Below are 57,671 nucleotides of genomic sequence, written 5' to 3'. Positions count from 1 at the left end.
CCACGCCACATAGCGCCAACGATGTCGGGTGCTTTTCATCAGGATCAGCAATAGAAAGCTCGCCAGGCTATAGGCTAGCAACGGATAACCAAACGGCATCAGCAAGCTGCTGGTACCCAGTACCAGCCAAAGAGCCAGCGAGGTAAACGGGTGCATTAACGCACGGCAGCCATTGCGGGGAAATTACGCAAGGTGCGCTGCGACATATTACGTACCAATAGCCAGACGATGATGGCAACCAGCACTTTATCTATCAGGTTGATCCCCAGAACGGTCATTGCGACGGATTCGATCAGATTGCTACCCATTGAGTGCACATAGGCGACAAAGAAGTCTGCGCCACTGCCAGTGACCCCGGCGAACAGATAGGTACGGATCGGTACGGCAACAATCGTCACAGCCAAGGTGATCACCACACCGCTTAAGATCACTTTTGGTAACGTCCGGAACCAACCGATGCTCGCCAATAAGCCAGCCACCAAACCAATCACCATTGCCACCGGTGCAAACGCCGCCGCAATCGGGCCGGTGAGCAGGCCCCAGATCAGGTTGGTCAATAAACCGGTCAACATGCCGATGATCGGCCCGGCGAGAATTGCACTCAGCAAGGTACCGATAGAATCGAGGAAAATAGGCAGCTTCAGCATCGATACCAACTGCCCGCCAATCATGTTGATAGCAATTGAAATCACCATCAACACCAACGTCTGACTCGATAACCCATTACGTGCCATAACAACCTCACTCAAAAAGTAGGAAAATTAGCGTTGCTCGACGTTTAATTCGTCATAGCCTGAAAGCGCGCAAGGTTGTCGGTTAAATACGACATCGTTCAATTCCCCAATCACCAATTCGAGCGTGGTGCGCACTGTGCAGCCTGCCATCACATGGCCGCCGGTCATATAACCATGCTCATCGGCCACGGCCAGATGCAGATGTTCGCCTCCGGCCTCCAACGTGCCAATCAGTGAGACCACTTCAAATTTTCCGCTCAACAACGTGGTGCCTTCGCAACCGGCAAAACGCAACGCCACGTCGCTCAAGCTGCCGACGCAACCGCTGATCCAGGCGGCACGCAAACCCTGCTGCCGGATAAAATCACGAAGTGCAGCCAGCAGGTCTTGTTGCGGTAACAGACGCAAGGCATAAAACCGTGCCGTAGACGGCGTTGATGTCTCCACGATAAGATCCTTTACCCCAGTGGGTTGGGTGATACGGAAAAGAGGGAAATGGCGTCGGGAAGGTAGGATGCTGCATGAGGGATGTGACTCCAAATAACTCCGAACCTCGGACGTTATGCAGCATGATAGAGATTGATGCGGCCTATGTATGTGACATAGGTCAGTAAAAGCGGCGGTGCTGGTATGCTGGCCAAAAGCGAAATTGGAATGGGTCTGAAAGAACACTGATGCCAAAAATAAAAAGCCAAGAAACTCTGGTACGCGAGCGTAAGCGCTGGGTAGCGCTAGCGATCCTGGTGGCGGCCATTGTTGGCAGCTTCCTGTGGTGGAAACAAGGGACACTGCGATACGAAGAGTGGAGCCCCAACCAGCAGTATGTGGTGCGCAATTATAAAACCTTCGAGTTTATTCCGCGTTTCACCATGCCTGGCGATGGCGGGCATTACTCCGGCTACATGCGGGTTTATGACCGCAACGGCAAGCTGCTCTACGAAGAGTATTCCGACCTGCTCGACTTTGTCGAAGGCCCATTCTGGGCAAAAGAAGGCGTTTATTGGATGGGGAACGACAATCAGGACATCGTTCGCCTACCCACCTCGCCTGTGGATTGAAGCTTGCTGACAAGTGGCCTCCTGAAGGGAGGCTTAACCCGATCAGTTATAAGCGGCGGCCTGCTCTTCGGTGATCAGCTCCATTTTTTCAAGCTGAACCGCAATGCCGCGCAGTGAGCGCCCAAACTCCAGGCTTAACGCCTCTATCGTTTTGCCAGCGCTGTAGCCTTCCTCCAATAGCTTCCTGTCTTCTTCCGACCAGGGGAAATTGAAGTTTGCGGGCCTACCCTCGGCAATATTTTTCTGCCGCCGCTCCTCGGGTGATAACTTTGCCTTTTTCACCCGTTCTCGCTCGGCGTAAAACTCATCCGCCAGGGCAAACAGCATCCGGATCGTCTCTGGGGAATGAACCAGCGAGGTATGATTCAAAAACTCCCCCGTTTCTGGGTTAATCCCCCTCGCCAACGCACGCAACGTCAGGTAGGTCTGCATCATGGTTTCCGTCCTTAAAAATCTAACCGTCATTCTCGCGGCTAGTTCCCTGCCTATTGTTGCTCATAAAACGAACTATTCAACGATTCGATCGGAACGCGTATTAACTTTGCGAAGCAAATTCCAAATTAACTCTATTTCTTGCAAGAAAATAACCACTTAAAAAAATACCCATTCAGAAATGGGAAACTCAATGCCGTCGATAATTCTCCCGGCAATCGGTGAAACAGGTTTATCTTCAATATTTACAGATAGTTTTCACTTGAAATTAATAAGGTAAATTAACCACTTACCGAATTTATACCGAACGCGATAAATTAAGGATTACTCACCGCACCGCTGGCTACTTATTAAGGAGTATTTTCCCGCTAACTCTCCCTTATGTTGATTTCCCTCAATAACGCTTGGGTTATTGCTGTTAGTTTGCCATGACTAAAAAACCACTGATAAGCATTAGGGAAAGCAATGGACGTCAATCGCAGACAGTTTTTTAAAATCTGCGCTGGCGGGATGGCAGGAACCACGGTGGCAGCATTAGGCTTCGCGCCCAAGGCTGCGTTAGCGGAAACGCGCAACTACAAATTATTGCGCGCCAAAGAAACCCGCAACACCTGTACCTACTGTTCCGTAGGCTGCGGTTTATTGATGTATAGCCTGGGCGATGGGGCAAAAAACGCCAAATCGACGATTTTCCATATCGAAGGCGACGCGGATCACCCGGTAAACCGCGGGGCGCTGTGCCCGAAAGGCGCTGGCCTGCTGGACTATATCCACAGTGATAGCCGCCTGCGTTACCCAGAGTATCGCGCGCCTGGTTCAGATAAATGGCAGCGCATCAGCTGGAATGAGGCCTTTGATCGCATTGCCAGGCTGATGAAAAATGACCGGGATGCCAACTTCGAAGCCACCAACGCCGCTGGCGTGACGGTAAACCGTTGGCTCTCTACCGGGATGTTATGCGCCTCTGCGGCCAGTAACGAAACCGGCATGCTGACACAAAAGTTTGTCCGATCGCTGGGCATGCTGGCAGTTGATAACCAAGCGCGTGTCTGACACGGACCAACGGTAGCAAGTCTTGCTCCAACATTTGGTCGCGGTGCGATGACCAACCACTGGGTTGATATCAAAAACGCCAACGTTGTGATGGTGATGGGCGGCAACGCCGCTGAAGCGCATCCGGTGGGATTCCGCTGGGCGATGGAAGCCAAAAACAACAACGACGCCACGTTAATCGTCGTCGATCCCCGCTTTACCCGTACCGCATCGGTCGCCGATATCTACGCGCCGATCCGCTCCGGCACCGACATTACCTTCCTGTCGGGCGTGTTGCTGTACCTGATTTCCAACAACAAGATCAACGCTGAATACGTGAAGCATTACACCAACGCCAACCTGTTGGTCCGGGATGACTTTACGTTTGAAGATGGCTTGTTCAGCGGTTATGACGACAACAAACGTCAGTACGACAAAACCACCTGGAACTACCAGTTTGGTGAAGATGGCTATGCCTTGCGTGATGATACGCTCCAGCATCCGCGTTGCGTCTGGAACCTGCTGAAAGTTCACGTCAGCCGCTACACGCCTGAAGTGGTGGAAAACATCTGCGGCACCCCGAAGGAAGATTTCCTGAAGGTGTGTGAAGTCCTGGCCTCCACCAGCGCAGCAGACCGTACCACCACCTTCCTGTATGCGCTGGGTTGGACCCAGCACACGGTCGGCGCGCAGAACATCCGTACCATGGCGATGATCCAGCTGCTGCTCGGCAACATGGGCATGGCGGGCGGCGGCATCAACGCCCTGCGCGGTCACTCCAACATTCAGGGGTTGACCGATATTGGCCTGCTGTCCACCAGCCTGCCGGGTTACCTGACGCTGCCTTCGGATAAACAGACCGATCTGGCTACCTACCTGGCCGCCAATACGCCAAAGGCTACCTTACCTGGTCAGGTTAACTACTGGAGCAATTACCCGAAATTCTTCGTCAGCCTGATGAAGAGCTTCTACGGCGACGCTGCCCAGAAAGAGAATAACTGGGGCTTTGATTGGTTGCCGAAGTGGGATCAGTCCTACGACGTCATGAAGTACTTCCAGATGATGGATCAGAATAAGGTCAACGGCTATATCTGCCAGGGCTTTAACCCGGTCGCCTCCTTCCCGGATAAGAATCAGGTGGTCGCCTCACTGGCCAAGCTGAAGTATCTGGTGATCATCGACCCGTTGGTTACGGAAACTTCCAATTTCTGGCAGAACCACGGCGAGATGAACGATGTCGATACCGCGTCGATCCAAACCGAAGTGTTCCGGCTACCATCCACCTGCTTTGCCGAAGAAGACGGCTCAATCGCCAACTCCGGCCGCTGGCTGCAATGGTACTGGAAAGGCGGCGATGCCCCAGGTGAAGCGATTACCGACGGCGAGATCCTGGCCGGTCTGTACCATCGCCTGCGCCAGATGTACGGCAGCGAAGGCGGTAAAGGTGTCGAACCGTTACTGAAAATGGGCTGGCACTATGAACGGCCAGATCACCCTGAATCCGAGGAAGTGGCCAAAGACAGCAACGGCTACGCGCTGGAAGATCTGTATGACGCCAACGGCAACCTGCTGGCGAAAAAAGGCCAGTTGCTGGACTCCTTCGCAATGCTGCGCGATGACGGCAGCACGGCTTCAGCCTGTTGGATCTATACCGGCAGTTGGACCAGCAAGGGCAACCAGATGGCCAACCGTGATAACAGCGATCCGTCAGGGTTGGGCAACACGCTGGGCTGGGCCTGGGCATGGCCACTGAACCGCCGCATTATCTACAACCGCGCCTCCGCCGACCCAATGGGTAAACCTTGGGATCCGCAACGCATGCTGATTGAATGGAACGGTAGCAAGTGGGTCGGGAATGATATTCCAGACTACAACACCGCCGCACCGGGCAGCGGCGTTGGGCCGTTCATCATGCAACCGGAAGGGCTTGGCAGGCTGTTTGCCCTCGACAAAATGGCCGAAGGGCCGTTCCCGGAACATTACGAGCCGTTTGAAACGCCGTTGGGCACCAACCCACTGCATCCAAACGTGATCTCTAACCCGGCGGCCCGTCTCTATCCGTCCGATGCCAAGCGCATGGGTGATAAATCCGAGTTCCCTTACGTCGGTACCACCTACCGTCTGACCGAGCATTTCCACACCTGGACCAAGCACGCGCGCCTTAACGCGATCATGCAGCCGGAACAGTTCGTGGAAATCAGTGAACGTCTGGCGAAGGAAAAAGGGATTGAGCAAGGCGATACCGTCAAGGTCAGCAGCAAGCGGGGCTTTATCAAGGCGAAAGCCGTGGTGACCCGCCGTCTGCAAACCCTGAAGGTTAACGGGCAGGATGTCGACACCATCGGTATTCCACTGCATTGGGGCTTTGAAGGGGCAGCCCGCAAAGGCTATCTGGCCAACACCCTGACGCCGTTTGTCGGCGATGCCAACTCGCAAACGCCGGAATACAAGGCGTTTCTGGTTAACGTGGAAAAGGTGTAAGGAGCCGAATTTATGTCCATGCAATCCCAAGACATTATCAAACGTTCGGCCACCAACACCCTGACGCCACCTCCGCAAGCGCGTGATTACAAGGTCGAGGTCGCCAAGCTGATTGACGTTTCCACCTGCATCGGTTGCAAGGCCTGTCAGGTGGCCTGTTCCGAATGGAACGACATTCGCGATGAAGTGGGCCACTGCGTCGGGGTTTATGACAATCCCGCCGATCTGAGTGCCAAATCCTGGACGCTGATGCGTTTCTCTGAGGTGGAGCAGAACGGCAAGCTGGAATGGCTGATCCGCAAGGATGGCTGCATGCACTGCGCAGATCCGGGTTGCCTGAAGGCCTGCCCGTCTGCCGGGGCGATTATCCAATATGCCAACGGCATCGTGGATTTTCAGTCCGAGCACTGCATCGGTTGTGGTTACTGCATCAGCGGCTGCCCGTTCAACATTCCACGGCTGAACCCGCAAGACAACCGGGCGTACAAATGTACCCTGTGCGTTGACCGCGTCAGCGTGGGCCAGGAACCAGCCTGTGTGAAGACTTGCCCAACGGGCGCAATCCACTTTGGCACCAAGGCAGAAATGCTGGACGTGGCACAGGAGAGGGTCGAAAAGCTGAAGAAACGCGGCTTTGAACATGCGGGAGTGTATAACCCGCAAGGCGTTGGCGGCACCCACGTGATGTACGTACTGCACCATGCCGATAACCCCGAGCTGTACCACAATCTGCCAAAAGACCCGCATATCGATCTGTCGATCGGGTTGTGGAAAAGCGTACTCAAACCCTTATCCGTGGCGGGTTTCATCGCCACCTTTGCCGGTTTGATTTACCACTACATCGGCATTGGCCCGAACAAGGAAGTGGATGATGAAGACGAGGAGGACCATCATGAGCAAAAGTAAAATGATCGTTCGCACCAAGTTTATCGACCGGGCCTGTCACTGGACGGTGGTCATCTGCTTCTTTCTGGTGTCGCTGTCCGGCATTGCGCTGTTCTTCCCCACGCTGCAATGGCTGACCGAGACCTTTGGTACGCCGCAGATGGGCCGCATCCTGCATCCTTTCTTTGGTGTACTGATCTTTATCGCGCTGATGTTTATGTTCTTCCGTTTTGTGAAGCATAACATTCCCGAGAAAGAGGACTTGCCGTGGGTCAAAGGCATCGTGGAAGTGCTGAAGGGTAATGAGCATAAGGTCGCTGACGTCGGCAAATATAATGCCGGCCAGAAGATGATGTTCTGGAGCATCATGAGCATGATTTTCGTGCTGTTGATCACCGGTATTATCATTTGGCGCCCTTATTTCGCCCACAACTTCCCGATCCCGGTGATCCGCTATGCGCTGTTGATCCACGCTGCATCGGCGATCGTGCTGATCCACGCCATTCTGATCCATATGTATATGGCATTCTGGGTGAAAGGCTCGATCAAAGGCATGATTGAAGGCAAGGTCAGCCGCCGCTGGGCGAAGAAGCATCACCCGCGCTGGTACCGTAAGGTCGAGGCTGAAGAGCAAAAAGACGAGCAGTAACCCGTTGAAATTCGCCCCTTCGCATGAGGGGGCGACAATCTCCTCAAGCGACCACTGAACCATCAAAGATCTGCTGCATGCTTTCGATCAGGCTCAGCCATTCACTATTGGCCCCAGGCTTCCACAGTGCCACCATCGGGTGCATCAACCCTTGTTTCCCCAATTCCGTATCGAGCCGCTCAACCTGCGGCAAGTGCTGCATGTTCAGATGCGTTGGCAGGAATGCCCATCCCAGCCCGGCGGTTAACAACGTTTGCAGCAAAGCCGGTTCATTGACGACCTGGATGCGATCGGCGATTTGCAGGCGCTTCGCCATCGGCTCGGGCAGGTCATTAAAGGGAATAAGTTGGGTGCTGGATGCCAGCGACAGCAAGGTGACCGGGCTACCCACGGGGAAAAAACCCTCGCGAGCATAGACGGCCAACTCAATGGCCCCCAAGGCTCGCCACTTAAATTTTTCGCCAATCGAGCGGTTGATCGCCTGATAAACGCCAATATCCGCCACATCGTCTGCCAACGCTTGCTCACCCTCGCCACGCTCCATCATCAGCAAATCAAGCTGAATGCCGCGCTGGCCCAGAAACATCGCCAGTTCCGCTAAAAAAGTGCGCGGAGTAAACGGGTCATAGCACAGCGTCAGTTTCTGCCGCACCTGCTGCGGAATATGCTGAGCCAGCAGGCTAAGGGCCTCTGCCTCCTGCAAAAACAGCCGAGCTTGCCGGTAAAGGCGCTGGCCCGCCTCGGTCAATTGCAATGGGCGGGTACGGCGATCGCACAGGGAATAGCCCAGATCCAATTCCAGATTTTCGATCAGTTCACTGACGGTGGTGCGATCCTTCCCCAGCCGCTTGGCGGCCTGAGTGAGATTGCCGGTCTCGCAAACGCTGGCGAAAGCTTCAATCTGCGCCAACGAAAAACCTATCTTCCCCATCTCTCCTCCACAAAATTGCGGGGGATTTCCCCCCGTTCATCCACTCTACGATATGAGTTCGCGGGCTTACCATTATTTTGTTCACCTCATTCAGGTAAGGAAAAAACCATGAAAAAGTTCACACACAGCGTCTCAGCCCTACTGGTAGGTGCTGCACTCAGCGCCAGCCTGGCAACCGGGGCGCAAGCCTGCACCCGCGCCTTTATGAATATGTACCCAGGCTATATGATCAGCGCACGCAATCTGGATTTCTTCGGGCCGGTAGATCCCTCACTGGTGATCACACCACGCGGTATTGCGCATAACGGCGGGGATGCGAAGAACGCCGCCCAATGGCAAACCCACTACGGCAGCGTCGTGGTATACGCCGATGGCGTGTTCCCAATGGACGGCATGAATGAAAAGGGGCTAGCGGGCCATACGCTGTTTTATATGAACGGCAGCCAGGTGCAGCAGGACAATCAGGACAAGCCGGTGATCGAAAGCCGCGCCTGGTTGAGCTACATCCTGGATAACTACGCCACCGTTGATGAAGCGGTTAAAGCCATCCGTAGCGACGTACGCCTGGCCGCCGCCCATATGCCTATCGATTACGCTTCAGACACCAAACACATCGCGATCGAAGACGTTAGCGGCGATTCGGCCATCATCGAGATCGATAACGGCAAAGTGAATATCTATCACGACAAAAATTATCGGGTGATGACCAATCCCCCTTCTTACGATAAACAACTCGAGAACCTGGCCAAGTATCAGAATGCCAAACGCAACGAGATCCCTGGTGGCTTGGAAGCGGATGAGCGCCTGGTGCGCGCGAGCTATGATTTGAAAAATCTGCCGCAGCCGGACAATAAAAACCAAGCACACGGCTTCATCTTATCGGTGCTTAATAACGTGGCTTACCCGATCGGCTCACCGGCTGAGCCAAGCGAACAAAAGGTCACCGACATGTATGCCAAATACAGCAAGCGCCCGGACCAGAACAAAGGCATCGGGACTTACTGGACGGCGATTTCGGATCTGAGCCATGCGGAGTATCACTTCAAGTCCACCTTTGCGGCTTCGCAGGTTTGGGTTCCGCTGCGTGACATCAACTTCAGCCAAGGGCAGCCGGTGCGTAAGATCGCCCATCTTAACGACTATGCCCAACAGGGCTGGGAAGGTAACGTGCTGGCCCAGGCGAAATAACGCTTAACCCACTATTATTAGTGGGATAATTTCACGATCAAACGTTGCTGGCCGCCGATGGCCAGCAATAATCTGAACGCATAACTCTCGCCCAAAGTATTTTGTTCTAATCGTCATGCGGGGTAATGAAAGGCACCACGGGCTGTGGCTAAATAGCGCTTTCCTAGCCTGTATGCCGTTCGGATTGTTTATGTCGCAAATATTGCAATTTATTTTAGCCTTGGTGGTAATTGTCGTTCTCGCGTTTGTTAGCCTCCATCAAATTTAGCTTCTTCTGCAATAAAATGAAGGTACATATCCTGTGGAAAACAGGTAACCATTCCATCCCTGCCGATCAACAGCCATCTCCATTCTCATGTCTTTATCTAAATAAAAAACAGGCAAAACATTCTTTAAATCAGATATTAGGGCACTATCTGCTGGTGTTTTGACGGCTAACGTTGATTTTACATGCAATAAATGCCCCGTTTTACGCATAATAAAATAGGTCTTGCGACTCACGTTGTATTGACGTTGCTCTTTATTGAGTTGGCCTTTGATTACAACGAAACCATTATCCCCGTTTAAAAAATATGTCATTGCCAAAGATACAGTTTCTCCTTCTTTCTTGACGATGAGCTTTGCATCACACGAAAAGTGCGTATCGCGCCAATAACCAAGCCCTGTAAACAACCACTTACCCAACATAATAAATGTGATAACAATGGTTGAAGAAAATATAAATACACCAAACAATCTTTTAATCACGATTGATTCTCCATATAGTAATTGGAGACACAATCATTTCCACGAAGATAAGAAAACTCATCCCGGCACTTTATGACGGAAACCCTGGGTATGAACTGAAAAGTTGAGAAGTAGACTACTTCGTTACCCTGACAACTGACCGGGTCTTTAGCATTAAATTTATAAAAGTCATCTTCTGTGCTTTTATCTTCATTAATATTTACCCGGCAACCATTGATATTCCCAATATTATGAAATGTTGATGAATAACTCTCAGAAACAAATAACCCGCCTCCAACGAACAACGATATGAAAGCAAGTATGCCAAAGGAGAGAAGCATTATCCGCTGGCTTCTTAATGATTCTGAATGACGCGTTGAAACTTGGTTTTGTACTGGTATCTTTTCAACTGCGCGAGCAGAGGCTTGATCTGGTGATGAAATGTTAGAGATGCTGACCTGAGCCTCCTGGACCTCCTGGACCTCCTGGACCTCCTGGACCTCCTGAGTCTCTTGGACAATCCGAACGCCACTAGACAACGGTATAATTTTAATAGAACTCGGTATCAATAAACCTTTTCTGGGAACTGTTTTGATCACTTCATAATCAATGCCACATTGCCTAAGCCCTTTACGCAGGGTTAGGATATTTTGATAGTACGTATTATCACTTACATGAAGTCCATATTGCTCCCACCCTATTTGCATGAGAGCCCCCTTAGTGACGAGTACTCCATGATTTTTTATCAGGTGGAGAAAACATTCAGAAGCTGAGACAAGGATAGGGAACTCAACTCCATTAGCAATTGATTTAAATGTATTTTTCATTGGACAAAAGATAACAGAATCCGCGATCACCACGCATAATGATGTCTCTTGGTCGCAGGTCTTAATGACGTTATCCATTACATTACCTCCATTAAATAATGTGAATATTATGACATCAAGAGACAACTCTCGCATTGATCTGTGTCTAAGAATTTTCTGCAAGCACAATAATTGAGCAAAAAAAATACTAATATTCATGCTGTACCCAGCAAGATAATTACGCAGTTTATTATTATTTACTTACTATTATCAACTAGTTATGATTTACTCGGTGATCAATGCTTTTAACTATGGCGAAGGTGGGTCATTTTCACAGAACTTATACCTCAGTCGTATTAATTACTTGATAAAATGGTGTTATTTTAACATTTCCATCATCAAAATGAGGACGAGGCTCATTTAAGTCGCAGTAACACCTTGATATTTTGTTATAATTTTAACATTGCAGCTATCGGCATCAATATCAGAATTTTCGAGCCGGCAGCGTCTTCAAGAGATGGTATTCTCAGTGCGTCCATAAAGATAAAAACCTGGCTTAAAAAATATTTATACTTAAATATCATACTGTTAAGCCAAAAAATTAAGAGCTTATATGTTTGTGTGTAATTTTCTATTCATTAACATCATCCCCCACCAAAACCCAAAAAAGGCTTATTAATTTTTATTGAGTTTACTTTATTGCTGAAATAGCTAACATTGCGCTCAGATAATTCCTATCAATAGCGCAAAGAGACACAACTTCTCATTTGCTGGTTTATCTTAGCCTTACTTTCTATGAATGTAGAAGCTAAGCATTATAAAAGAGATGAGATTAATATCATGAGTGAATTAAACTTCCTGCCTGAGGTGGATGGGCTGTATGGAACCATTAAGGATAATGGCACAATCACATTATCATATGATTCTCACATCAAAAACATTAATTATTATATTGTCACCGACAATATGTATTTTAGTTTAGGTGTCGTAAAGTACATTGAAAACATCCTCAATAAAATATCACCAAGGAAATTAAACGCTGGCATTTCCATCCAGTGTTATCTTTCTGGAAAAGTACTCTCTGTTTATGAAGATATTCATAGAAATGCTCACTTAAGAAAAACATCACACGTCATTATAGCGGATAAGGACTTTATACGTATGTTGGGGCTTGGGATTAATGAAGAGATTTCACGATCTGTCTCATTCATATCATGCGAGGATTGTAATTTAAGCTATTTTGAAAAAATGCTAAAATCAAATAACGCTACACACTCCCAACAAGTCAGTGTACAAGAACACTCCTCATTTTGGATTTTAAACCAGAGAGAAAAACGTATATGTTTTTATCTATATAATGGTTTCACCCCAACATTTATAGGCTCACTGCTGGGGATTAACTCTAAAACAGTCAGCTACTATCGCATGAGAATAATGAAAAAAATAGGATGTGAGCGGAAAGGCGACTTTAATAAGGCTTTAATTAATTACTATGGAAACAAATCGCTCAGAATATAAATACATGATTACTCCTGAGATGATTGCAACCGAGAAGAGTTAAAAAAACCACTTGAGCTTAGATAACACATACGTCTATCTTGTTACTCATAAGTTAGACTATTAAATTTATAAGTAGCTCTCCGATATATACAAAACAGAGATTATTAAATTCTTTCTAACAACCTAATTCCTGTCAATTAATCTTATGAAGGAGGCCGTCAGTTTATTGGTGACGGCTTTTTTTCATCATCCTAATATAATTCCTCTGCTACCTATCTGCTAGCACGAAGCTTGAGGCCATCTCCAGTATCTCTCCATTATTAGAGATAATCCCGCCAAAGCTACTCCCAGAAGTATGTTCAGGTATCTTCTCAGATACCGCGCGGAGTGTTTAAAGCTCATTTGGTAAGATTCAACACCTCACAGACTGCAAGCTATTGATACTAGTATGAACCTGCACTTTAGGATATCCGAACTGAACACGCATTGGTGTAAGCATTTTTCCATTTTGCCTTTGTGAGATATGGAGTATTCCACATTAAAATAATAAAGAGCCCCTTCACCTTTTTACAATCTCTTAGCCCTTCCCTGAAAAAGTATTAAATCAATTGAATGACACATTATCTCTGACTAACCAGTCATGTCGTAACCTAATGTTTTAAATGGAAAAATGTTATTTGAACTTGTTTTGGATGAACGCGCTATTAATTCCCCCTATAGTCCTTCTGCCCAATCAGGTTAAGTGGATTTGTGGTGAAGTGAGTGCAGTCACCTATAAAGGCCAAGAACATTAGGGATTAGGGCAGGAAAATACTTTTTATATGAAAGTAGAAAATCACAAAGGAGAAATTAGGTGAAATTAAATATTTTAGCGCTGGTCGTAGCTGCTGGTTTTATGTCTAATGCATTTGCAGTTACTCCAGAAGCGGGTAAAGGTCAGATCAAATTCACAGGTTCAATCATTGATGCACCTTGTTCAATTACCCCAGACACCTCTAACCAGAATATTCAGTTAGGTCAGGTTTCAGCAACTGCTTTGAAAGATGGTGGGAAATCAACTCCTGTCGCTTTCCAGATCGACCTTGAAAAATGTGATACAACTGCACTTAAAGGTGTAACCGCAACCTTTACTGGTCCAGCATCAGCAAGTAATCCAGAACTGCTGGGTATTACTGGTTCTGCACGAGGTGCAAGTATCGTTCTGACCGATGGCGCAGGTACTCCAATCAAGTTCGGTACTCCTACCGCTAAGCAACTGATTATGGATGGAAGCAATACTTTAGTCTTCTCGGCTTATCTTCAGGGTGATAGTGGTGCGGATGCTGTTGTTACCCCAGGTGAATTCAGCTCTATCGCTAACTACGCGCTTGCTTACGAATAATAATTCAGATAAGTAACTTTAATACAGGCACGTTAAGTATTTACTTTTCGTGTCTGCTTAAAGCGAGAATAAATCGTGAAAAAAAACATATTCTTTCTACTTTTATGTCTCGAACTTACTTTTATTAATCCTGCTGTTGGCAAAGATGTTGGCCATGGACGATTAAATATGCGTGGCAGCATTATCGAAACCGCCTGCACTATTGATATGAATAGCGTAAATCAAACTGTAGATTTAGGTGTAATCACAGTCGGCGAATTAGAGAGAAATGGGCGTAGTTCGAGCATTCCATTTAGTATCAACTTGATTAACTGCACGTTGAAAAAGTTAAACCCCAATGCAAGCAACTGGAGGTATTTTGAAATTACATTTGATGGAGAAAATCATAATGGCCTCTTCGTTAATAAAAGCTCAAGTCAGGGTGTGGGAGTTGCCCTTTCTGATGAAAAACTCAAACCTTCCTTGCCAGGGGTTCCATTATCTCAACACTTACTAACAGAGGGCGGAATTAGTATTAAGTATTATTTAGCCTTGACGCACGATGCTGGAAAAATAAAAGCAGGCGATTTCAATACGTCTATAAAATACAAGATAGATTATTTTTAATTGGTGGTGGCAAGGATGTCAAAAAAAACACTGAAATTATCAAAAAGTGGAATTGTCTACATAATTATTCTTGCTTTTCTGGGGCAGATTAACGTGTATGCGGCTGAAGAAACTCAGTTTAACACTGACATCCTTGATACGAATGACAAACAAAATCTTGATCTTTCAGTGTTCGCCGTCGCTGGTTATATCATGCCGGGCGTCTATCGCATGGCTGTTATTCTGAATCAGAAAAAGATTGCAGACTTTGATACGCTTTATTATTCGACGCCTGAAGATGTAAAATCCAGCTTTCCTTGCTTAACGAACGAACTTGTTACACAACTTGGTTTAAAGGAAGGCTATTTTAATAATCTCAAGTGGCAACCAAGCAATAAAAACGGTGAGCTTTGCCTTGTTATTCCTGCTGATGAAGGTTGGAAAGTAGCCTCGGATCTGCCAACTTCAACATTAAATCTGAGTATCCCTCAGGCTTTCTTAGAATACACAGCAGAGAACTGGGATCCCCCTTCTCGCTGGGATAATGGCGTGTTTGGTGCATTGTTTGATTATAATACAAACGTCACAACAATACGTACGCGCCATAGCGGACAGAATAACAGCATGAGTGGCAACGGGACTGCTGGTATTAACTTTGGCCCTTGGCGCGCCCGAGCGGACTGGCAGACTCAAATAGATAATAAATCTTCTGAAAATAACCATAGCAACCGTTTTGATTGGACAAGATATTATATTTATCGGCCGATAAAAAGTTTAAAGGCACGTTTATCTCTTGGTGAAAACTTCGTGAACTCCGATATATTTGATAGCTTTCGTTTTACCGGAGTCTCATTGCGCAGCGACGATAGCATGCTGCCACCTAACCTGCGCGGGTATGCGCCTGAAATTACCGGTGTTGCCAAGACAAACGCTAAGGTCACAGTTAGGCAACAAGGGGCTGTTCTCTATCAGACCCAGGTCGCGCCTGGCCCATTTCAGATCCAAGATCTTAACGATGCCGTGAACGGTCAGCTTGATGTTGAAGTAGAAGAGCAAGATGGCTCAACCCAGAAGTTCAGCGTACAAACATCAGATATTCCTTATCTTACGCGTCCAGGAATATTGCGTTATAAGGTATCGGCCGGGCGTCCTACTGATTTTCGTCATCGCAGTCAGGGACCTTTATTCTCAATGGGCGAATTTTCCTGGGGTGTGGCTAATGGCTGGTCACTTTACGGAGGAAATACGGTTAATAACAATTATCAGGCTTTAGCGCTCGGTATCGGTCGCGACCTGATGTTATTTGGTGCTTTATCTTTGGATGCAACACATTCTCGTGCAAAGCTTCCACAAACCGAAACCTTGCAGAGTCACTCTTTTCGGTTGAGTTATTCAAAACGTTTTGAGGAGTTTAATAGCCAAGTAACTTTTGCCGGATATCGCTTTTCAGAACGGAACTATTTAAGTATGGCCGATTATCTGGAAGCAAGACAGTCCAAATATCGCCGTGCAGGCACAAAAGAAATGTATACCCTGAGCTTTAATCAGCAGTTTACAGGTATTGGCGCCAGCCTATTTGTAGATTATAACCACCGTACCTATTGGAATAGCTCCGTGGATAATCGCTATAATATTTCAATGGCGAAATACTTTGATATTGCTAACGTGAAAAACATTAATGTTTCCGTCAACGCATATCGCAGTAAATTTAATAACTCAAATGATGATGGTGTCTATTTATCTTTGTCAATACCCTGGGGAGATCATGGTTCAATAGGCTTAAACAGCTCCCGTTACAAAGGGGGAAGTAGCAATCAGGTTAGTTATTTCTCAACGCTTAATGATTTCGATAGCTACCAGATCAGCGTTGGTAAAAATGGCGCTCAGAACGCCGCCAGCGGATTTTATAGTCATGCAGGCGACAATGTTCAAGTGAATGCCAATGCCAGCTACCAGGAATTAGGATTTACTTCCGCGGGGATCGGGTTGCAAGGTGGACTGACAGCTACGATGAAAGGTGCTGCACTACACCGTATTAACACTCCTGGCTCTGCGCGAGTCATGGTTGATACCGATGGAGTGAGTAATGTTCCGGTGCGTGGTTTTGGTGCCGTGGCGCGCTCAAATATATTTGGCAAAGCCGTCGTGTCGGACGTAAACAGCTATTATTGAAATCAACTGAGTATCGATGTTAATAAACTGAGTGACAATGCTGAAGCCATTAATACCGTAGAGCAAATAACATTAACAGAAGGTGCTATAGGTTATCGTCATTTTAGTATTGTTCAGGGTGAAAAAGCGCTTATATACGTCAGGTTGGCAGATGGTTCTTCCCCACCTTTCGGCGCAGCAGTGATGAATAAAGATGGCAGAGAAGTGGGGATTGTAAATGATGATGGCAGTGTTTACTTAAGTGGTATTCAGGCTTCTTCCATTATGCATTTACGCTGGAATGGTGAAGACCAATGCCAAATTTCATTCCCGGAAAATCTCATCACTGAGAAGTTACAAAATATTCTTTTACCTTGTGTGTTTTTGAGTGAGAAAAAATCAAATTGATTTATTACGGAGTTATTAAATGAAGTTTATAAAAAATGGACTTATTGCCACCGTTACTATTTTGGGGGTTTTCACAGCGCATACGGTGAGTGCAGCGATCGCATTAGACCGTACGAGAGTCGTATTTAATGGGAGTGACAAATCAGTCAGCCTTAATGTCAGCAATGAGAACACAAAATTACCTTATTTGGTTCAGGCATGGATAGAAGATACTCAGGGTAATAAAATCAATGGTCCTCTCACCATCGTGCCTCCCCTACAACGTGTAGAGCCAGGCTCTAAAAGTCAGATAAAGCTACAGTCTTTACCGACCATTGATACTCTTCCTAAAGATCGTGAGACGTTATTTTACTTCAACATGAGAGAAATACCACCACGCAGTGACAAACCAAATACGTTGCAAATTGCATTGCAAACTAAAATAAAACTCTTTTACCGGCCAGCAGAAATTGTTCCGTCTGAAACATCAGGATCTGCTCCTTGGCAGGAAAGCGTGGTATTGGCTCGCGAAGGGCAACGTTATAAGTTAACAAACCCAACACCCTATTATGTGACGTTTGTTGATGCGGGAAGCACCGTTAATAACAGTGAGCGTGAATTCCGTCCATTAATGCTGGCACCGCATTCATCAGATTACCTTAACGTCGGTGTTAGCAAGTTAGGGGCATCGCCTGTCCTGACATATGTCAATGACTATGGCGGTCATCCAAAACTTGTTTTCCACTGCGAGGGCTCAAGCTGTAAAACGACGCCCGTAAAAGAGTAAGTACCATCATTACGTTGGAACATCACATGCTAAAAATCGCTGCTCGTGTAAGTGTGCTTCTTATGGCAATAAATTTTGCTCATGCGCAAACGAATCTGCCTGGTCAATGGAACGGGGATGGCGTATCTGGAAAAATACAAGTTCGGGGACTACTGACTGAAGGCGCCTGTAGATTAGATTTACATTCGTCTTATCAGGAAATCGATCTTGGAACGCTGTCGGCTGCACATTTCCAACACGTTGGTGATCTTGGCATACCTGTACCTTTTAGTCTGATGCTCAGGGACTGCATAAGCACCGGGACCTTGAATCGCGATGAGTGGACAGCTAATAAATTGATAGACCGTCATCAGCCCTCAGTGACCTTCTCATTTTTAGCCCCCGCAGCGACATCCAACCCCGGGCTGGTTGCTGTGACGGGAGCTTCAGGAATAGGTCTGGCAATAAAAGATGAAAATAATAAGCCTGTCAGGCTCGGTTTCAGGGGAGTACCTCTGCTAGTTACGCCAAAGCAGGACGCCCTTAAATTCACCATAACACCAGTGAGAACAGCGGCACCGCTAGCTGCCGGTGCATTCCGCGCCAGCCTCTTTTTCTATATGAGGTATGACTAAGAATATGAAATCTATGATTCGTCTCACTGTAATTTATCAGGTCTTCGTCCTGGTTATCGGATACAGCACTTTGTCGCGGGCGGCCCCTGCCCCGCAAAATATTACCGTAAATATCCAGGGAAGAATTTTGGAACCTGCCCCCTGCGTCATTATGGGTACAGGAGATAAAGGTGTTATCTCGGTTGATTTTGGCAACAATGTCATGATTAACCACATTGATGGCTCTCAGTACCGAATGCCTGTGAGTTACACCATAAATTGCTCAGCACAATATACCAATTCGATGATGTTAAAAGTTGTAGGAACAGTAGCAGGGTTTGGAGATGGTAATCTGCAGACCACCGTTACCGATCTGGGGATAGCTTTAACCGATGGCACCACGGCTTTCCCGGTGAATTCATTCCTTAGCTTTAGCTATCCCGTATTACCTCAGCTTTACGCTACTTTGGTAAAACGACCAGGGGCAACACTCAAAGGACAAGTTTTTTCCGCGACAGCGATCATGCAGGTATATTATCAATGAGTAACAGATGGCAGCAGATACTTATAAGCGCATTAGTTGGTTTTACCGTGTCTGATGCCTGTGCAGTTGATATGGTATTTAAAGGAACGCTTATTGAACCCCCTCCTTGTATAGTTAACGGCGGGCAAGATATTAACGTTTCATTTGATAAGGTCGGCATTAATAAAATTGATGGTGACAGTTATCGTAAGGAAATTAATTTCATATTAGACTGTATAGATTCTCCGCCTTGGACCATGAGTATGACATTATCGTCTAGTTCTGTCGCTTCCTTTTCACCTGGGACAATTCAGAGCACGATTAACGGACTTGGCATAAAAATATATAGTGATGGTGAACCCATTGTATTTTCTCAGCCGATTTTAATTGACCCCATGCGTAGGCCGAAGCTTGAAGCTGTCCCGCTGAGTGAATATGGTGTGACTCTCTCCGAGGGGAAGTTTACTGCGTCTGCAACGTTAACAGTTCAGTATCAGTAACAATATTAGGGAGATGAATCAATGAGTGTTGGACTATTCAGAAATTTGATGCTGTGCCTCATATTTATTTCATCTGGCGGGTATGCGGCGGAAAATCTTAAATTTTCTGGGGAACTGGTTAGACAACCCTGCGTGCTTTCACCGGGTGATGAAAGTATACCTTTAGATTTTGGTGAAATCATCGATAAATATCTTTATGCTCACGAAAGGGTGAAGAGTCAGACGATTACTATTCATTTGCAGAATTGTGATACATCGCTAGCAAAAATGATTCGAGTTTCTTTTACCGGAGCAGGAAATGCCGCTCTACCAGGTTATTTGTCGGTGAGTTCCGGTGGTATGGATTCAGGATTAGCCATTGGCCTTGAGAATGCTAGTGACGGCGCTCCGATAAGCATTAACAATGGCACTAATATGGATATTGAAATAAACCCGGGCACTATGGATATAAAACTTAACGCTTTCGTCCGTGGTGAGCCTGATGCGATAGCCAATAAGACTATCAGCCGTGGTGTTTTTAATGCCACACTCAGCTTTAGTCTAGTTTATGAATAGTCATCATTTTATTAAATAATGTTTACAGCCCTAAGATGTTCAGGAAGAACAATAGTAATACTTATTCAGGAGTATTTTATCATGATAAATAAAATTATGAATATGGGACGTTTTTTTTTAATCCCATTCCTTCTTGTTTTATCCCCTGCAAGTTTGGCTGAAACGGTTTCCGTTGGTCGTCTTTTCGTAACTTCACCAGATAGTGCGGGTATGATGACTATTCGTGCAATCGAATGGACTGCTGCCGCACCACCTAGTGTTGTAGCTGCTTGTGACGCAAACAAAAACCCCGCCCTCGAAACTTGCATGGTGGAAGCTTCTTGCAGTGTAAAAAACGGTGTCGATTCTTCGGGGTTGATCTGGGGTCAAAAGTATAGAATGACCAAAGCGGAATTGAGGAATATTGCCTACACCAAAGTTGGTAGCAAAATGTTTAATGCTGGCTGCTTTAGAAGGAGCGGGTCAAGTTATGTATTTGTCCATAGCCCCTTTTTGTATGTAGGTGGATTACCCTTAACGGGCGGCACAAGTAGTAATAATGTTGATTATTATATATTTGACAAGGTTGACATGATAGATGAGTCACCGAATCTGAGCTGTAAGGCCGCAAGTACAAATGCGACGATAGATTTTGGTGAAGTTCTCTATAATTCTGTAAATGGGGCAACAAAGAGTGCCACGATTGATATTAGCTGTACTAATGGTAATGGCTTCGCGCACGTTTCTTCCGTTAGCTATGATAATAGCACTGGTATTTTACTCAGGCCGGACGGCTCCCTTCGTGCTTTGATGGAATTTAATGATGTGCCCGCAGATGTACAATCCAGCTATTATATTGAGAATAATACTTCACGCAGTCTGGTGGTCAAGGCAACCTTACGTTCCACCAATGCTCTTAAAGGTGGGCTGTTTAGCGGGTCGCTGGTTGTTAATATCACTTATGATTGACAACCGAAATTTTAAAACATGAAAGACTGACAGATTGCACAATCTCTATGCTTATCAACTTCGGAGGTTTCTGGAATCAAGCTAATCGTCGGGCCGGCCTGATTGTCAGTTATCTTTTCGATATATAGAGAAAACCTTTACCACACTTACAGGTTGCTGTGGCAGACTTTATTGTCTGCTCAACAACCATTTTTTAGAACAATAAGCATGCTTGTTGCCGTCGCGGCAAGCCAGGTGTTGATTAAAACGCGACGCACACCGGCGCATCGACACGCATCACCGAGTCTTGGGCAAACTGTTGTTTATAGTGAGTGCGCAGCTCCTCAATGTTTTGCTCACTGCCCGCATCAGGGCTATGGATCAACATCAACGCCTTGCTGTTTTCCCGTGCCAGCTTGCCATCGTTCCCCAGCCATTGCCCTTTGGCATCAAAGACCGATAACCCATCTTTAAAACGCGGGGTTACCTGCTGATCGACAAAGGTCTGCCATTCAACCGCCGTAATTACCGGCCCTGCCGGGCGATTCAAACCAAAATAGAGCGTGGTTTGAGTCATCGGCTCGCCGATGCTGCACGTTGCTTCTGGTTTTAACGGTGACGCCTGTTGCACTGGCGCTACGCAGCCGCTCAACAGCAAGGTTATGGCGACGGCGACTGCCAATATCGGGGTGTTTTTCATCTCGCTTTCATATTCCTTAAATAATCATCAACAGACACTAACGATAAATTTCTAATGTGCTGTAAAAATCACAAGTAGCACTAGAGACTAGTAGTAAGCAAAAATCACCTATTTAGCATTAGGTAAAGTAATTCGAAAGCGACACCAACAAAAAACTCAGTGGTGCGTTGCCACCAGGCTCGTTACCCTCCGGCGTTGACACTCTAGCCCTCCGACCCTGTGAATTCCCTATGTTACTGAGCATTCTTTATATCATCGGCATCACCGCAGAAGCCATGACCGGCGCGTTAGCCGCAGGCCGCCGCCAAATGGATTTGTTTGGCGTGATTTTTATCGCCTCCGCTACCGCCATTGGCGGGGGCTCGGTGCGTGATATGCTGCTTGGGCACTTCCCGCTGAGCTGGGTTAAACACCCTGAGTATATTGTTATCATAGCCATAGCGGCAATTATCACCACCTGGATGGCTCCGCTGATGCGCCACCTGCGCCACCTGCGCCATCTGTTCCTGGTGTTGGACGCCATTGGGCTGATCGTATTTTCGATCATCGGCGCGCAGGTGGCTTTGGATATGGGCCATGCCCCACTGATCGCAGCCATTGCCGCCGTGATCACCGGCGTTTTCGGCGGGGTGCTGCGCGATATGTTCTGCAACCGTATCCCGCTGGTTTTCCAGAAGGAAATCTATGCAGGCATCGCTTTTGCCGCTGCCTGGCTGTATATCGGCCTGCAATACCTTAACTTGCCGCATAACATGGTGATAATTATTACCCTGGTTGCTGGCCTCAGCGCTCGTCTGATCGCACTGCGCTTTCGCCTTGGCTTGCCGGTGTTTAACTATCAGCATCCCGATCATTAATTCACTAACGCATCGCCAAGCGGTTCGGCACGATTGGGAACCGCATCGAAGCCGCTGATATGGTGCTGCTGCAAGATTTGAACCAGTGCCAGAAAGGCAGGGTGTTGCACAAATTCCTGCACTTTTCTGGCTTTTTGCGCACCCAAGCCAGCAAGTTCCTGCCACTGTGCCAACGTCATCTGTTGTACCTGCGGCCAATTTTGTAGCGTTGCCAGCTGTGATGACGAAATTGGCACGCCGAGGGCGATCGGCCAACGCTCGAAAGGTTGCCGCTGCGCCAGACGAAATTGGCGATAAAGGGCCTGTGCACGCTTTGCCCCCAAGCTGGGCACCGCGCTGAGCTGTTCCGGGGTTAATTCCATCCAATCCAGCAGGTTATTCACCAATCCCTGATCGACCAGCACCTGCCAGCCAGCTTTATTCAACCCGATGATGTTCAGCCCATTGGCACTGCTCAACCAAACCAGCCGCGCCAGAAACTGCTGGCGGCATCCGGGCTGCAAGGTAAAGCAGCTCAGCGCATGATAATTCTCCGGTTTTGGCGCAATGGGTGTTGCCCTGGCAACCTCACGCCAGACCACCTGTTTCAAATGCGGGATGCCATGCCCCATCAGGCTAATCGCAATATGATCGCCTGGCACGATGTCCCATTTTTGCCACAGGGCCAGCGAGCCCACGTTAACCCGCCGGATCCATTTATCGTCCATACGCACCGGATCCAGGCGTAGCATCACGGCAATTTTTCCGGTGCGGCCAATGGCAAACTCAACATCCGTGACTCTGGCCACTTGCTGGACCGGGGTATATTTCCAGGCAACCGCACAGTCATTGGGTTTGGCCTGCCAGTAGCGCCCCCGAGGTTCTTGCCCTTGGTGGATCACCACGCCATCGGTGACAAACGGCAAAGGGCCGCTGTACCAAGCTGCCCGCCACTGCTCCACCTCCGCCAACGTGGTGACCGGTTGTGAATATTGCTGCGGCAGCGTAAAACCCATGGCGGCAAGCTGTTGCAAGCGCTCGGCCATGGTTGGCGAGCCATCGGGCCACGCCCAGACGAACAGGCCAAGCTGCTCAAGTTGCGCAGTGCGCGGATTACGCATCAGCATCCCGGCAACCTTGGAGCGGGCGTTGATGCCCCCTTGGGTTTGCTGGTGATGATCGTTCACCATCAGGAACAGCTCCCCTTGCAGTACCAAATTGGCCGTAACCTCCGGTAAAACGTTGGGGATAGCGGGGATCGCCTTGACCTTTTCCAGCCAGTTTTCACCCTTCTGCCCATCTCCCCGGCTAATGGCGTTCACCAATACGCCTTGCCGGTAGACCAAAGTGACCGCCACACCATCAACCTTGGGTTGCACCCACAGATCGTGGCGGCCCTGCATCCATTGTTCTATGGCACGCGAGTTGCGCAGTTTACGCAATCCGGTGTGCGCCACCGGATGCGGTACTTTGCCCGCTGGCAATGGCCGCGTACAGTCTTCTGCTACACCGACACAACGCCGCCAATCTTGCAGTTGCTGCAGCAGGCTGTCGTAGAGCTCATCGTCGATCGGGCTGTTGCCCAGGCGATAATAAGCCTCATCCCAGCGCCCGAGCTGATCATCCAGCGCAGAAATTTCCACCTGTAAGCGCTCTGGCGACCACACTGGACAATCTCCAGCCCATGCCGAGCTACACAGCATTCCAACCAACACCAGCGCCCGATAAATACCTCTCCACATTGAGTACCTCCTTGCTTCCCGGCAGTAAATACTCAATCGCCTTTGCTGGCTAACGTCAAAAACCGGAGGTGTGAAACGCTTCCCAAAAGGAATGCGTATTTGCTGAAAACGGCAAAAATTTCCAGATCCGCCGTGCAAATTGACTTTTTCACGCTGTTTTTAGCAGAAAGCGACGGCCAAAATGCGAGCTAACGCTGCATACCGCCCGTTAGCCGTGTATACTGTGCGGAGAATTTACACATCCGCTGTCACTGACTCATCAACCGCTAGCAACGAACATCATCATGGCTCAAGGCACGCTTTATATTGTCTCTGCCCCAAGTGGCGCAGGGAAATCAAGTCTGATTCAGGCTTTGTTAAAGACGCAACCGCTGTACGATACGCAGGTTTCGGTTTCACACACCACGCGCGATAGCCGCCCGGGTGAAAATCACGGCGAGCACTACTTTTTCGTCTCCAAAGACGAATTCCGCCGGATGATTGAGCAGGATGCGTTTCTTGAGCACGCAGAAGTGTTCGGCAACTATTACGGCACGTCCCGCGCGGCCATCGAGCAGGTACTGTCGACCGGCGTTGACGTCTTCCTGGATATCGACTGGCAGGGCGCACAGCAGATCCGTGCCAAAATGCCCCAGGCGCGCAGCATCTTTATTCTGCCGCCGTCGAAGGAAGAGCTTGGCCGCCGCCTGCGTGGCCGTGGGCAAGATGCGGATGACGTGATCGCCAAGCGCATGGCGCAGGCCGTCGCGGAGATGACGCACTTCGCGGAGTATGATTATTTAATCGTGAATGACGATTTCGATCTGGCCCTGTCCGATCTGAAGACCATTATTCGCGCCGAACGCTTGCGTTTGGGCCGTCAAATGCTGCGGCATGATGCTTTAATCAGCAAACTATTGGCAGACTGAAGACAGTTTCAGTATTATGCCCAGTCTTTTCGTCACCTGTGGAGTAGCACAAATATGGCACGTGTAACTGTTCAAGACGCTGTAGAGAAAATTGGTAACCGTTTTGACCTGGTGTTGGTCGCTGCTCGTCGGGCACGTCAAATCCAGACCGGTGGTAAGGATGCACTGGTACCTGAAGAGAATGATAAGTACACCGTTATCGCTCTGCGCGAAATCGAAGAAGGCCTGATCAACAGCCAGATCCTCGATGTTCGTGAGCGCCAGGAGCAGCAAGAGCAGGAAGCCGCAGAGATCCAGGCGGTTACCGCGATTGCTGAAGGTCGTCGTTAATTAGACTGTGAGTCTGCCTTGTACCTGTTTGAAAGCCTGAATCTGCTGATTCAACGTTACTTGCCTGAGGAGCAGATTAAGCGCCTCAAACAGGCATACCTCGTCGCACGTGATGCTCACGAGGGACAGACACGCTCCAGTGGTGAGCCCTACATTACTCACCCGGTCGCCGTGGCCTGTATTCTGGCGGAAATGCGTCTCGATCATGAGACGCTGATGGCAGCCCTGCTGCACGACGTCATCGAAGACACCCCGGCCACCTATCAGGATATGGAACAGCTGTTTGGCAAAAGCGTTGCCGAACTGGTTGAGGGCGTATCCAAGCTAGACAAATTAAAATTCCAGGATAAGAAAGAAGCGCAGGCGGAGAACTTCCGCAAGATGATCATGGCGATGGTGCAGGATATCCGCGTCGTGCTGATCAAGCTGGCGGACCGCACCCACAATATGCGAACGCTTGGCTCGCTGCGCCCAGACAAACGGCGGCGTATCGCCCGTGAAACCCTGGAAATCTATAGCCCATTGGCCCATCGCCTGGGTATTCATCATCTGAAAACCGAGCTGGAAGAGCTGGGTTTTGAAGCGCTTTACCCGAACCGCTACCGCGTCATCAAAGAAGTGGTGAAAGCCGCGCGCGGTAACCGTAAGGAGATGATCCAGAAAATCCTCTCCGAGATCGAAGGTCGTTTGACCGAAGCGGGTATCCCCTGCCGCGTCAGCGGGCGGGAAAAGCACCTCTACTCCATCTACTGCAAGATGCACCTGAAAGAACAGCGCTTCCATTCCATCATGGATATTTACGCGTTCCGGGTGATCGTCAAAGAAGTGGATACCTGCTACCGGGTGCTGGGCCAGGCACACAGCCTGTATAAGCCGCGCCCGGGCCGGGTAAAAGACTATATCGCCATTCCCAAGGCCAACGGCTATCAATCGCTGCATACCTCACTGATCGGCCCGCACGGCGTGCCAGTTGAGGTACAGATCCGTACCGAAGATATGGATCAGATGGCCGAAATGGGGGTCGCCGCGCACTGGGCCTATAAAGAAAAGGAACAGGGCGAAACCGGCGGCACCACCGCACAGATCCGCGCCCAGCGCTGGATGCAGAGCCTGCTGGAGCTGCAACAAAGCGCCGGTAGCTCATTTGAATTTATTGAAAGCGTAAAATCCGATCTGTTCCCCGATGAGATTTACGTTTTCACCCCGGAAGGCCGTATTGTCGAACTGCCAGCCGGCGCTACACCGGTCGACTTTGCCTACGCCGTGCATACCGATATCGGCCACGCCTGCGTTGGCGCACGTGTCGATCGCCAGCCGCATCCGTTGTCACAAGCTTTAGCCAGTGGCCAGACGGTAGAGATCATCACCGCTCCGGGTGCCCGGCCAAATGCCGCCTGGCTGAACTTTGTGGTGAGCTCCAAAGCCCGCGCCAAGATCCGCCAGATGTTGAAAAACCTCAAGCGCGATGATTCCGTCAGCCTCGGCCGCCGTTTGCTCAACCATGCACTCGGGGGCAGCCGCAAACTTTCGGAAGTGCCGCCAGAGAATATCCAGCATGAGCTGGATCGCATGAAGCTGGCCACGCTGGACGATCTGCTGGCAGAAATCGGCCTCGGTAACGCCATGAGCGTGGTAGTCGCGAAGAACCTGCAGGGCGATCAGTCCAGCCTGGGCTCCTCGAACGGCGTGCGCAACCTGGCTATCAAAGGCGCCGATGGCGTCCTGATCACCTTTGCCAAGTGTTGCCGCCCAATTCCAGGCGACCCGATTATTGCCCATGTCAGCCCGGGCAAGGGCCTGGTGGTTCACCATGAATCCTGTCGTAATATCCGCGGCTACCAGAAAGAGCCAGAGAAATTCATGGCGGTCGAGTGGGATATGGAAACCGAGCAGGAGTTCATTGCGGAAATCAAAGTGGACATGTTCAACCATCAGGGTGCGTTGGCCAACCTCACGGCGGCGATTAACGCGGCCGAATCGAATATTCAAAGCCTGAATACCGAAGAGAAAGATGGCCGGGTCTACAGCGCCTTTATCCGCCTGACCACCCGCGATCGCATCCACTTGGCAAATATTATGCGTAAGATCCGTATCATGCCGGATGTGATTAAAGTTAACCGTAACCGAAACTAGCGCCTATGAGCCCCGAACGCTATGCGCGGATTTGTGAAATGCTGGCCACCCGGCAGCCCGATCTGACGGTCTGCCTGGAACAGGTTCACAAACCGCATAACGTCTCCGCGATTATCCGTACCGCCGATGCCGTCGGCGTACATCAGGTGCATGCCGTGTGGCCTACCCCGCGGATGCGTACCCTGGTCTCCTCCGCTGCGGGCAGCAATAGCTGGGTGAGTGTCAAAACCCACCCCACCATCGCCGATGCGGTCACGCATCTGAAAGGCCAAGGGATGCAGATCCTGGCAACTCACCTTTCTGCCCGCGCCGTCGATTTTCGCGAAATAGACTATACCCGCCCTACCTGCATACTGCTGGGGCAGGAAAAAACCGGCATCACCGAAGAAGCGCTAGCCCTGGCCGATCAGGACATTATCATTCCGATGATCGGTATGGTGCAGTCGCTGAACGTCTCTGTCGCTGCGGCTCTGATCCTGTATGAGGCCCAACGCCAGCGGCAAAACGCCGGTATGTATCGCCGCGATCTCAGCGCGTTAGATGAGCAGGAACAGCAACGCCTGCTGTTTGAAGGCGGCTATCCGGTGTTAGCCAACGTGGCCAAGCGCAAAAAGCTGCCGCGCCCGCAGATTGACGATCAAGGCCAAGTGGTTGCCGACGCCGAATGGTGGGCAGCCATGCAGGCAACGACGGTACGCCGATGAAAGGCCGCCTGCTGGATGCCGTCCCACTCACTACTCTTTCCGGGGTTGGAGCCAGCCAAGCGGGAAAACTGGCCAAAATTGGCCTGAATACCATCCAGGATCTGCTGCTGCACCTCCCGTTACGTTACGAAGACCGCACCCGCCTCTACCCAATCAACGATCTGCTGCCGGGCATTTTTGCCACGGTGGAAGGGGAAGTGCTGCGCAGCGATATCAGTTTTGGCCGCCGCCGCATGCTCACCTGCCAGATCAGCGACGGCACCGGCATCCTGACTATGCGCTTCTTCAACTTCAACGCGGCGATGAAGAACAGCCTGGCAACCGGCCGCCACGTAACGGCCTATGGCGAAATCAAACGCGGCACCCACGGCGCAGAAATTATCCACCCGGAATACCGTGTCCAGGGGGAAAACAGTGAGGTCGAGCTACAAGAAGCCCTGACGCCGGTGTATCCCACCACCGAAGGGATCCGCCAAGCCACGCTGCGCAAGTTGACCGATCAGGCGCTGGAATTGCTGGATACCTGTGCGATTGCCGAGCTGCTGCCACCAGAATTAAGCGGCGGTTTGATGAGCCTGCCACAGGCGCTGCATATGCTGCACCGTCCACCGCCGGATATCCAACTGGCTGATTTGGAACAGGGTAAGCACCCGGCACAGAAACGCCTGATCCTTGAAGAGCTGCTGGCGCATAACCTCAGCATGTTGGCCGTCCGCGCCGGAGCACAAAGCTATCGGGCATTATCGCTAACACCTGACGATCGGCTGAAAAACAGTTTCCTGGCCCAGCTCCCCTTCTCACCTACCGGTGCGCAAACGCGGGTTGTGGCAGATATTGAAGCGGATTTGCAAAAAGGTTTCCCGATGATGCGCCTGGTACAGGGCGACGTCGGTTCAGGTAAAACTCTGGTTGCTGCCCTGGCCGCACTACGCGTCATTGCTCACGGCAAACAGGTGGCGCTGATGGCCCCCACCGAATTACTCGCCGAACAACACGCCAATAACTTCCGCCAGTGGTTTGAACCCTTGGGGATTGAGGTTGGTTGGTTGGCTGGCAAGCAAAAGGGCAAAGCACGCCTCGCCCAACAGGAAGCCATTGCCAGCGGCCAGGTGTCGATGGTGGTAGGGACGCACGCCATTTTCCAGGAGCAGGTGCAGTTTAATGGCCTGGCCCTGGTGATTATCGATGAACAACACCGCTTTGGTGTGCATCAGCGGCTGGCGCTGTGGGAGAAAGGCGAAGAACAAGGGTTCCATGCTCATCAGTTGATCATGACCGCCACGCCAATCCCACGTACGCTGGCGATGACCGCCTACGCCGATCTGGACACCTCGGTGATCGATGAATTGCCGCCGGGCCGTACGCCGGTGACAACCGTGGCAATCCCCGATACGCGCCGGGCCGATATCATCCAGCGGGTAAAAAGCGCCTGTATCGAAGAAGGTCGCCAAGCCTATTGGGTCTGCACGCTGATCGAAGAGTCTGATTTACTGGAAGCCCAGGCCGCAGAAGCAACCTGGGAGGAATTGAAGATTGCGCTGCCGGAACTGAAGGTGGCGCTGGTGCATGGCCGCATGAAGTCAGCGGAGAAACAGGCGGTGATGCAGGCCTTCAAACAGGGCGAACTGCAATTGCTGGTAGCCACCACGGTGATTGAAGTGGGCGTTGATGTACCAAACGCCAGCCTGATGATCATCGAAAACCCGGAGCGGCTTGGCTTGGCCCAGCTGCACCAGTTGCGTGGCCGGGTTGGCCGTGGTGCGGTAGCCTCTCACTGCGTGCTGCTGTATAAAACCCCGCTCAGCAAAACCGCCCAAAAACGCCTGCAGGTGCTGCGCGACAGTAACGACGGCTTTGTTATTGCCCAGCAAGATTTGGAGATGCGTGGGCCGGGTGAGCTATTGGGAACGCGCCAAACCGGCAGTGCAGAGTTTAAAGTGGCCGATTTGTTACGCGATCAGGCCATGATCCCCGAAGTCCAGCGCGTAGCACGCCATATTCACCAGCAGTATCCGCAGCATGCACATGCCTTAATTGAGCGCTGGTTACCAGAAACGGCTCGCTACTCAAACGCTTAAGCATCTTCCCCCTAATGAAAGAGGGGGCCTATACCGGAGCCCGCTTGGAAAAATGGAGAATTACCCTACGCCAAACTTGTCTTTATTGTTATGTCTAGCCATTATATTCAAAAAACGAACAATAATATTATTATTGGATCAATACAGAAATTGTCCCCCTTGTAATCTTAACTAACATACAAAAGAGTGCCCCATCAGGAGCACCAGCTTTTGTAATATTAATAATTAAAGGTGACTCTACATATTATTTCAACAACCCTAATTGCTTCATAAAGGTGTAATCGTCATAGAACAGCCACTCTTCATCCATGGTGCCTTTGTCATTCCAACGGCCTATGGTGGCCATCTCTATCTCAAAACGTTTACCTGTGGGTTGGATAACCGTACCGTCTGACAGTATCATTGGTTTGGTGAACGTTCCTCGCCATACGCCGGTGACCGCCGTGTACTTATCCTGGCCGATACGTATATGGTGTATAGGGTTCTCGGTGTCAGGGGCAAAAGCGAAAATCTTCTTGGATTTCTCTAAGTGTTCTTTTAGATTGTGGGTCACCGAGCCATCTGGATAATGAACAATGATATCCTCTGCATGACTTCTGTGCATTTCATCCCACTTTTGATGGCTGTAGACATTAAAGTCCAGATCATCAAAGTTTTGCAGATTTTTTTCGACAGTTTTCCTTTCTGCTTTAAACTCCTCCAAACTCTTATTGATGCGTTGTTCAGCATGGGAATCGGACATTGAAGAGAAATCATCAGGTTTATTTGCTGCTGCACTCACGGCAAGGCTTAATATAAACAGAGAGGCAATGCTTGCTTTTAATACATGATGTTCATTTTTCATAAAGGTACCTTCCATCTTCCTTATTATTTAACTCTATATATACGATAACTTCCTTTTGAATTTATATAGTAGAGCAGACGATACAAAAAAATTACCAAGTAAATTTGCTTGAGTCATTCAAAAATAATGAAGGGATATTCAAACGGAGAAATGGCTAAATAAGCAGTGGGGTTAACGCTATTGAAGGTATACATCGTAGGCAGAACACAGGCTCAATTTCTAAAGCTGTTCGAGGCACGCATAAAAAACAGCCCCTGAAGAGGGGCTGCCACTGCTTGATGATTCAGCCGATCGCCGGGAACACCGGCAACATCAGGTACAGCTTGATCACGATGGCGTTAGCGATATCGATAAAGAACGCGCCCACCATCGGCACCACCAAAAATGCCAGATGCGAAGGGCCGAAACGATCGGTGATCGCCTGCATGTTGGCAATGGCCGTTGGCGTCGCCCCCATGCCAAAACCGCAGTGCCCCGCAGCCAGCACGGCAGCATCGTAGTTTTTCCCCATCACGCGATAGGTCACGAAGATGGCATACAACGCCATAACCAGCGTCTGCACCGCCAGGATAGCCAGCATTGGCAAGGCCAGCGAAGCCAGCTCCCACAGGCGCAGGCTCATCAACGCCATCGCCAGGAACAGCGACAGGCTCACGTTACCCAGTACGGAGACCGCACGCTCAAACACCTGGTAGAAGCCCGTTGCCGACAGGGTGTTGCTGAGGATCACGCCAACAAACAGCACGCAGACAAAAGTCGGCAGCTCGAAGGCTGTGCCATTCAATAACCCGGCAATAAAGTTACCGAGGCTCAGGCAGATGGCGATCATAGCGATGGTTTCGATCATCACCAGCGAGGTGATCAGGCGGCCACTTTCCGGCTTCTCAAAGCCGCTCGGCTGCACGCTGTCATCCGGTGTGCCTTCCGGCGTTGAGGAGTGTTTCACCAGATAGCGGGCTACCGGGCCACCAATCAGGCCACCCAGCACCAGACCAAAGGTGGCACAGGCCATGGCCACTTCGGTGGCATTTTCAAACCCATAGCGCTCGATGAACACCTTGCTCCAGGCCGCCCCGGTGCCATGCCCACCAGAAAGCGTAATCGAGCCCGCAATCAGCCCCATTAACGGATCCAGGCCCAGCATTTTCGCCATGCCGATACCGATGGCATTCTGTACCAACAGCAGACCCAGCACCACGAACAGGAACACGACCAGTGCCTTGCCCCCCGCCCGCAGGCGCGCCAGGTTGGCATTCAGGCCGATAGTGGCAAAGAAGGCCAGCATTAATGGGTCTTTCAGCGACATATCAAAGCCGACTTCCCAGTTCACCGTTTTCTTCAAAACCAAGAGCAGGAGCGCCACCAGTAAACCACCGGCAACAGGAGCAGGAATAGTATATTTTCTCAGCAGAGGAATGGAGCGTACGCATTTGCCCCCAAGCAGCAGGACCAGCGTAGCGGCAACTAACGTGCCGTAAGTATCGAGATGAAACATCTAGCTACTCCGTGTAGTGATTAAATCCAATAAATTAATAAGTTATAAAATTTACTCAGTTTTTTAACTTGATGAAGGGGGGATTAAAAGTAAAAACGGCTAATAACACAAGAAAAAATGAACGAAAATGCGACATTAATGGGTTCAGCATCGTAAAAAATATTAATGCGCAACCGTTTGCTTTTGTGAGACAGATCATTAAAATGCCTTCTTTGCCGCCTTTGGGAAAGCCACACCATGTCCAGCCAAACCGCCGAGCTTGATGCCGCGCAAAAAGCATCAGCCCCCGTTTCACACAATAGTGAACTGATTTACCGCCTGGAAGACCGCCCTCCACTGCCGCAAACGCTGTTTGCCGCCAGTCAGCACTTGCTGGCGATGTTTGTTGCCGTGATCACCCCGGCCCTGTTGATCTGCCAAGCGCTTGGCCTGCCAGCGCAGGATACGCAACACATCATCAGCATGTCGCTGTTCGCTTCCGGTTTGGCCTCGATACTGCAAATCAAAACCTGGGGCCCGGTGGGGTCTGGCCTGCTGTCCATTCAGGGCACCAGCTTCAACTTTGTCTCACCGCTGATTATGGGCGGGCTGGCGCTGAAAAACGGCGGTGCAGACGTGCCCACCATGATGGCCGCACTGTTCGGCACATTGATGGTGGCTTCTTGTACCGAAATCCTACTGTCACGCGTGCTGCACCTGGCGCGCCGCATCATTACCCCGCTGGTCTCCGGCATTGTGGTGATGATTATCGGCCTGTCGCTGATCCAGGTCGGGCTGACCTCTATCGGTGGTGGCTATGCGGCGATGGGCGATCACACCTTCGGCGCGCCCAAGAATCTGCTGCTGGCAGGCGCGGTGCTGGTGGTGATTATTCTACTTAACCGCCAACGTAACCCTTACCTGCGCGTCGCTTCGTTGGTGATCGCCATGGCCATAGGTTATCTGCTGGCTTGGGCGATGGGTATGCTGCCGGAAACCGAACCGGCTACCCAAACGACCTTGATCACCGTTCCTACCCCGCTGTATTACGGCCTGGGTTTTGACTGGAACCTGTTATTGCCGCTGATGCTGATCTTTATGGTCACTTCGCTAGAAACCATCGGCGATATCACCGCCACCTCCGACGTTTCTGAACAGCCGGTCAGTGGCCCGCTATATATGAAGCGCCTGAAAGGCGGGGTGCTGGCCAACGGCCTGAACTCAATGCTGTCTGCGGTATTCAACACCTTCCCGAACTCCTGCTTTGGCCAGAACAACGGGGTGATCCAGCTGACCGGCGTTGCCAGCCGCTACGTCGGTTTTGTGGTAGCACTGATGCTGATCCTGCTGGGGCTGTTCCCGGCCGTTGCCGGTTTTGTGCAGCATATTCCTGAACCGGTGCTGGGCGGCGCGACCATCGTGATGTTCGGTACTATTGCAGCCTCCGGCGTGCGTATCGTTTCCCGCGAGAAGCTAAACCGCCGCGCCATCATGATTATGGCGCTGTCGCTGGCCGTCGGTATGGGGGTTTCCCAACAGCCGCTGATCTTGCAGTTTGCACCGGACTGGCTGAAAACCCTGCTTTCTTCCGGTATCGCTGCCGGTGGGATCACCGCCATTGTGCTGAACCTGCTGTTCCCACCAGAAGAAAAATAAGCGCTCCCCGCAGCAAACCAACGGCCATTGGCAAACCGCTACTGGCCGTTTTTTTATTGTCTTTCAGGCCATTGCCCTTGAGCTGGAAGGCTATTTGCGGCATAAACAGGGTATCTTTTCTGTCCGCTACGGATCCACACGATGAAATTTATCGGAAAACTATTGATCACGTTGCTGCTGCTGATAGTGCTGGCCATTGTGCTGCTCTACGTCGTGGGGCAAACCCGCTGGGCCGCAGGCTGGTTGAGTCACTGGATCAGCGATCGTGGTGATTACCAGCTGTCGGTAGAAAAAATAACGCATTCGTGGAGCAAACCAGGACAGCTCAGCCTGGAGGGCGTAACCCTCGCCCGTGCCAACCAACCGCAACTCTTGGCGGCCAAGCAGGTGGATATGGCTTTCAGCCTGCGGCAAATTACCGAGCCACGCTATTTCGATAGCATCACGCTACGCGACGGTACCCTAAACGTTCAGCCTTTGCAGGGCGCACCGCTGCCAATACAGGCCGATGTGCTGCAACTGAGCAATATGGCACTGCAATCTAACGATGAGAGCTGGCAGCTTAACGCGCAGAAGGTCAATGCCGGGATAAACCCGTGGCAACCAACGGCAGGTCATTTGCTCGGGGATAACAATCAGTTCCAGTTCAGCGCCGGTTCGATGGTGGTCAACGGTATTCCGGCCTCACAGGTGTTGATCCAGGGCGAAATCAAACAAAACCAGCTGATATTGAGCGACTTTGGTGCCGATCTGGCACAGGGTGACCTGACCGGGGTAGCCAGCCGAGCTGCCGATGGCAGTTGGTTGGTTGAACGGTTGCGGCTAAGCAACGTCCGCCTACAAGTACCCATGACGCTAGAACAGTTCTGGAGCCGCTTCACGGCGTTGCCACCCATTACATTGAAACGCTTTGATCTGATTAACGCCCGCCTGGAAGGTAACGCCTGGGCGGCGAACGACCTCGATTTGTCGATGCAAAATATCACCTTCCAACAGGGGGATTGGAGTAGTCAGGATGGCGCGATCAATTTCACCGCCGACGACCTAATCAATGGTAACTTCCATCTCATCGATCCGATTATGGATATGCAACTCTCGCCAGCGGGCATTGCCATTGGCCAGTTCAGCACCCGCTGGGAAGGTGGATTGCTGCGGACCACCGGCAACTGGCTGCGCGCCAATAAGCGCCTGCAACTCGACGAGGTGGCAGTTTCTGCGCTGGAGTACACCTTGCCCAGCAACTGGCGTGAACTCTGGTTACAGCCGTTGCCAAGCTGGCTGGCAGAGGTGTACATCGCCAAGATGAGCACCAACCGTAACCTGATCATTGATATCAACCCGGATTTCCCCTTCCAGCTCACCTCGCTGGATGGAAACGGCAGCAATCTGCTGTTGGCCAGTGACCATCAGTGGGGGATTTGGTCCGGCTCGCTGAAACTCAACGCCGGTGGTGCCACCTTTAACAAGATCGACGTACGCCGCCCTTCGCTGGCGTTGGATGCGGATGCACAGCAGATCAACGTTACCGAGCTGAGCGCTTTTATGCCCGATGGCCTGTTGGATGCCAAGGCCAACGTCAGCCAACTGCCTGGTAAACCGTTCACCCTGTCCCTTAACGGGCGTTCGGTGCCTGTGAATACCTTGCAGCAATGGGGTTGGCAGCATGTGCCGCTGGAGGGAGATGGTAATTTGCAGTTGCAGCTAAAGGGATTACTCAATAGCGATGGGCCGTTTAAAGCGTCTTTGAAGGGCCAGTTGCAGGCTACCAGTAAGGATGGGCAGACTCTGGAGCAGCAGGTGCCATAAAGCATCGGGGCTCGGCATTGCCGAACCCCGATTTTTACCTCACGCAGCTTGATGCTCAGCTCGCTATCGCCTCTGAGCCCCCCTTGTCCAACGGCTCTTCCGGTTCGGCTGGCAGCACCATATAGGTGCCCTCAAATACTGCACCTTCGTCATCGTCACCGAATAAATGTACCTCTGCCTGCACGCGCGCCCGGCGGCCACGCGCCAAACGGGCCAGATCGCCACTCAATGAGCTCAGGTCGGCAACGGCTCTCGGCCTGCCGGTGATCGGCTTGCTGTAGCGGATGTGGGCGTCTGCCAGAATAATCGTGCCCCCAAGGTGGCGCTCACGCAGCAGCAGCCAGATCAGCCCCCAGGCGGTCAGCGTTGCCAGGGAGAACAGGCTACCGGCAAACAGCGTATGGTGTGGATTCTGATTACCCACTTCCGGCATCGTGGTAACAAAGCGTTGGCCGGTATATTGGCTGATGCGCACGCCCATTTTTTCACTGAGCGGGATATGTTCATACCAGGCTTGTTGCAACTGCCCGCACCAGTCGGGGCGATGCAGAATATCGTCCAGCGTGGCCACGGGTTTGATCATCAGGTAATGGCGGATCGGCGTAGTTTGCGGCGCAGTGATTTCGCCCTGGTTGATAAAGCCCAGCTTGGCAAAGAAGTCCACCGCGTCCTCACGGGCGCTACACACCACCCGCTTCACTCCTTCCTGGCGCGCTACCGACTCAAGGGTCATTGCCACCAGAGTTCCCAGGCCTTTGTCCTGCACAGCTGGATCGACCGCCATAAAGCGGATAGCGGCTTCGTTATCGGCATTGATATACAGACGGCCAATCGCCACTATCCGGCCGTTCTCATCCACCACCATCTGATGGTGCGCCATGGCGTCGTAGGCATCCTTTTCCGAACCCACCGGCTGGTGTAATGGCTTGCGCAGCATCTCCCAGCGAAACTGGTAATAGTCTTTCAGTTCTTGTTCTGTAACGGGTACTCGTAGGTGATACATAGACGCCTTCTCTTGTGATCTTTAAACCTGCAGCCAGAACGTCACCGGGCCATCGTTCACCAATGCCACCTGCATATCGGCGGCAAACTCACCGGTCTGGGTTTCAATATCCCGTTCCTGGCACTGCCCAACAAAATAGCGGTATAGCCGATCGGCCTCCTGCGGCACCGCACCGCGCGAAAAACTTGGCCGCATGCCTTTCTGGGTATCGGCTACCAGGGTGAACTGCGACACCACCAACAGGCTACCACCAGCCTGCTGAACGTTAAGATTCATCTTGTCATCCTCGTCGCCGAATATGCGATACCCCAGCACCCGCTCACACAGGCGTTGGGCTTTTTGCTCGTTATCGTCCTGCTCAACGCCCAATAACACTAACAAACCGGGGCCAATCTTGCCTACTGTCTGACCTTCTACCGTAACGCTGGCGTTTAATACCCGTTGAATTAACGCAATCATAACGATCCTTCCTGCTCCTCTTTTTGCTGTTTTTCTGCTTTCTGCTGCTGGTAAAGGCGGTGCTCACCCAGCGTAACGGTGATTTCGGCGCCCAATAACACGATACACCAGCTCCAGTAGACCCATAAAAATAAAATCGGGATCACCGCCAGCACGCCGTAGATCAGCTGGTAGGAAGGGAACATGGTGACATACAGCGCAAAAGCTTTCTTACCCAGCTCGAACAACACCCCGGCCACCAGCGCCCCGATCAACGCATCTTTCGCAGGCACGCGTACTGTGGGCACCACGCTGTATAACAACCAGAAAGAGACCCAGGACAGGAGCAGCGGGAAGATGCGCAGCACCTCATCCACCAGGCTGTTAACGCCGCTTTGCGCTAACCAGTTTAGCGACAACAGATAGGAGCTGATCGCCATACTGGCCCCCACCAACAGCGGGCCGAGGGTCAGCACCATCCAGTAAACGGCAAAGGAAACCACTATCGGCCGCTGGTTCTTACTGCGCCAGATGGTGTTCAACACGCTATCCACCGAATAGATCAGCAGCAGCGCGGTGACGATCAGGCCGCAGATCCCCACGGCGGTCATCTTGCTGGAGTTGGCAACAAACTGCTCCAGATATCGTTGCAGCACGTTACCGGCGGCAGGCATAAAGTTGGAGAAAATAAAGCTTTTTAGCTGCACGCTGATATCCGCAAACATCGGGAAAACGGCAAACAGCGCAAACACCACGGTGATCAGCGGCACCAGGGAAAGTAGCGAGACATAGGCCAGATGGCCCGCCAACATGGTCAGGCCATCCTCATCAATACGTTTAATCAGCAACCGCCCGAAGGTTATTCCGGGTTTGATCGACGATGGCAGCTTTTTGCGGCGGAAAAACGACATAGCTTTATCCTAAATGTCAGTCTGGACGCCTTAAGCTTAACGTACGCTGATCATTGAGCAAAATAAGCCGGCACAACCTGGCGATCGATGACGTGTACCGCCTTAATCCCCAGCGCTGCGGCCGCTTCTACGTTCGCCGCCACATCGTCAAAGAATACCGCCTGATCCGCCGGAGTGTTTTCCGCCTTCAGTACGTGCTGATAGATGTTGGCATCGGGTTTGCGCATGCCTAGATCCTGCGACAGATACATGTGGTCGGCCGCTTCAGCGACCTGAGGGTAATGCTGAGGCCAATAATTGCAGTGCAGACGGTTGGTATTCGATAACACCACCACGCGATGCCCTTCGTTGCGCAGACGGTGCATAATCTCGATCACTTCAGGGCGCAGGGCGACAAATACCGCCTGCCAGCCGGTGGCAAACTGCTCGAAACTGAGCGCTATCCCCATCTCTTCACAGAGTTTGGCCGCAAAGTCTTCGTCGCTAATCTCGCCGCGCTCGTGCTGTTGGAATACCTCACCCATGCTAAAACGTTCGGACAACGTCGCCAGCGGTGTGCCGCTCAGGTTGCTCCACACGCCCAGTACACGTTTGAAATCGATATCGACAATCACATTACCTAAATCAAAGATATACAGCATAGTCCTCTCCCATGGGCCAGTGAGATTTCACTGTAACGGGAAAAGTTAAGGCTGAACAGGGAGCAGTGTGAAAAGCGCATGGCGCGCCGCAGAAAGGGGGAAAGACAGAGGAAAAAACTCAGGGCGCTGTGACACGCCCTAAGTATTGCGGATTAAATCGGCGAATTAAGCTTCTTTAGGACCGCGGTTGGCACGCTTACGATCGTTTTCCGTCAGGTGACGCTTACGGATACGGATCGAGATTGGCGTCACTTCTACCAGTTCGTCATCATCGATGAATTCCAGAGCTTGCTCCAGAGACATTTTGATAGCTGGAACCAGGGTAGTCGCTTCATCGGTACCCGATGCGCGCATGTTGGTCAGTTTCTTACCGGTCAGGCAGTTCACGGTCAGGTCGTTAGAACGTGAGTGGATACCGATGATCTGGCCTTCATACACTTCAGCACCGTGGCCCAGGAACAGTTTGCCGCGATCTTGCAGACCGTACAGAGCGAACGCTACCGCTTTGCCCTGGCCGTTAGAGATCAGCACGCCGTTCTGACGCTGGCCCACTTCGCCCGGACGCACATCGTCGTAGTGGCTGAAGGTGGAGTACAGCAGACCGGTACCAGAAGTCATGGTCATGAATTCGTTACGGAAGCCGATCAGGCCACGGCTTGGGATCACGTAGTCAAGACGCACACGGCCCTTGCCATCTGGATCCATGTTTTTCAGGTCAGCTTTACGCTCACCCATCGCCTGCATCACAGAACCCTGGTGCTGTTCTTCGATATCCAGCGTCACGTTCTCGAACGGCTCTTGCTTGCGGCCATCGATTTCACGGAAGATAACTTTCGGACGGGAAACCGCCAGTTCAAAACCTTCACGACGCATGTTTTCGATCAGAACCGACAGGTGAAGCTCACCACGGCCTGAAACACGGAATGCGTCAGCATCTTCGGTTTCTTCAACGCGCAACGCCACGTTGTGTACCAGTTCCTTGTTCAGACGCTCAAGGATTTGGCGTGAAGTCACGAACTTGCCTTCTTTACCACAGAACGGTGAGGTATTGACGTTAAAGAACATGCTTACGGTAGGTTCATCAACCGACAGTGCTGGCAACGCTTCAACCGCGTTCACATCACAAATGGTGTCAGAGATGTTCAGCTCGCCCAGGCCGGTGATGGCAACGATGTCGCCCGCTTCGGCAACGGTGGCTTCGATACGTTCCAGACCCATATGGGTCAGCACTTTGCCGATTTTACCGTTACGGGTTTTGCCTTCGCTGTCGATCAGGGTGATCTGCTGGTTAGGCTTCACTTTACCACGCTTGATACGGCCGATGCCGATAACGCCCACGTAGTTGTTGTAGTCCAGCTGCGAGATCTGCATCTGGAAAGGTGCTTCCAGCTCAACCTGCGGCGCAGAGACGTGATCGACAATCGCCTGGTACAGCGGAGTCATGTCTTCGGCCATATCGTTATGGTCAAGACCAGCGATACCCATCAATGCGGATGCATAGATGATTGGGAAGTCGAGCTGTTCGTCGGTAGCGTCCAGGTTAACGAACAGGTCGAAGACCTGATCCACAACCCAGTCAGGACGCGCGCCAGGGCGGTCAACCTTGTTGATTACCACGATCGGTTTCAGACCATTAGCAAACGCTTTCTTGGTCACGAAACGGGTTTGCGGCATTGGGCCATCCATTGCATCCACAACCAGCAGCACCGAGTCGACCATTGACATCACGCGCTCTACCTCGCCGCCGAAGTCGGCGTGTCCTGGGGTGTCTACGATGTTGATGCGGTAGTCTTTCCAATTAATGGCGGTGTTTTTTGCGAGGATGGTAATCCCACGCTCTTTCTCCAAATCGTTGGAGTCCATTACGCGTTCTGTCGCTTCTGAACGCTCTCCGAAAGTACCGGATTGTTGCAGCAACTTGTCAACCAGGGTGGTCTTACCATGGTCAACGTGGGCAATAATGGCGATGTTACGCAAATTTTCGATCACAGCTTTGCCTCAGGCATTAGAAATAGCGCGCTATTGTACACGTATTAAGCGAGGTACTAAACAAGATCACAACACTCTCTTATAAACAACTGTGTACAGGCTAGTTTGTGATCCCTTTCACGGTGCAAAAAGCAGCAATCGATGATGTTTTGCACCATTCTAGTGCCATACCCCAGGTTATTTGCACCACCATAGTGCATTGCATCGCTAATGGTGCATACTGGCAATGAGCAAAACCCGCACAAACCGGCGATTTTTTCGCTTTTTAAAAGTTGGCACAGTTTTCGCTTTAGTCTACACAGGGCAAAACAGGCCAGTTACACAGATTCGTTCCACGACGATGACAACGATAAATCCGGGAGAGTTAAGTATGTCCGCTGAACACGTTTTGACGATGCTGAATGAGCATGAAGTGAAATTCGTAGACCTGCGTTTCACTGACACCAAGGGTAAAGAGCAGCACGTCACCATCCCTGCCCATCAGGTAAATGCCGACTTCTTCGAAGAAGGTAAAATGTTTGACGGCTCCTCAATCGGTGGTTGGAAGGGCATCAACGAATCTGACATGGTCCTGATGCCAGACGCCAGCACGGCGGTTCTGGATCCGTTCTTCGAAGAGTCTACCCTGATCATTCGTTGTGACATCCTCGAGCCAGGCACCATGCAGGGCTACGATCGTGACCCACGCTCAATCTCCAAGCGTGCTGAAGACTTCCTGCGCTCTTCCGGCATCGCCGATACCGTGCTGTTCGGGCCAGAGCCAGAGTTCTTCCTGTTTGACGACATTCGTTTCGGTAGCAGCATCCGTGGTTCTATGGTTGCTATTGATGATATCGAAGGCGCCTGGAACTCCAGCACCAAACTCGAAGGCGGCAACAAAGGCCACCGTCCAGCGGTCAAAGGCGGTTACTTCCCAGTGCCACCGGTCGACTCTTCACAGGACATCCGTTCTACCATGTGTCTGACCATGGAAGAAATGGGCCTGGTGGTTGAAGCTCACCACCACGAAGTGGCAACCGCAGGTCAGAACGAAGTGGCTACCCGCTTCAACACCATGACCAAGAAAGCCGACGAAATCCAAATCTACAAATACGTGGTTCACAACGTGGCTCACGCATTTGGCAAAACCGCGACCTTCATGCCAAAACCGATGTTCGGCGATAACGGCTCAGGTATGCACTGCCACATGTCACTGTCCAAGAACGGTACCAACCTGTTCGCTGGCGACAAGTACGGCGGCCTGTCTGAAATGGCGCTGTTCTACATTGGCGGCATCATCAAACACGCTAAAGCGATCAACGCCCTGGCCAACCCGACCACCAACTCCTACAAGCGTCTGGTCCCAGGTTACGAAGCGCCGGTTATGCTGGCTTACTCTGCCCGTAACCGCTCTGCGTCTATCCGTATTCCAGTGGTTGCCAGCCCGAAAGCGCGCCGTATCGAAGCTCGTTTCCCGGACCCAGCGGCTAACCCATACCTGTGCTTCGCTGCACTGCTGATGGCTGGCCTGGACGGCGTGATCAACAAGATCCACCCTGGCGATGCCATGGATAAAAACCTGTATGACCTGCCGCCGGAAGAAGAAGCTGAAATTCCAAAAGTGGCTGGCTCACTGGATGAAGCAATGGCCGCACTGAACGAAGACCGTGAATTCCTGACCCGCGGTGGCGTATTCACCGACGACGCGATCGATGCCTACATCGAACTGCGTAAAGAAGAGATGGATCGCGTGCGCATGACGCCACACCCAGTTGAATTCGAACTGTACTACAGCGTTTAAGTCATAGCGTTTAAGCCATACCCGCGCTGTCTACGGATGGCGCATCGCTCGCTATTTATCTAAGCCGTTTTTTTGTTGCCGTGGAAACTTTTAGCCCATCTTCGGATGGGCTTTTTTCTCCACCGTATGTTCTGCAAAACTATTTCATACCGTGATGGTTGCGGATGGAGTAGGATGGATGCACTAAAAAGGTGCAGGAGACTGCTGTATGGCAACCGGCAAGCTGCCCGATGCTGGGCAGATCCTCAATTCTCTCATCAACAGCATTTTGCTGTTGGATGACACACTGGCGATCCACTACGCCAATCCGGCGGCGCAACAGCTGCTGGCACAGAGTTCTCGTAAACTTTTCGGTACACCGCTGCCCGATTTACTTGGCTATTTTTCGCTGAATATCGATCTGATGCGCGAAAGCCTGCATGCCGGCCAAGGCTTTACCGATAACGAAGTGACCCTGGTGGTCGACAGCCGCGCCCATATCCTCTCCTTGACCGCTCAGGCGCTGCCAGAAGGCTTTATTCTGCTGGAGCTGGCCCCAATGGATAATCAACGTCGCCTCAGCCAGGAGCAGTTACAGCACGCTCAACAGGTTGCGGCGCGCGATCTGGTACGCGGTCTGGCCCATGAAATCAAAAATCCGCTCGGCGGTTTGCGGGGTGCTGCGCAGTTACTGGCGAAAGCTTTGCCAGACCCCTCGCTGACGGAATACACCAAGGTGATCATCGAACAGGCCGATCGGCTGCGTAATCTGGTAGATCGCCTGCTAGGGCCGCAGCGCCCCGGCCAACATATTACCCAGAGTATCCATCAGGTAGCGGAACGGGTCTTCCAATTGGTGTCGTTGGAGAAACCCGATAACGTCACGCTGGTGCGTGATTACGACCCTAGCCTGCCGGAACTGGCGCACGATCCCGATCAAATCGAGCAGGTGTTGCTCAATATCACCCGCAACGCATTACAGGCGCTGAGCGAAACCGGTGGCACCATCACGCTGCGCACGCGTACCGCGTTTCAGATCACCCTGCACGGCACCCGCTACCGGCTGGTGGCACGGATCGATGTTGAGGATGACGGCACGGGCGTACCGGCCCAGTTGCAAGACACTCTGTTCTACCCAATGGTCAGCGGCCGCGAAGGCGGTACCGGCCTGGGGTTATCCATCGCCCGTAATCTAATCGATCAGCATTGCGGAAAAATTGAATTTAACAGTTGGCCAGGTCACACCGAATTCTCGGTTTTCCTGCCTATTCGCCAGTGAGGTTTGTGCTATGCAACGAGGGATAGTCTGGATCGTCGATGACGATAGCTCCATCCGCTGGGTGCTAGAGCGTGCGCTCACCGGAGCCGGGGTGAACAGCGTCACCTTCGACAGCGGCAATGCCGTGTTGGAAGCATTGGCCACGCAAACTCCCGACGTGCTGCTATCAGATATCCGCATGCCGGGTATGGATGGCCTGGCGCTGCTCAAGCAGATCAAACAGCGTCACCCGATGCTCCCGGTCATCATAATGACGGCACATTCGGATCTGGACGCGGCGGTTAGCGCCTATCAACAAGGGGCATTCGATTACCTGCCAAAACCCTTTGATATTGATGAGGCCGTTGCTCTGGTAGAACGTGCCATCAGCCACTATCAAGAGCAGCAGCAACCCGCTCGCAGCCAGCCTGCCAACGATCCTGTCGCCGATATTATTGGTGAGGCCCCGGCAATGCAGGATGTGTTCCGCATTATCGGCCGCCTGTCACGTTCCTCCATCAGCGTGCTGATCAACGGGGAGTCGGGAACTGGGAAAGAGCTGGTCGCCCATGCGTTGCATCGCCACAGCCCACGCGTCAAATCTCCGTTTATCGCCCTGAACATGGCCGCGATCCCCAAAGACCTGATCGAATCTGAACTGTTCGGCCATGAGAAAGGGGCGTTTACCGGCGCCAATCAGATCCGTCAGGGCCGTTTTGAACAGGCCGACGGTGGTACGCTGTTCCTGGATGAAATCGGGGATATGCCGCTGGATGTGCAAACCCGCTTGCTGCGCGTATTGGCGGATGGTCAGTTCTATCGCGTGGGTGGCTATGCGCCGGTAAAGGTAGACGTGCGTATCATTGCCGCCACGCACCAGAACCTGGAGTTGCGCGTTCAGGAGGGCAAATTCCGTGAAGATCTGTTCCACCGCCTGAACGTGATCCGCGTACATCTGCCGCCGCTGCGTGAACGCCGTGAGGATATTCCGCGCCTGGCGCGCTATTTCCTTCAGGTGGCCGCAAAAGAGTTGGGGGTGGAGGCGAAGAACCTGCATCCGGAAACCGAAACCGCCCTCACTCGCCTGCCGTGGCCGGGCAACGTACGCCAGTTGGAAAACACCTGCCGCTGGCTGACCGTGATGGCCGCCGGGCAAGAAGTGCTGATCCAGGATCTGCCCTCGGAGCTGTTTGAAACCGCCGCGCCGCAAGCCAGTAGCCACGGCTTGCCGGACAGTTGGGCCACGTTGTTGGCACAGTGGGCCGACCGCGCGTTACGTTCCGGTCATCAAAACCTGTTGTCCGAAGCTCAGCCGGAAATGGAGCGCACTTTGCTCACCACCGCGCTACGGCATACCCAGGGGCACAAGCAGGAAGCTGCCCGCCTGTTGGGATGGGGCCGGAATACCTTAACGCGTAAGCTGAAAGAATTAGGGATGGAGTAAGAGAGGGGCGCTAGATGATTAAAAATACAATCCAGCGCACAAAAAACCAGCGATTTAAGGCTTTTACCGGATATGCGGCAGCAGTATGATCGAAACGCAAACTCAGGAGGCTTTTGATGCTGGATACACTCATCGTCTTTCTTACACAAGGCGCAGACGTCGGCTCTGCCGTCAGCCATTCACCGCAGGCGGCCGTTGCCACGGTGTTGTGCGCCGCACTGATCAATTTCTTCAGTTAACAGGGCGCAGCACGCTGCGCCTCTACACATCCGCCGTGGTGTTGCGCGTCAGATAACCCGGGAGAACTGTTGGGCGCGGGCCTGTTTACGCAGGTAGATATCGAAGCACATGCAGATATTGCGGATCAGCAAGCGCCCACGAGGCGTGACGCGAATGCCATGCTCATCGCGCTCCACCAGCCCGTCACGTTCGAACGGCGCCAGTAATTCCAGATCGGCGGCAAAGTAATCCGCAAACGCAATGCCGTATTGCTGCTCAATCGGTTGATAGGCCAGTTGGAAATTACAGATTAGCGTCTTGATCACATCACGGCGCAGGCAGTCATCTTCCGTCATCGCCAGGCCACGCCACAGGGCGTTCCCCTGCTCTTCCACGTTAGCGTAATACACCTTCAGCTCTTTCTGGTTCTGCGCGTAGCTGTCACCCAGCATGCTGATGGCGGAAACCCCCAGGCCCAGCAGATCGCTGTCCCCTTGGGTGGTATAACCCTGGAAATTGCGGTGCAGCTTGCCTTCGCGCTGGGCAATGGCCAGCTCATCGTTCGGCCGGGCAAAATGGTCCATGCCAATAAACTGATAGCCCGACTCCGTCAGCGAAGCGATCGTTTGCTGCAGAATATCGAGTTTCTGCTGGGCGCTAGGTAGATCGGCGTCCTTGATTTTACGTTGGGCAGCAAACAGGTTCGGCATATGGGCGTAGTTAAATACGCTCAGGCGATCCGGGTTCAGCTCCGCCACCCGTTGTAGGGTGAAGGCAAAACTCTCTGGCGTCTGCTTCGGCAGGCCGTAAATCAGATCGATATTGGTCGAGTTGAAGCCAAGCGCTTTAGCCCGGGCGATCAGGGCAAAAATGAACTCTTCATCCTGCTCGCGGTTAACCAGACGCTGCACTTCTTTATTGAAGTCCTGCACTCCCATGCTGAGGCGGTTGAAGCCTTCGGCACGCAGGTGGTCCAACACGTCCAGCTCGATTTCACGCGGGTCAACTTCGATCGACATCTCCATTGCTGGCTGGAAATCAAAGTGCTGGCGTAGCATGGCGACCAGCCGACTGATTTGCTGCTTATCCAGATAGGTTGGCGTACCGCCGCCCCAATGCAGTTGGCTGACCTTGCGGCCGGCAAACAGAGGGGCACGAGCGATGATTTCCCGCTCCAACACGGCCAGGTATTCATCGGCCTTGTGAGTCTGGCGTGTGACCAGCTTATTGCAGCCGCAGAAATAGCAGAGCTTATGACAGAAGGGAATATGGACATACAGCGACAGCGGGCGCTCAGGGTAGCGCGTAGCCGCGCGTTGGAACGCAGCTTCGTCATAGCCCTGGTTAAACTCCAGCGCCGTGGGGTATGAAGTATAACGCGGGCCTGAATAGTTATATTTTTGGATCAGGGCCAAATCCCAGACAATGGTCTGTTCTGACATGCTTGCTCACTCCTTCCGATATTTTTTCCTACCGGGCCGGGAAATGGGCAGTTGTCTACGCTGTCTGGCCGCGGAAGCGCTGCGAAAACGCGTTTTGCGCTTCGACAGCCGCCACAGTTTACCGAATAACCACAGTAGATAACATGTCAACAGTAGGGCTATTGCCGGGATCAGCCACATAACCGCTTAAAATACGTCTTTCGGGTTACCGCCTTTCAGCAGTTTCAGAATATCTTCCTGCTTCTCTTCCTGCTCTTCGTCGTCTTCATCACCCAGTTCGATGCCCAGCTGTTCCATCAGCGCATCAATACGATCCAGGGTTTGATCAACGTACGCCTGATCTTCCGCGCTCAGCGTGGCGCCTTCATCCAGGCGATCCAGCAAGGCATCCAGACGTTCATCGTTTTCCAGCTTGGTCAGTTCTTCTTCTGGCGTGAGGCGCGGTTTTTCTGCCTTCGGTTTTGGCTGTGGCTTGGTCGCCTTCACTTTAGCGTCGACCACCAGCGCAACCGGCACTTTACTGCCGAGACGAGGATCTTTGGGTTGCGCGCCAGTTTTATTTTTCTGGTTGGCAGACTCAACCTGGGTACGTGAACCGGAAGCCAGGCCACGGCGCTTTTTCAGGCGCTTGCGCTCGCGCGCTTCCTGATCGAGCTCCACACGACTTTTCTTTTTACTTTTTGACGTCGCCGCGCTGCTGCGTGGGCCGCGAGGTGCTTTTGATGGCTGGTTCATGGCTTTTACTCTTAGGTATGTAGATCCAGTATAGAATTGCTATACGGTTGCGGCGGAATCTAGCAGAAAGCAGACAAAGAAAAAAGGCGGCAGGTTAAAACCTGCCGCCTATTTCGCACCTTCACTCGAAGGATATTCCTGCTCCGCGCTCCATGCGCACACTCAACATCCCGGTTTTTCCATCTGCGATAGCCGCGCTCCCTGCTACTACGTCTTTCATCCTGAAAGAAAAAATCATCCGTGCTGCGATCCGTTCGCTTCCACTCTTCCTGAGTGCGCTTCCCGCGGGCGTCCCAATTGCAGTCACTTCATCATCCGTGTACTATTCGTGCGCTCCGGCACCAATAGTTTCAATTCCATCTGACATCATCCTGGTACTCATTACACTGCCTGTGTATTCCCTGAGATTTTTCACCCTTCCTGGATGTTCCTGTTTCCTTGGCCTCCTGCCTTGCAACCTACTTTACGCTTTTATGGGATGTGCTCAAGATACCTACAGGTGGCTTACGACGATCTTTTACTTAACGAAATTACAATGCCCTGTTTTATAACAAATAAAATATTTACAGCTTTCGAATAAAGCGACATTACCCCCAATTCGAATAGTCAATGTCTCACACGGCGGTCGACCTTTTGCCACAAGGGCTCAGTGGTTAAAACGCTTAATAACCGAGAAACACACCCTTTTAGCGCTGATGCAGTTATAATCGCCCACCAGATAGCCATCCTCACGGAGACGAAAATTTTGACCAGCAAGAACTACAATTACCATGTGACCCATTTCGTCACCAGTGCACCCGATATTCGCCACCTACCGGGGGATGAAGGTATTGAAGTTGCGTTCGCCGGCCGTTCCAACGCCGGTAAGTCCAGCGCACTGAATACCCTGACCAATCAGAAAGGCCTGGCACGTACCAGTAAAACGCCGGGGCGTACCCAGCTGATTAACCTGTTCGAGGTCGAAGAAGGCATTCGCCTGGTCGACCTGCCAGGCTATGGCTATGCCGAAGTGCCGGAAGAGATGAAGAAGAAATGGCAGCGGGCGCTGGGTGAATATCTGCAAATGCGTAACTGCCTGAAAGGCCTGGTGGTGCTGATGGATATTCGTCATCCGCTCAAAGACCTGGACCAACAGATGATCCAGTGGGCCGTCGACGTTGGCACGCCAGTGCTGGTCCTGCTGACCAAGGCCGATAAGCTGGCCTCTGGTGCCCGCAAGGCACAACTCAATATGGTGCGTGAGGCCGTGCTGCCATTTATGGGTGATATTCAGGTGGAAGCCTTCTCGTCACCGAAAAAGATCGGTGTCGATAAACTGAGCCAGAAGTTGAATACCTGGTTTAACGAGATCCCACCGGAAGTGCTGCCGGAAGACGATATCGGCGGGGAATGATAACCGCTGCGGGTATTTCGTAGTGGGCCGCATGCAGAGCCGATGCTAAAACATCGGCTTTTTTACGCCCGTTATCACCCTACACGAGGCCGCATTTCGTTATCTAATTACAATTTTGACTAAAAGCCATCATAAAAACTTATGGTAGATAGTGCGCTGTCAGGAGATACATGCAGATAAATCAGCCAAAGGAACGGCAGGAGAAGAGCAGGCGGGGATAACGAAAATCGATGCTTTTGCTTTGTTTTTACAATAAAAAACGCCCCAGTCAATACTGACTGGGGCGGCTAAATATTCAGCCAAATCCGATTACGTGAAGTAAAAGGTCTGAAAGATAGAACATCTTACCTCTGTACCCTACGTCTGTAACTCTACATCATTTTTTCACGCTGCAAAAGAATTTTTTGTAGTTTACTTACACGATCCGGGCACTAACAACGCCAATTTAGTCGAAACAATCACCGAAGGATGTTGCTCAATTACCAAAAGTGCTTAGGTTTTCGCCAGTTAGCGAAAACTGGCCATAATGTATCACCCAGGGTAATCAGTGAGCCTCATCCCAGTTTTTACCTACACCGATGTCCACCCGCAGCGGAACAGCCAGCTGCATACTGTTTTCCATTAACTCATGAATGCGCAGGCTGGCCTCTTCGATGGCGGACTCGTGGATTTCAAACACCAGTTCATCGTGTACCTGCATAATCATGCGCACCAGCGGCTTCTCAGGCCCTTGCAGCCAGGCATCCACCTCAATCATCGCACGTTTGATGATATCCGCAGCAGTGCCCTGCATAGGGGCGTTAATCGCCGCTCTCTCGGCCGCCTTGCGACGCATACCGTTACTGGAGCGAACGTCCGGCAGATACAACCGGCGGCCATCCAGCGTGCTGACGTAGCCCTGCTCGGCGGCCTGCTGACGGGTGCGCTCCATATACTCCAGCACGCCAGGGTAGCGCTCGAAGTACAGATCCATATAGCGCTGCGCTTCGCCGCGCGGGATCCCCAACTGGCGAGCCAAACCAAATGCGCTCATGCCGTAAATCAGACCAAAGTTAATCGCCTTGGCACTGCGACGCTGTTCGTTGGTGACCTTCTCCAACGCCAGACCAAAGACTTCTGCCGCCGTTGCCCGGTGTATGTCCTTACCTTCAGCAAACGCTGTGAGCAAGCCTTCGTCCTGCGATAAATGGGCCATGATGCGCAGTTCAATCTGCGAGTAGTCCGCCGCGACAATACGGTAACCCTCAGGCGCAATAAATGCCTGACGGATACGGCGCCCTTCATCGTTACGTACCGGAATGTTTTGCAGGTTTGGATCGCTGGATGACAGGCGACCGGTGGCGGTGACGGCTTGGTGATAGGAAGTATGCACCCGCCCGCTAACCGGGTTGATCATCAACGGCAGTTTGTCGGTATAGGTGGTTTTCAGCTTCGCCAGACCACGGTATTCCAGGATCACTTTCGGCAGCGGATAATCCAGCGCCAACTCGGCCAGCACTTCCTCATTGGTTGAAGGAGCACCGCCAGGGGTCTTTTTCAGCACCGGCAGCTTTTGCTTTTCATACAAAATGGCCTGCAACTGCTTGGTCGAGGCCAGATTGAACGGCTCTTCTGCCAATTCATGGGCCTGCACTTCAAGCTCGCCGAGGCGCTTGGTCAACTCAATGGAGTGAGCAGCCAGAATGTTAGGATCGATCAGCACCCCGGTGCGTTCGATATGGGAAAGCACCGGCAACAGCGGCATTTCAATCTCATTGAATACCGTCAGCAGGCCTTCACTCTCTTTCAACTGCGGCCACATCGCCAAATGCAGCTGTAGCGTAACGTCGGCATCTTCTGCCGCATAAGGGCCCGCCTCTTCAAGGGCGATCTGGTTAAAGGTTAACTGTTTTTTGCCTTTGCCCGCGATCTCTTCGAAGGTAATGGTTTTATGGCCCAGGTAGCGATCGGCCAGGCTATCCATATCGTGACGGCCACTGACGCTGTCGAGTACGTAGGACTCCAGCATGGTGTCGTAGGCGATACCGCGTAGATCGATGTCATAGCGGGCCAGCAGGCTTTTATCGAACTTCAGGTTCTGCCCCACCTTCAAAGCCTTTTCGTCTTCCAGCAGCGGCTTCAGGATGGCCAGCACGTGGTTACGATCCAGCTGTGGGGGAGCATCCAGATAATCGTGTGCAACCGGCAGGTACGCCGCCACGCCAGGCTCAATGGCGAAGGACAGACCGATCAGGTTAGCCGTCAGGGTATCCAGGCCGTCAGTTTCGGTATCGAAGGCGAAAACTTCGGCCTGTTTCAGGCGCTGCATCCAATCGGCGAAGGTTTCCTCATCCAGAATGGTGACGTAACCTTCCTGCGACAGGGTAGGCTCTGCGGTGGCTCTTGGTGCTTCTACCGTTGAGGCTGGCTTGGCTGCAGCGCTGGCCTTACGACCTGACCCTTTGTTTTCTAACCAGGTCCCGGCTTCTACATCGGCCATCCAGCGTTTGAACTCGTAGCGCTTAAACAGTGCCTGCAGCTGATCGACATCCGGCGGGCTCACTTCCAGCTCACTGCATTTCAGATCCAGTTCAACATCGGTTTTGATCGTCGCCAGTTTGTAAGAGAGGTAGGCCACCTCTTTGTTCTGCTCCAGCTTGGCCGCCATGGTCTTGGCACCGCGGAAGCTCAGCGTGGCAATGCTATCCAGATTGGCATAGAGCTGATCCAGGCCCCCTAACCCTTGCAACAGCGCCTGGGCCGTTTTCTCACCCACCCCAGGTACGCCAGGGATGTTATCTGACGAATCCCCCATCAGCGCCAGGAAATCGATGATCAGTTCAGGAGGAATACCGTATTTATCACAGACCTCCTGCGGGCCGAGGATGGTGTTGTTCATGGTATTGATCAGGGTGACATTCGGTGTCACCAACTGAGCCATGTCTTTGTCACCGGTGCTGATCAACACGGCATGACCCGCTTTCTCAGCCTCCAGCGCCAAGGTGCCGATTACGTCATCGGCCTCTACGCCAGGTGTAACCAGCAACGTTAACCCCATGGCTTTAACCATCTGGTGCAGCGGTTCGATCTGCGCTCGCAAATCGTCCGGCATCGGTGGCCGATGTGATTTATATTCGGCAAACAGCTCGTCACGGAAGGTCTTCCCTTTGGCATCAAACACCACCGCCACATGGCTGGGGGTATACTGCAACAGCAGGCTGCGCAGCATGTTCAGCACACCGTACATCGCTCCCGTCGGCTCACCGACCGAGTTTGTCAGCGGTGGGAAGGCGTGGTAGGCGCGGTAAAGGTAAGAGGAACCATCCACCAGGATTAATGGGTTTTCTGCAATCTGGGCCATAACGTTTCTTTTTCGTGAAAAGGACTGGGGTAAGCATGCCATAGCTAGCCGCTGGTGACGAACCTTAGCGTGCAATATGGCCAAATTAGATGAGATCCTGTGAAGCGATCCGCAAGATCCTGCCTGTGGATAACTTTGTGCATAGTTTAGCAACTGAATTATAACGAAGGTAATATCGTTATAATGGAGAATAAAATTCCTAGACAAATCACACTGTTGAAAGAGGGGGTTGGCGGTTTTGCTATTTATCGTGTTTCAGTTAATTTGTGGATATAACTGGGGCCGGAGTTTAATCGCACGTTTAATCAATTTAGGCACCTCAATGACCATAGCACAAGATTGAAAATCTGCACGCCAACGGCTAACAACTGGCAATTTCTACCAGGTTAAAATCGCTTACTTATAGCCGCGTATTCTTGGCCAGGATTCTGTTAAAATATTTTTTTGTTGGTACGTACTGACGTATCTAACGATGTTTCCTTCAACCGTCAGCACTAAACCCATGCCAAAATTGCTAGCCCCTGTTATTTTTATCTTTTCTGCGCTGCTTGCCATTGGCGTAACGATGCTGTGCTCCATCCCCATTGTTTTGGCCGGTATCATTAAGCTTTTGATCCCCACACCCGCCGTTTGGCGATACATTTCAGCCTTTGCTGACCTGATGATGTGGTGCTGGTGCCAATGCCTGGCAGTATTGTTACGAATTAATCCACGCCTACAGTGGGACATTCAAGGGCTGCACGGGCTGGAGAAAAAGAATTGGTATTTGCTGATCAGCAACCATAAAAGCTGGTCGGACATTGTGGTGCTGTGTGTGTTATTCCGTCACCATATACCTATGAATAAGTACTTCCTGAAACAGCAACTGGCCTGGATCCCCTTCGTCGGCCTGGCCTGCTGGGCGTTGGATATGCCCTTTATGAAGCGCTACTCGCGGGCCTATCTGCACAGACATCCAGAGAAAAGCGGGCAGGATATCGAAACCACACGGCGTTCCTGCGACAAGTTTCGCCTGCGCCCGACCACCATCGTCAATTTCGTTGAGGGCTCTCGTTTCACCGAGGCCAAGAAAATTAAAACCCGTTCACCCTACCGCAATTTGCTCGCCCCGAAAGCTGCCGGGATCGCCTTTACGCTTAGCGCGCTTGGTCAGCAATTTGATAAGATCCTGAATGTCACCCTGTGCTATCCGGATAACCGTGAGCATCCCTTTAGGGATATGTTATGTGGCCGCTTGCAAAGGGTTGTCGTCAGGATTGAATGCCTACCGATTGATGAGTCGCTGCACGGGGATTACTTCAATGACAAACTGTTTAAACGTAAATTCCAGATTTGGCTGAATACGTTGTGGCAGGAAAAAGATGGTTTGCTGGACAGGCTCAAGCGTGAATAAGTTAAAAAAAACGCCGGATTAACCGGCGTTGATTTTTTGCTGCGGCTTACTTTTGTTCGGTCAGGAATTTAACGACATCAGCAAATTGCTTGACGTAAACGTCCATGCTGCTGGTATCCAGTCCATCGTTTTTCACCATGTATTTGCCATTAACAAATACCGCTGGCACGCCACGCAGTTGCAAATCTTCTGCCGCTTTCTCTTGCTGAGCCACCAGAGATTTCACCACGAAGCTGTTTAAAGCCGCGTCATAGTCTTCACCTGCTACGCCTGCATTGACGAATACCTTGCGGATATCGTCAGGCGTTTGCACGGTTTGAGTTTTCTGAATCGCTTCAAACATTGGCTGAGTAATTTTGTCTTCTACACCCAGAGCCATGGCAACTGCCCAGGCCTGAGTTAATTGCTTACCCAATGGACCCAGGAATTCCACATGGTATTTGGTCATCTTGGTGCCTTCAGGCAGCGCTTTTTTGACCGCATCAGAAATATGGTATGTCTCTTCAAACTGGTAGCAGTGCGGGCAGTAGAAAGAGAAGAACTCCAGCACCTGTGGTTCGCCAGTTACCGGCTTATCCAAAGTGATGTATTGCGTACCGTCACTGAATTGCGCAGCGGAGGCACTGAATGCCATCACCATACCAACGAGTGCCAACCAAATTTTTTTCATAACACTAAACTCTCCATTATGTTAATGCTTCAATACATTGGCATGAGCTGCAGAGGGGGTTCCTGCAACAGCTTAACCTGTTCAGTAAATGCCGCAGTCTGAGATAACCAGAAATCAGACTCCGCCATCCACGGGAAACTTTTTGGAAACGCGGGATCCTGCCAACGGCGCGCTACCCATGCCAGGTAATACACCATGCGCATGGCCCGCAAGGGTTCGATCAACGCCAACTCGCGCTGATCAAATTCGGCAAATTCGCCATAGGCCTCCAGCAGGATATCCAGCTGCATCAGCCGATCGCGACGTTCGCCGTGTAACAACATCCACAAATCCTGTATTGCCGGCCCGTTGCGTGCATCGTCAAGATCGACGAACAGCGGACCATCACGCCACAAGATATTGCCTGGGTGGCAATCGCCATGCAAACGCAGCGGTTGCCAATCCAGTTGCCAGTGCGGTTTGATAGCGTCAATCAACGTATCCGTAGCCCGCAGGAAAGTCTCGCGCTGGGCCTTGGGAACTAAATCACAGCTGGCCAGAACCTGCCGGGGCTCTGTGAGATACTCTTCAATGCCAATGGTCGGCCGCTCGGTAAACAGGCTTTCGCTACCCACCTGGTGGATGCGGCCAAGAAAACGCCCGACCCACTCCAGCTGTTCCAGATTATCGATCTCGTACTGTCGGCCACCGACGCTCGGAAATACGGTAAAGAAAAAGCCTGCATGGGTGTGCAGCGTATTTCCCTGTAATACCAGCGGCGCGACCGCCGGAATTTCGTTGTGCGACAAATCCAGCGCGAACCGGTGTTCTTCACCGATTTGCTCTGCACTCCAGCGTTCTGGGCGATAAAATTTCACCACGTAACGCCGACGATCTTCGTCCATAAACTGGTATACGCGGTTTTCATAGCTGTTGAGCGCCGTCAGCCCTGAATCAACACGCAAACCTATCCCTTCCAGCGCATCCATTATCAGATCGGGAGAAAGGGTTTCAAAATTAAATGCAGAGTTGTTCATAACAACCGTTCAGTTCGCCAGATGACAACAGCGTGCCAAGAATAAGAAAGAGTAGCACTAATCACCGCCACTGATGATCGCACCGCATGAATGCTAATCTTTTATCACGCCACGGGCACGCAGCAACGCCGTTTTAAAGTCTTCTTCGTAGTCTTTCTTCAAGCCTGGGATCTGTTCTGTGCCCGCACTGCCGCGCATTTTCAGATGATAGATCAAGATATCATCGCTCAGATCGCCTAACTCACCCTGAAAACCCGCTTCCTGTGCCAGCTTTTGCAGAAACTGAATCAGGTTGAGATCGGGATCCTGCTGCCAGGCCGGGTGCAAAAGCTCAATCAGTTCGTTTACGCGATGCGTTTTCATAGCAACATATCATCCAATGAAGTGATAAACCCACAAAGTAGCAGGCTTGACTACGTAGTGAAAGAACCAGCGTGTCAATAAAGGTAAATCATGATGTCTGAACAGGTTTAGCGCTACAATCAGGGCATTGGAGAGGGGTTGGATGATGACTATGCATGCAAATATAACCGGCGTTATTCTGGCCGGTGGGCGCTCTACCCGCATGGGAGGGAAAGATAAAGGATTGGTGCAAGTGGGGGATAAAACTCTGTACCAGCACGTCCTGGGCCGATTAACACCACAAGTGAGCCAGGTGATCATCAGTGCCAATCGCAATCAGCAATGCTATCAGCAAAGCGGCTTAGAGGTCGTCGGCGATCTGACGGCAGATTACCCTGGCCCCTTAGCCGGTATATTGGCTGGCCTCACTTATGCCAACACACCATGGATTGTCTGCGCCCCCTGCGATGTACCCGACTTCCCTCTCAACCTGGTAGAACAGCTTTGGCTGCATAAAGGCAATGCCCTGGCCACCTATGCTTGTGATGGCGAACGTGAGCATCCTACCTTCACTTTACTGCATACTAGTCTGACAGAGGAACTCACCCGTTATCTAGCCCGGGGGGAACGCAAATTGATGCTGTTCATGGCGGCTGTCGGTGCACAACAGGTGGTGTTCCGTGGGCAGCAAGACGCCTTCCGTAATTTGAATACCCCGGAAGATTGCCAACAGTGGCAGCAGGAAAAGGGGGGCGATCAATGACGGAGTTATTGCCACCCTTGCTGGCTATCGCCGCCTATAGCGGCACAGGTAAAACCACGCTGCTTAAGCAATTGATCCCACTATTAAAACAGCAACAGGTGCGCGTTGGCCTGATCAAGCATACCCACCATGATATGGATGTTGATACGCCTGGTAAGGACAGCTATGAACTGCGCAAGGCCGGTGCAGACCAGACGCTGGTTGCCAGCGATCGGCGCTGGGCATTAATGACCGAAACACCTGAACAACAGCCTTTAGATCTCCAGTATCTGGCTGGCAGATTCGATCGCAGCAAGGTGGATTTGATCCTGGTGGAAGGGTTCAAGTATGAACAGATCAGCAAAATTGTTCTCTATCGCGAGGAAGTCGGTAAACCGCTTGCAGATATGTTGGATCAGCACGTCATTGCCGTCGCCAGCGATAGGAAGATAGAAGGTGTTGCGCCGTTACTTGATATCAACCAGCCTGAAACGATCGCTGGGTTTATTGTTCAATGGCTGAAGCAGACAAAGGCATAGTCTCTCCCCTCACCCTAACCCTCTCCTTTAGTGAGAGGGAACCGATCGAGTCCGCTGGTATTCCTCTGAACTTCTTATCTTTCTGATTACTCATCACTGCCGAAACGGCATGGGTTCATCACAGGTTCCGACTTGCCGAAGCTGCACTCGCTTATCCACAACGCCGGACGGCTCCCTCTCCCTCACACGGGGGTTCAGTTGTTCTCGGCTGGTACTCTGGGAGAGGGTGGGGGTGAGGGGTATTTCCATTTCCGACCCATAGCAAAAAGGCCATCCTTGCGGATGGCCTCTTGGCTTAATTGATGCCTGGCAGTGTCCTACTCTCGCATGGGGAGACCCCACACTACCATCGGCGCTACGGCGTTTCACTTCTGA

53 protein-coding genes and 1 pseudogene (1 of these 54 running past the window's edge) are annotated in these 57,671 nt (G+C 51.4%); 31 read left to right on the top strand and 23 right to left on the bottom strand.

Translation table 11 applies throughout. The annotated features are described in order from the left end of the window. The 3 genes in view from ACMV5H_RS21385 to ACMV5H_RS21375 are tightly spaced (at most 27 nt apart) and all read right to left on the bottom strand, a layout consistent with a single transcriptional unit that may run on beyond the window. A protein-coding gene (locus ACMV5H_RS21385; RefSeq protein ID WP_414822429.1) for an energy-coupling factor transporter transmembrane protein EcfT crosses the window boundary here: on the bottom strand, positions 1-156 show its 5' end (the start). 555 nt of this gene lie to the left of the window's left edge; the window shows 156 of its 711 coding nt (coding positions 1-156); its start codon is at positions 154-156; the stop codon falls past the left edge of the window. Continuing rightward, positions 156-734: an ECF transporter S component gene (locus ACMV5H_RS21380; protein WP_021807285.1), complete on the bottom strand. Its 579-nt coding sequence runs from the start codon at positions 732-734 to the stop codon at positions 156-158. Before ACMV5H_RS21380 ends, ACMV5H_RS21385 begins: the two co-directional genes overlap by 1 nt. A 27-nt stretch (positions 735-761) precedes the next feature. Continuing rightward, complete coding sequence (locus tag ACMV5H_RS21375) at positions 762-1,184, bottom strand: PPC domain-containing DNA-binding protein (protein WP_155621791.1); 423 nt, start codon at positions 1,182-1,184, stop codon at positions 762-764. 224 nt (positions 1,185-1,408) lie between these two features. Here ACMV5H_RS21375 and ACMV5H_RS21370 point away from each other — a divergent pair, with 224 nt between their 5' ends. Then, on the top strand, positions 1,409-1,792 hold the full coding sequence (locus ACMV5H_RS21370; protein WP_059199326.1) for a hypothetical protein: 384 nt from the start codon (positions 1,409-1,411) through the stop codon (positions 1,790-1,792). Between the two features lie 42 nt (positions 1,793-1,834). Here ACMV5H_RS21370 and ACMV5H_RS21365 read toward each other — a convergent pair whose 3' ends face one another. Beyond that, the gene (locus ACMV5H_RS21365; protein ID WP_414822434.1) at positions 1,835-2,224 is read right to left on the bottom strand and encodes a hypothetical protein; all 390 of its coding nucleotides are present in this window, start codon (positions 2,222-2,224) and stop codon (positions 1,835-1,837) included. Between the two features lie 465 nt (positions 2,225-2,689). Here ACMV5H_RS21365 and fdnG point away from each other — a divergent pair, with 465 nt between their 5' ends. From fdnG to fdnI, 3 genes are read left to right on the top strand one after another with little or no spacing between them, the layout of a single operon-like run. After that, entirely contained in the window at positions 2,690-5,737 is a 3,048-nt protein-coding gene (fdnG, locus tag ACMV5H_RS21360; RefSeq protein WP_414822428.1) for a formate dehydrogenase-N subunit alpha, read from the top strand. Between the two features lie 12 nt (positions 5,738-5,749). Then, a complete protein-coding gene (fdxH, locus tag ACMV5H_RS21355) occupies positions 5,750-6,643 on the top strand; it encodes a formate dehydrogenase subunit beta (protein WP_024527856.1) in 894 nt (297 codons plus the stop codon). Further along, entirely contained in the window at positions 6,630-7,271 is a 642-nt protein-coding gene (gene fdnI / locus ACMV5H_RS21350) for a formate dehydrogenase-N subunit gamma (RefSeq protein ID WP_024482937.1), read from the top strand. Before fdxH ends, fdnI begins: the two co-directional genes overlap by 14 nt. Before the next feature lie 43 nt (positions 7,272-7,314). On the opposite strand, the gene ACMV5H_RS21345 is transcribed toward fdnI, so the two are convergent. Then, a complete protein-coding gene (locus ACMV5H_RS21345; protein WP_414822427.1) occupies positions 7,315-8,202 on the bottom strand; it encodes a LysR family transcriptional regulator in 888 nt (295 codons plus the stop codon). Between the two features lie 108 nt (positions 8,203-8,310). Between ACMV5H_RS21345 and ACMV5H_RS21340 the strand changes: the two genes are divergently transcribed. Further along, positions 8,311-9,390: a linear amide C-N hydrolase gene (locus ACMV5H_RS21340; protein WP_414822426.1), complete on the top strand. Its 1,080-nt coding sequence runs from the start codon at positions 8,311-8,313 to the stop codon at positions 9,388-9,390. 264 nt (positions 9,391-9,654) lie between these two features. Here ACMV5H_RS21340 and ACMV5H_RS21335 read toward each other — a convergent pair whose 3' ends face one another. Then, complete coding sequence (locus ACMV5H_RS21335; RefSeq protein ID WP_414822425.1) at positions 9,655-10,137, bottom strand: hypothetical protein; 483 nt, start codon at positions 10,135-10,137, stop codon at positions 9,655-9,657. Continuing rightward, the gene (locus tag ACMV5H_RS21330; protein WP_414822424.1) at positions 10,134-11,021 is read right to left on the bottom strand and encodes a winged helix-turn-helix domain-containing protein; all 888 of its coding nucleotides are present in this window, start codon (positions 11,019-11,021) and stop codon (positions 10,134-10,136) included. The genes ACMV5H_RS21335 and ACMV5H_RS21330 overlap by 4 nt, the downstream gene beginning before the upstream one ends. 741 nt (positions 11,022-11,762) lie before the next feature. Between ACMV5H_RS21330 and ACMV5H_RS21325 the strand changes: the two genes are divergently transcribed. The 10 genes and pseudogenes from ACMV5H_RS21325 (at position 11,763) to ACMV5H_RS21280 (ending at position 20,832) form a co-directional block, all read left to right on the top strand. Next, complete coding sequence (locus ACMV5H_RS21325; RefSeq protein WP_414822423.1) at positions 11,763-12,440, top strand: helix-turn-helix transcriptional regulator; 678 nt, start codon at positions 11,763-11,765, stop codon at positions 12,438-12,440. A gap of 835 nt (positions 12,441-13,275) precedes the next feature. After that, complete coding sequence (locus ACMV5H_RS21320; protein ID WP_414822422.1) at positions 13,276-13,803, top strand: fimbrial protein; 528 nt, start codon at positions 13,276-13,278, stop codon at positions 13,801-13,803. A gap of 75 nt (positions 13,804-13,878) precedes the next feature. Beyond that, positions 13,879-14,409: a fimbrial protein gene (locus ACMV5H_RS21315; protein ID WP_414822421.1), complete on the top strand. Its 531-nt coding sequence runs from the start codon at positions 13,879-13,881 to the stop codon at positions 14,407-14,409. Between the two features lie 15 nt (positions 14,410-14,424). Continuing rightward, positions 14,425-16,947: pseudogene (locus ACMV5H_RS21310) on the top strand (outer membrane usher protein). A gap of 19 nt (positions 16,948-16,966) precedes the next feature. Then, on the top strand, positions 16,967-17,713 hold the full coding sequence (locus ACMV5H_RS21305; protein ID WP_414822420.1) for a fimbria/pilus periplasmic chaperone: 747 nt from the start codon (positions 16,967-16,969) through the stop codon (positions 17,711-17,713). Between the two features lie 26 nt (positions 17,714-17,739). Next, positions 17,740-18,327, top strand: a complete 588-nt coding sequence (locus ACMV5H_RS21300; RefSeq protein WP_414822419.1) for a fimbrial protein — start codon at positions 17,740-17,742, stop codon at positions 18,325-18,327. A gap of 4 nt (positions 18,328-18,331) precedes the next feature. Continuing rightward, positions 18,332-18,850 carry a fimbrial protein gene (locus ACMV5H_RS21295; RefSeq protein ID WP_414822418.1) on the top strand — a complete coding sequence of 173 codons (519 nt, stop codon included), beginning with the start codon at positions 18,332-18,334 and terminating at the stop codon, positions 18,848-18,850. After that, on the top strand, positions 18,847-19,329 hold the full coding sequence (locus ACMV5H_RS21290; protein ID WP_414822417.1) for a fimbrial protein: 483 nt from the start codon (positions 18,847-18,849) through the stop codon (positions 19,327-19,329). The genes ACMV5H_RS21295 and ACMV5H_RS21290 overlap by 4 nt, the downstream gene beginning before the upstream one ends. A 21-nt stretch (positions 19,330-19,350) precedes the next feature. Continuing rightward, entirely contained in the window at positions 19,351-19,884 is a 534-nt protein-coding gene (locus tag ACMV5H_RS21285) for a fimbrial protein (RefSeq protein ID WP_414822416.1), read from the top strand. An 81-nt stretch (positions 19,885-19,965) separates the two neighbouring features. Next, the gene (locus ACMV5H_RS21280) at positions 19,966-20,832 is read left to right on the top strand and encodes a hypothetical protein (RefSeq protein ID WP_414822415.1); all 867 of its coding nucleotides are present in this window, start codon (positions 19,966-19,968) and stop codon (positions 20,830-20,832) included. A 241-nt stretch (positions 20,833-21,073) separates the two neighbouring features. On the opposite strand, the gene ACMV5H_RS21275 is transcribed toward ACMV5H_RS21280, so the two are convergent. Beyond that, entirely contained in the window at positions 21,074-21,511 is a 438-nt protein-coding gene (locus ACMV5H_RS21275; protein WP_414822414.1) for a DUF3574 domain-containing protein, read from the bottom strand. A gap of 230 nt (positions 21,512-21,741) precedes the next feature. On the opposite strand from ACMV5H_RS21275, the gene ACMV5H_RS21270 reads away from it, so the two are divergent. After that, a complete protein-coding gene (locus tag ACMV5H_RS21270; protein ID WP_414822413.1) occupies positions 21,742-22,368 on the top strand; it encodes a trimeric intracellular cation channel family protein in 627 nt (208 codons plus the stop codon). Here ACMV5H_RS21270 and ligB read toward each other — a convergent pair. Further along, positions 22,365-24,089: an NAD-dependent DNA ligase LigB gene (ligB, locus tag ACMV5H_RS21265; protein ID WP_414822412.1), complete on the bottom strand. Its 1,725-nt coding sequence runs from the start codon at positions 24,087-24,089 to the stop codon at positions 22,365-22,367. The genes ACMV5H_RS21270 and ligB overlap by 4 nt on opposite strands. Positions 24,090-24,373: 284 nt before the next feature. Between ligB and gmk the strand changes: the two genes are divergently transcribed. The 5 genes from gmk to recG are packed head-to-tail and all read left to right on the top strand — an operon-like array spanning position 24,374 to position 30,242. Further along, positions 24,374-24,997, top strand: coding sequence for a guanylate kinase (gene gmk, locus ACMV5H_RS21260; protein WP_024482944.1), 624 nt, complete (start codon positions 24,374-24,376; stop codon positions 24,995-24,997). A 54-nt stretch (positions 24,998-25,051) separates the two neighbouring features. Further along, positions 25,052-25,327 (top strand): DNA-directed RNA polymerase subunit omega, encoded by a 276-nt coding sequence (gene rpoZ / locus ACMV5H_RS21255; RefSeq protein ID WP_024482945.1) that lies wholly within the window; start codon positions 25,052-25,054, stop codon positions 25,325-25,327. Between the two features lie 18 nt (positions 25,328-25,345). Further along, the gene (gene spoT / locus ACMV5H_RS21250; protein WP_024482946.1) at positions 25,346-27,460 is read left to right on the top strand and encodes a bifunctional GTP diphosphokinase/guanosine-3',5'-bis pyrophosphate 3'-pyrophosphohydrolase; all 2,115 of its coding nucleotides are present in this window, start codon (positions 25,346-25,348) and stop codon (positions 27,458-27,460) included. Between the two features lie 5 nt (positions 27,461-27,465). Further along, complete coding sequence (gene trmH / locus ACMV5H_RS21245) at positions 27,466-28,164, top strand: tRNA (guanosine(18)-2'-O)-methyltransferase TrmH (RefSeq protein ID WP_024482947.1); 699 nt, start codon at positions 27,466-27,468, stop codon at positions 28,162-28,164. Continuing rightward, positions 28,161-30,242 (top strand): ATP-dependent DNA helicase RecG, encoded by a 2,082-nt coding sequence (gene recG, locus ACMV5H_RS21240; protein WP_414822433.1) that lies wholly within the window; start codon positions 28,161-28,163, stop codon positions 30,240-30,242. Before trmH ends, recG begins: the two co-directional genes overlap by 4 nt. Positions 30,243-30,486: 244 nt before the next feature. On the opposite strand, the gene ACMV5H_RS21235 is transcribed toward recG, so the two are convergent. Both ACMV5H_RS21235 and gltS read right to left on the bottom strand, forming a co-directional pair. Continuing rightward, positions 30,487-31,086 carry an ester cyclase gene (locus ACMV5H_RS21235; RefSeq protein ID WP_059201926.1) on the bottom strand — a complete coding sequence of 200 codons (600 nt, stop codon included), beginning with the start codon at positions 31,084-31,086 and terminating at the stop codon, positions 30,487-30,489. A 283-nt stretch (positions 31,087-31,369) separates the two neighbouring features. Continuing rightward, positions 31,370-32,581, bottom strand: coding sequence for a sodium/glutamate symporter (gene gltS, locus ACMV5H_RS21230; RefSeq protein ID WP_094981549.1), 1,212 nt, complete (start codon positions 32,579-32,581; stop codon positions 31,370-31,372). A gap of 237 nt (positions 32,582-32,818) precedes the next feature. Here gltS and ACMV5H_RS21225 point away from each other — a divergent pair, with 237 nt between their 5' ends. Next, positions 32,819-34,216, top strand: a complete 1,398-nt coding sequence (locus tag ACMV5H_RS21225) for a nucleobase:cation symporter-2 family protein (RefSeq protein ID WP_024527836.1) — start codon at positions 32,819-32,821, stop codon at positions 34,214-34,216. 141 nt (positions 34,217-34,357) lie between these two features. After that, positions 34,358-36,022, top strand: coding sequence for an AsmA family protein (locus tag ACMV5H_RS21220; RefSeq protein WP_414822411.1), 1,665 nt, complete (start codon positions 34,358-34,360; stop codon positions 36,020-36,022). A 55-nt stretch (positions 36,023-36,077) separates the two neighbouring features. Here the strand turns inward: ACMV5H_RS21220 and fabY are convergent, their stop codons facing one another. From fabY to typA, 5 genes are all read right to left on the bottom strand, one after another. Beyond that, on the bottom strand, positions 36,078-37,025 hold the full coding sequence (gene fabY / locus ACMV5H_RS21215) for a fatty acid biosynthesis protein FabY (RefSeq protein WP_115159575.1): 948 nt from the start codon (positions 37,023-37,025) through the stop codon (positions 36,078-36,080). A 21-nt stretch (positions 37,026-37,046) separates the two neighbouring features. Continuing rightward, complete coding sequence (gene dtd, locus ACMV5H_RS21210) at positions 37,047-37,484, bottom strand: D-aminoacyl-tRNA deacylase (RefSeq protein WP_414822410.1); 438 nt, start codon at positions 37,482-37,484, stop codon at positions 37,047-37,049. Beyond that, entirely contained in the window at positions 37,481-38,374 is an 894-nt protein-coding gene (locus tag ACMV5H_RS21205; protein WP_209523658.1) for a virulence factor BrkB family protein, read from the bottom strand. Before ACMV5H_RS21205 ends, dtd begins: the two co-directional genes overlap by 4 nt. Before the next feature lie 50 nt (positions 38,375-38,424). Beyond that, positions 38,425-39,015, bottom strand: coding sequence for a glucose-1-phosphatase (yihX, locus tag ACMV5H_RS21200; RefSeq protein ID WP_024482960.1), 591 nt, complete (start codon positions 39,013-39,015; stop codon positions 38,425-38,427). A 165-nt stretch (positions 39,016-39,180) separates the two neighbouring features. Next, entirely contained in the window at positions 39,181-41,004 is a 1,824-nt protein-coding gene (gene typA, locus ACMV5H_RS21195) for a ribosome-dependent GTPase TypA (protein ID WP_059199303.1), read from the bottom strand. A 370-nt stretch (positions 41,005-41,374) separates the two neighbouring features. Here typA and glnA point away from each other — a divergent pair, with 370 nt between their 5' ends. The 4 genes from glnA (at position 41,375) to ACMV5H_RS21175 (ending at position 45,704) form a co-directional block, all read left to right on the top strand. Further along, a complete protein-coding gene (gene glnA / locus ACMV5H_RS21190) occupies positions 41,375-42,784 on the top strand; it encodes a glutamate--ammonia ligase (RefSeq protein ID WP_024482962.1) in 1,410 nt (469 codons plus the stop codon). Positions 42,785-42,992: 208 nt separating this feature from the next. Then, the gene (gene glnL, locus ACMV5H_RS21185) at positions 42,993-44,042 is read left to right on the top strand and encodes a nitrogen regulation protein NR(II) (protein ID WP_414822409.1); all 1,050 of its coding nucleotides are present in this window, start codon (positions 42,993-42,995) and stop codon (positions 44,040-44,042) included. A 10-nt stretch (positions 44,043-44,052) separates the two neighbouring features. Continuing rightward, positions 44,053-45,465 (top strand): nitrogen regulation protein NR(I), encoded by a 1,413-nt coding sequence (gene glnG / locus ACMV5H_RS21180; RefSeq protein WP_024527821.1) that lies wholly within the window; start codon positions 44,053-44,055, stop codon positions 45,463-45,465. A gap of 116 nt (positions 45,466-45,581) precedes the next feature. After that, complete coding sequence (locus tag ACMV5H_RS21175) at positions 45,582-45,704, top strand: YshB family small membrane protein (RefSeq protein ID WP_137751101.1); 123 nt, start codon at positions 45,582-45,584, stop codon at positions 45,702-45,704. A 48-nt stretch (positions 45,705-45,752) separates the two neighbouring features. On the opposite strand, the gene hemN is transcribed toward ACMV5H_RS21175, so the two are convergent. Together hemN and yihI are read right to left on the bottom strand one after the other, a co-directional pair. Further along, positions 45,753-47,126 carry an oxygen-independent coproporphyrinogen III oxidase gene (gene hemN, locus ACMV5H_RS21170; protein ID WP_094983256.1) on the bottom strand — a complete coding sequence of 458 codons (1,374 nt, stop codon included), beginning with the start codon at positions 47,124-47,126 and terminating at the stop codon, positions 45,753-45,755. A gap of 186 nt (positions 47,127-47,312) precedes the next feature. Then, a complete protein-coding gene (yihI, locus tag ACMV5H_RS21165; RefSeq protein ID WP_024527819.1) occupies positions 47,313-47,861 on the bottom strand; it encodes a Der GTPase-activating protein YihI in 549 nt (182 codons plus the stop codon). 745 nt (positions 47,862-48,606) lie between these two features. On the opposite strand from yihI, the gene yihA reads away from it, so the two are divergent. Continuing rightward, entirely contained in the window at positions 48,607-49,254 is a 648-nt protein-coding gene (yihA, locus tag ACMV5H_RS21160) for a ribosome biogenesis GTP-binding protein YihA/YsxC (RefSeq protein WP_024482967.1), read from the top strand. Positions 49,255-49,798: 544 nt separating this feature from the next. Here the strand turns inward: yihA and polA are convergent. Both polA and ACMV5H_RS21150 read right to left on the bottom strand, forming a co-directional pair. Continuing rightward, positions 49,799-52,594 (bottom strand): DNA polymerase I, encoded by a 2,796-nt coding sequence (polA, locus tag ACMV5H_RS21155; protein WP_414822408.1) that lies wholly within the window; start codon positions 52,592-52,594, stop codon positions 49,799-49,801. A gap of 396 nt (positions 52,595-52,990) precedes the next feature. Then, a complete protein-coding gene (locus ACMV5H_RS21150; RefSeq protein WP_414822435.1) occupies positions 52,991-53,236 on the bottom strand; it encodes a hypothetical protein in 246 nt (81 codons plus the stop codon). Here ACMV5H_RS21150 and ACMV5H_RS21145 point away from each other — a divergent pair. Beyond that, positions 53,121-53,987: an acyltransferase gene (locus ACMV5H_RS21145; protein WP_414822432.1), complete on the top strand. Its 867-nt coding sequence runs from the start codon at positions 53,121-53,123 to the stop codon at positions 53,985-53,987. The genes ACMV5H_RS21150 and ACMV5H_RS21145 overlap by 116 nt on opposite strands. 46 nt (positions 53,988-54,033) lie before the next feature. Here the strand turns inward: ACMV5H_RS21145 and dsbA are convergent, their stop codons facing one another. The 3 genes from dsbA to ACMV5H_RS21130 form a co-directional block, all read right to left on the bottom strand. After that, positions 54,034-54,657 carry a thiol:disulfide interchange protein DsbA gene (gene dsbA / locus ACMV5H_RS21140; protein ID WP_024482970.1) on the bottom strand — a complete coding sequence of 208 codons (624 nt, stop codon included), beginning with the start codon at positions 54,655-54,657 and terminating at the stop codon, positions 54,034-54,036. Between the two features lie 29 nt (positions 54,658-54,686). After that, positions 54,687-55,673: a serine/threonine protein kinase gene (locus tag ACMV5H_RS21135; protein WP_071683787.1), complete on the bottom strand. Its 987-nt coding sequence runs from the start codon at positions 55,671-55,673 to the stop codon at positions 54,687-54,689. Positions 55,674-55,766: 93 nt separating this feature from the next. Then, entirely contained in the window at positions 55,767-56,036 is a 270-nt protein-coding gene (locus tag ACMV5H_RS21130) for a YihD family protein (protein ID WP_059199298.1), read from the bottom strand. A gap of 151 nt (positions 56,037-56,187) precedes the next feature. Between ACMV5H_RS21130 and mobA the strand changes: the two genes are divergently transcribed. Continuing rightward, positions 56,188-56,778, top strand: a complete 591-nt coding sequence (gene mobA / locus ACMV5H_RS21125) for a molybdenum cofactor guanylyltransferase MobA (RefSeq protein ID WP_414822407.1) — start codon at positions 56,188-56,190, stop codon at positions 56,776-56,778. Then, positions 56,775-57,296 carry a molybdopterin-guanine dinucleotide biosynthesis protein MobB gene (gene mobB / locus ACMV5H_RS21120; RefSeq protein WP_414822406.1) on the top strand — a complete coding sequence of 174 codons (522 nt, stop codon included), beginning with the start codon at positions 56,775-56,777 and terminating at the stop codon, positions 57,294-57,296. The genes mobA and mobB overlap by 4 nt, the downstream gene beginning before the upstream one ends. Positions 57,297-57,671: the final 375 nt, after the last annotated feature.

This window comes from Serratia sp. N21D137 (genome assembly GCF_047530005.1).
Taxonomy (GTDB): domain Bacteria; phylum Pseudomonadota; class Gammaproteobacteria; order Enterobacterales; family Enterobacteriaceae; genus Chania; species Chania fonticola_B.
The sequence above is the reverse complement of the archived record's forward strand: the minus strand, read 5'-3'. Positions and strand labels throughout refer to the sequence as shown.

What these genes read in the sequence shown, in the direction of transcription:
- dsbA (WP_024482970.1), bottom strand. Translation starts at nt 54,657, where the DNA reads ATGAAAAAAATTTGGTTGGCACTCGTTGGTATGGTGATGGCATTCAGT.
- ACMV5H_RS21325 (WP_414822423.1), top strand. Translation starts at nt 11,763, where the DNA reads ATGAGTGAATTAAACTTCCTGCCTGAGGTGGATGGGCTGTATGGAACC.
- fdxH (WP_024527856.1), top strand. Translation starts at nt 5,750, where the DNA reads ATGTCCATGCAATCCCAAGACATTATCAAACGTTCGGCCACCAACACC.
- fdnI (WP_024482937.1), top strand. Translation starts at nt 6,630, where the DNA reads ATGAGCAAAAGTAAAATGATCGTTCGCACCAAGTTTATCGACCGGGCC.
- mobB (WP_414822406.1), top strand. Translation starts at nt 56,775, where the DNA reads ATGACGGAGTTATTGCCACCCTTGCTGGCTATCGCCGCCTATAGCGGC.
- ACMV5H_RS21175 (WP_137751101.1), top strand. Translation starts at nt 45,582, where the DNA reads ATGCTGGATACACTCATCGTCTTTCTTACACAAGGCGCAGACGTCGGC.
- ACMV5H_RS21135 (WP_071683787.1), bottom strand. Translation starts at nt 55,673, where the DNA reads ATGAACAACTCTGCATTTAATTTTGAAACCCTTTCTCCCGATCTGATA.
- ACMV5H_RS21290 (WP_414822417.1), top strand. Translation starts at nt 18,847, where the DNA reads ATGAGTAACAGATGGCAGCAGATACTTATAAGCGCATTAGTTGGTTTT.
- mobA (WP_414822407.1), top strand. Translation starts at nt 56,188, where the DNA reads ATGCATGCAAATATAACCGGCGTTATTCTGGCCGGTGGGCGCTCTACC.
- hemN (WP_094983256.1), bottom strand. Translation starts at nt 47,126, where the DNA reads ATGTCAGAACAGACCATTGTCTGGGATTTGGCCCTGATCCAAAAATAT.
- ACMV5H_RS21345 (WP_414822427.1), bottom strand. Translation starts at nt 8,202, where the DNA reads ATGGGGAAGATAGGTTTTTCGTTGGCGCAGATTGAAGCTTTCGCCAGC.
- ACMV5H_RS21220 (WP_414822411.1), top strand. Translation starts at nt 34,358, where the DNA reads ATGAAATTTATCGGAAAACTATTGATCACGTTGCTGCTGCTGATAGTG.
- ACMV5H_RS21295 (WP_414822418.1), top strand. Translation starts at nt 18,332, where the DNA reads ATGAAATCTATGATTCGTCTCACTGTAATTTATCAGGTCTTCGTCCTG.
- polA (WP_414822408.1), bottom strand. Translation starts at nt 52,594, where the DNA reads ATGGCCCAGATTGCAGAAAACCCATTAATCCTGGTGGATGGTTCCTCT.
- ACMV5H_RS21130 (WP_059199298.1), bottom strand. Translation starts at nt 56,036, where the DNA reads ATGAAAACGCATCGCGTAAACGAACTGATTGAGCTTTTGCACCCGGCC.
- ACMV5H_RS21340 (WP_414822426.1), top strand. Translation starts at nt 8,311, where the DNA reads ATGAAAAAGTTCACACACAGCGTCTCAGCCCTACTGGTAGGTGCTGCA.
- ACMV5H_RS21225 (WP_024527836.1), top strand. Translation starts at nt 32,819, where the DNA reads ATGTCCAGCCAAACCGCCGAGCTTGATGCCGCGCAAAAAGCATCAGCC.
- yihX (WP_024482960.1), bottom strand. Translation starts at nt 39,015, where the DNA reads ATGCTGTATATCTTTGATTTAGGTAATGTGATTGTCGATATCGATTTC.
- ACMV5H_RS21205 (WP_209523658.1), bottom strand. Translation starts at nt 38,374, where the DNA reads ATGTCGTTTTTCCGCCGCAAAAAGCTGCCATCGTCGATCAAACCCGGA.
- dtd (WP_414822410.1), bottom strand. Translation starts at nt 37,484, where the DNA reads ATGATTGCGTTAATTCAACGGGTATTAAACGCCAGCGTTACGGTAGAA.
- gmk (WP_024482944.1), top strand. Translation starts at nt 24,374, where the DNA reads ATGGCTCAAGGCACGCTTTATATTGTCTCTGCCCCAAGTGGCGCAGGG.
- ACMV5H_RS21285 (WP_414822416.1), top strand. Translation starts at nt 19,351, where the DNA reads ATGAGTGTTGGACTATTCAGAAATTTGATGCTGTGCCTCATATTTATT.
- ACMV5H_RS21275 (WP_414822414.1), bottom strand. Translation starts at nt 21,511, where the DNA reads ATGAAAAACACCCCGATATTGGCAGTCGCCGTCGCCATAACCTTGCTG.
- ACMV5H_RS21370 (WP_059199326.1), top strand. Translation starts at nt 1,409, where the DNA reads ATGCCAAAAATAAAAAGCCAAGAAACTCTGGTACGCGAGCGTAAGCGC.
- ACMV5H_RS21305 (WP_414822420.1), top strand. Translation starts at nt 16,967, where the DNA reads ATGAAGTTTATAAAAAATGGACTTATTGCCACCGTTACTATTTTGGGG.
- ligB (WP_414822412.1), bottom strand. Translation starts at nt 24,089, where the DNA reads ATGTGGAGAGGTATTTATCGGGCGCTGGTGTTGGTTGGAATGCTGTGT.
- recG (WP_414822433.1), top strand. Translation starts at nt 28,161, where the DNA reads ATGAAAGGCCGCCTGCTGGATGCCGTCCCACTCACTACTCTTTCCGGG.
- rpoZ (WP_024482945.1), top strand. Translation starts at nt 25,052, where the DNA reads ATGGCACGTGTAACTGTTCAAGACGCTGTAGAGAAAATTGGTAACCGT.
- ACMV5H_RS21330 (WP_414822424.1), bottom strand. Translation starts at nt 11,021, where the DNA reads ATGGATAACGTCATTAAGACCTGCGACCAAGAGACATCATTATGCGTG.
- ACMV5H_RS21365 (WP_414822434.1), bottom strand. Translation starts at nt 2,224, where the DNA reads ATGCAGACCTACCTGACGTTGCGTGCGTTGGCGAGGGGGATTAACCCA.
- ACMV5H_RS21380 (WP_021807285.1), bottom strand. Translation starts at nt 734, where the DNA reads ATGGCACGTAATGGGTTATCGAGTCAGACGTTGGTGTTGATGGTGATT.
- ACMV5H_RS21270 (WP_414822413.1), top strand. Translation starts at nt 21,742, where the DNA reads ATGTTACTGAGCATTCTTTATATCATCGGCATCACCGCAGAAGCCATG.
- ACMV5H_RS21300 (WP_414822419.1), top strand. Translation starts at nt 17,740, where the DNA reads ATGCTAAAAATCGCTGCTCGTGTAAGTGTGCTTCTTATGGCAATAAAT.
- gltS (WP_094981549.1), bottom strand. Translation starts at nt 32,581, where the DNA reads ATGTTTCATCTCGATACTTACGGCACGTTAGTTGCCGCTACGCTGGTC.
- ACMV5H_RS21235 (WP_059201926.1), bottom strand. Translation starts at nt 31,086, where the DNA reads ATGAAAAATGAACATCATGTATTAAAAGCAAGCATTGCCTCTCTGTTT.
- ACMV5H_RS21280 (WP_414822415.1), top strand. Translation starts at nt 19,966, where the DNA reads ATGATAAATAAAATTATGAATATGGGACGTTTTTTTTTAATCCCATTC.
- glnA (WP_024482962.1), top strand. Translation starts at nt 41,375, where the DNA reads ATGTCCGCTGAACACGTTTTGACGATGCTGAATGAGCATGAAGTGAAA.
- glnG (WP_024527821.1), top strand. Translation starts at nt 44,053, where the DNA reads ATGCAACGAGGGATAGTCTGGATCGTCGATGACGATAGCTCCATCCGC.
- ACMV5H_RS21150 (WP_414822435.1), bottom strand. Translation starts at nt 53,236, where the DNA reads ATGTATCGCCAAACGGCGGGTGTGGGGATCAAAAGCTTAATGATACCG.
- trmH (WP_024482947.1), top strand. Translation starts at nt 27,466, where the DNA reads ATGAGCCCCGAACGCTATGCGCGGATTTGTGAAATGCTGGCCACCCGG.
- yihI (WP_024527819.1), bottom strand. Translation starts at nt 47,861, where the DNA reads ATGAACCAGCCATCAAAAGCACCTCGCGGCCCACGCAGCAGCGCGGCG.
- fabY (WP_115159575.1), bottom strand. Translation starts at nt 37,025, where the DNA reads ATGTATCACCTACGAGTACCCGTTACAGAACAAGAACTGAAAGACTAT.
- glnL (WP_414822409.1), top strand. Translation starts at nt 42,993, where the DNA reads ATGGCAACCGGCAAGCTGCCCGATGCTGGGCAGATCCTCAATTCTCTC.